The sequence below is a fragment of the Marinobacter fonticola genome, from assembly GCF_008122265.1.
GTDB lineage: Bacteria > Pseudomonadota > Gammaproteobacteria > Pseudomonadales > Oleiphilaceae > Marinobacter_A > Marinobacter_A fonticola.
Window position 1 is genome coordinate 2,817,209 of the sequence record NZ_CP043042.1, and the last position, 54,964, is coordinate 2,872,172.

Genomic DNA, 54,964 nt, shown 5'->3' on the forward strand with positions numbered 1-54,964 from the left:
CCGATCCAGATAACCCCAATACCTTCCTGAAACCCCTGATTTTACGCCTAATTCGCCCTCTTACTGGCACTAACAGGAACTCTTAGGACATCACTGGATATACCCGCAATTTGTGGGTAATCTTGCGGGTATCGCATTTGCACTGCTCCACGCATACCCACAGGAGTCACGCCAGTGAGCCGGGCCCTTAATAAATTAACGGATAGTGCCGTCAAAAAGGCATCCTCCGACGGACAGAAGCAACGCAAGCTTGCTGATGGTGGCGGACTTACTCTCATTGTTCGGCCAGCGTCAAAGGTCTGGTGGTTTCGGTACCGGTTCGCAGGCAAGGAAAAGACCTTCAGCCTGGGCAGCTATCCAGAGGTGCCCCTGAAAGATGCGCGCGAAGGGCGTGACGAAGCCAGGAAGCTGCTGGCGCAGAATATCGACCCAGTGAACCATCGGCGGACGGAAAGCGCCAAGCATCGCAACGCAGCGGCGAACACGTTCAAGGCCATTGCCAACGACTGGTTGAAGCGGCAAGAAGGCGAACTCGCACCCGGCACAATCAGAGTCACACGCCGTCGTCTCGAAAGCCATATCTTCCCGCACATAGGGCAGATCCCGGCAACAGATATCGAGCCGCCGCTCGTACTCCAGGTGCTGCGCAAGCTGGAGACCAAGGGCAAGCACGAGACCGCCCATAGAATGCGCCAGCGCATCAGCCAGATATTCAGGTATGCCATTGCTGATGGCCGGGCGATCCGCGACCCTGCTGCCGACCTCCGGGGCCTCCTCAAATCAGCACCAACCACAAACCGGCCTGCATTAACCAAGCCGGCGGAGGTAGGCGCCCTGCTCCGAGCCATTGAAGCCTACTCCGGCCAGCCGACGACATGCGCGGCGCTGCAACTGGCTCCGATGTTATTCCTTCGCCCTGGCGAGCTGAGAAAAGCCGAATGGCCCGAAATTGATCTCGAAAACGCGACTTGGACCATACCCGGGCACCGCATGAAGGGCACCTTGAGAGCAAAGCGAGCCGGCAAGGTACCGGACCACCTGATTCCGTTACCAGAGCAGGCGGTAACGGTTCTCGAAGTGCTGCAGCGGATCACCGGTCACCGCCCGTACGTATTCGAAGCCATCAAGCCCGGCCGCCCGCTGTCTGAAAACACCATCAATACGGCGCTGCGATCGATGGGCTTCGATGGCGACACCATGGTTGGCCACGGCTTCCGGGCGACGGCATCAACCCTGCTCCATGAGATGGGCTGGCAGCCGGAGGTTATCGAACTGCAGCTTGCCCATCGTCAGCGGAACCAGGTTGCCGCCGCCTATAACCGATCCGCTAGGCTAGAAGAACGGACGGCAATGATGCAGCAATGGGCAGACTACTTGGACAATCTGAAGAAAGGCGGTTCAGTCGTTCCGTTTAAAGCCAAGAGGGAAGCATGAAAATGGCCAAGTTGAAAGCGAAAGAATGGATGACCATCCCGGAAGCTGCCTCCTTTCTCAATCATATAGCAGGTCAAGAACAGACCATCACAGAATGGGACATACTCCATTACGCGGCATCAGGAGACCTCACACTTTCCATAAAAACGTTCTCTCGCGTGCCCGGCATTTATGGATACTTCTATCCGAGGGGCTCACGGCCGCCGCAACCTGAGACTGATCCTCCAGACTTCGACGGTAAAGTTTTTTACCTTTCCCAGGCTTCAAAGCAGACCGCATCTCAACTCCGCCTGTATGAGGCGGTGAAAAAATGGGAAACAGAGGAGCCAGATCCGAACGCAATTTGGGAGGGCCCGGCGCTGGCTGCCATAGATGAAGAGTCGGCGCTCCAGCCAGGTGTTTGGGACATTCTCTACACAACCATGGCTCAAGAGTACCTCGAGAGCCACTGGAAGAGATGCACCGACGAGAGAGATCTCAATCCAGCTGTCCCGCTGAATATACTTAGCGCAAACTTCGCTAAGATCGACGAGAGAGGCACGGAAACATCTACGTTTGAATTGTGCTTGGTTGAACCTGAACAAGCGGGTGCCGCGCTCGTGAGACTACCCGATCTGCTGCCCGGATCAATACTTTGCATTCGACCTCAAGCATTAGAGGCGCTTTTCGAGGCCTCGCAAACATCGAGCAGTTCAGAGCTCTCTACCAAAGAGAAGAAGACCTACCTCAGAGTCATAAGGGCGCTCTGCGAGCACCACAAAGACATCGACCTTGGCAAGCATTCGACTGCGGCCGCCCAGGTCATAGCAATGGCCGACTCTCTCGGGCTTTCTATTCCAAGTAAGCGCAGTCTTGAGAACCTACTGAAAGAGGTACGCAACCTAGAAGATTGAGCGCAATTGCGCCCGCGAGCTGCGCAATTGCGACAATGTCACCCTAGCCGCTGATTAACTGCCCATGTGTTCCAGAAACGCATGAGGATAATCAGCAATGCACACAGCAGCATCGAAAGTACCAACCGATAGGGCCGAGCGCCTGCTTCGTCGTCGCGAAGTGGAAAACCGCACCGGCCTCAGCCGCTCCACCATCTACCTCTGGATGAGTGACGGCCTATTCCCCAAACCTCGAAAGATCGGCCCCCGTGCTGTTGCCTGGCGCGAAAGCGATATCCAGGCGTGGATTGAACAGCGCCCGGAAGGCTCCGCATGAACTCCGTTGTTAAGCCTGGCTGGTTTACCAGAAGGCGCCAACAGTACCTCGCACTATCCCAGGTACCAAGAACGCTGAATATCACCGCCAGCGAAGTCACAGACGCTGTATCGCGAGGAGATATCCAAATTGAGCGGATCAGTGGCTGCAAAGCGGTCGCGCTTGATGAGCTGATTCGATATGTCGAACGGAGGGCGTCACGATGAGCGAGAAAAAGAAGCGGGCCCGGACCGGCGGCACACCGGTCACGGACCTTAACGAGGCATTCCGAAGCAAGACCCAGTATAAGCGGAAACCCCCTGGCCTGCTAACCCGGGAGCGGCGAATCCTGACCGCCCTCACCCTTGGGCCCAAGACCCGCGAGGAAGTGGACCGTATCGGCAAGGTCAGCAACGGCCCCGAGTACATTCGTCAGCTTCGTGAGCGCGGCTTAGAGATCCACTGCGAACGCCGGTGCTTCAGGAATGAAGAGGGACAGGTCTGCTGTCCAGGTGTCTATCGGCTGGCGGAGAAGTCCGTTCCAAGGGCCATGGAGCTGCTCTATCTCGCTATGGCGGGGTAAGCCTATGCCGAGGGATAGACGAGCCAGAAACGTTGGGAGGAAAGGTATTGGGTCCTTTCTCCAGCTTCCCAAGGACGTACTGAACAGCCGCGCCTACAAGAGCCTGAATGGCTGGCAGGTCAAGCTGTTGGTCGATATCGCGTCCCAGTTCAACGGGAAGAACAACGGCGACCTTTGCGCAGCATTCTCGGTCATGGAGGACCGCGGCTGGAACTCGAAGACCACCCTCACCAGGAGCCTGAAAGCATTGCTCGACTCTGGACTGATCGAGATGACCCGGCAGGGAGGCCGCAATCAATGCTCACTATTCGCTGTGACCTGGCGACCGATCGACGAATGCAGCGGGAAGCTCGAAGTGAAACCCACGAACGGCCCGAGCGCACGATATCTGAATTGGAGCAAAGCCGCATGAAAATTAAATCTTGTGGTCCGTATGTGACCCAACGTGGTCCGTATGTGGACCAGTTAACCCATTTAACCTTAATAATCTGGGCTTATGTGGTCCGTATGTGGACCAGTCAGAGCCGTTTTCAGGGTTTACGTGGTCCATATGTGGACACCTCTATAATTTACCATGTACCGGCTCTACCCAATGACCGAAGGGAAGACACACGCGGGTCGAAATCAGCCATCCGAGAAACGACCGGCGCCCCACCGCAACATCATCTCGATCACAACGAACTCCCCACCTGGATGCAGGAAATAACAGGCCTATCACTTGGCCGGGTGTCGTTGAGTTCATATGTGCCATTTTGGGTAGTTTTTATTTACCGCCACATTCAAGACGTCAATACACGTCTATGGAATGCATAGTTACGCAGCGGAAATCGTATCGTTTTGAGTACACCCAATTAAATTGGATAAATAACCAGTTTCTGGGGTACGCTCGACCGTAGGTAGGTTAAAAACTGTTCGAGGTGGAAACGATGGCACGCCCCAAAGGCAGCAAACAGACACGTCCAACGAGCAAGGCAATCGTCGGTTACTACGAGCTGCTGAAAAGCGCAGCCGACAACGGTGACACCCTGGCGGCCGCTGAACTCATCAAGATCAACATCATGGAAAAAACACGAGGTGCGACCCATGCAAAATGAACGTTCCGCGATCCGACTGAGCGGCCTTGAACATCGCCTGAATTACACCGAATACGACTGGCCCAGTATTACCGGCGCCCAGTTGGAAACCCCCCAAGGGATCTGGCGAGCTGGAGGAAATCTGAACGCCGCGCGCAGGCTACAAGAGGCCGCCCTACTGGCTTTCAATAACTCGGGCGAAGCTATCGGCAATGTGAAATCCGATAGCGACCTGACACCCGAAGCCAAGAGCCGACGCGTTCTGGCCTCCGCAGAGCAATATTTCAATTCAGTGGCTCCGGTCGTCTCTGAACTAAGCAATGGCATGGCGAGCCTAGCAGAGGCCGCGCCGCGCATGCTGTCCGCTGTGAAGCCGCTCAAAGAGACCGATGTGGTCGGTGAATTACGCGACCAGGAGCTACGGTCCTTCCTGCGCACCCTTGGACCAGGGGAGCGCCAGAAGCTGGTCCTCGCCATGGGTAAAGGGGAGCATTCCGAACTGACAGCCGCGGTGCTTCGCGGACCTTCCATTGTTTCCGGCCTGACTGACGACACTGTGAAGTCACTCAACCGCGCAGGCATCGCCACCAGCTACCGGGATTCGGTCACCGCCCTGCACACCCTACTGATGGTTCGGGATGACGTGATCCGAACGGCTATCGCCGGTGCGGACCTGTTGGGCCAGATCCACAATTCGGCAAAATCTACAGCGGTTCGAGCAAAGGCTTGGAAGGCCGACGAGGGCGCCGACACCCTGCGCGAATGGCTGAACGACTTCCGCATGCTGCAAGCAGCGTAAGGGGGGCCAAATGCTTCTATTCGACCTGCGCCAGCCCATGACAGATTGCCGGGTGCACGACACCGAGGAACACCCTCTGGTGGAACTTCGTGCCCTGGCAGACCGAGCCCTTGCGGTAATGATGTCCTACAGCCTGGATTATGCCCGGGTGAGCTACACCATGCTGTCATTCGACCCAGACACCGGTAAGACCGTCACCGTCGAAGCAAGGACGCCAGGGCGAGCCTATGAGCTGGCGCAGGCGGAATACCAACGCGACACCGGCCCCAGTCAGGCCGTGCAATAGGAGGCGCTTGTGAGCTATCGAGCGAGGTTGGAGGTTACGATTGACTCAAAGTCGGGGGAGACCAGGCTCCGCCGGCTCCAATACGAACTGGACCGCACGGAGAAGGCCGGCGCTCTTGTCGGGAAGACGCTTCTCGCTGCAGGTGGAGCCCTGGCCGGCGCCGTGACACTCAATGCAGTGGGCAGGCTGGCCACGATGGCCGACGAGTTCGCCCTACTTCAGTCCCGCGTCAGGGCCGCTACGGACGCCACAGGAGACTATGTAGCGGTGTCTGAAAGGCTGTTCGATATCTCCCAGGACACCGGCACCACGCTGAAATCGAACATCGAGCTGTTTGACCGCATCCGGATCGGGGCGCAGGAGCTCGGGCGCAGCAATGATGAAGTGCTCGAACTGGTGGAGGCGGTCAATCAGCTGGGGCAAATCGGCGGTTCCAGTGCATCCGAGTTGAGCAACGCCGCTATCCAGCTTTCCCAGAGCCTGTCCGGTGGCATCGTCCGGGCTGAGGAATTCAACAGCATCATCGAGAACACCCCGCGGTTGGCTCAGGCGATTGCCGAGGGCCTGGGCAAGTCTACCGGTGAGCTCCGGGAAATGGTGCTTGCCGGCAACCTGCTGGCCGACGATGTGTTCGAATCGATCCTTGGCCAGACCGACAAGATCGAACGGGACTTCGGGAAGCTGGAAAGCACCATCGAGCGAGCAGGAACGACGTTCGGCAACTCGTTTGACGTGTTCATTGGCCGGCTTAACGAAGCGACCAACGCATCATCGAATGTCGCCAGGATTATCGAGGGCCTGGCCTCCGGCCTGGACAATGCCACGGTGAAGCTGTTCGGTGCGGCCGATCCTATCGAAAACCTGAGCGACAAGATTCAGGATTTGGTCGAAGAGCGCTTCAAACTGGTTTTCCTGCTGCGGCAAGAGCAGGAAGCCGGCAGTGTCGCCGCACTCGCAACCCAAAGCCGGATCGATGCCATTGACCGCGAGGTTAAGTCTCTCGATGACCGCCGCAAGGCTCTAGTCCAACAGCGGATCGCCCAGGACGACGCCACACGGGCCGCTGAAGCTGCTTCCGGCTTCAAGCCTAAGCCTGCCGCCATCGAAGATGTTCGAGATGCAGAGGATCTGCGGGCATCCCTCGATAAGCGCTTCGGGATCGAGCTGCAGTACCGTCGCCGCATCGAGGAAATCAACGACCTCTACAACAAGCGAGCCCTGGATGCGGACACCAAGGCAGAGCTGGAGCGACAGGCAGAGCTTGCACGCATTCGGGCCCAAAATCCGGGAACCGGTAACGCCTACGACTCCATTCTCGGGCAGGTAGATGCTCAAGGTCGAGGCCAGGAATACATCGCCGCCCAACAAGCTGAATTCGAGGCCGTGAGGCGCAGCCTTGACCAGCGCTATGCAATCGAGCAGGAGCACGCGGCCCGGATGCAGGCTCTGCGGGACGGAGAACGCCAGGGCCTGATTGAGGACCAGACCGAAATGAATCGCCTTGTTACCGCCTCTGTGGAGCAGCGAAACAAGGAGTTGATGCAACTCGAGCAGGCGCGCCAGTTCATCCAATTGGGCGCCGCAGAGCAATTGTTCGGAAACATGGCGGATCTGGCGAAGGAGTTTGCCGGGGAGCAGTCCGACCTGTACCGCACGATGTTCGCCTTCCAGAAGGCTGCAGGTATTGCGCAGTCCCTGGTAGCCATCAACACCGGTATCGCGATGGCAGCTGCCAATCCCTGGCCGATTAACCTTGGTGCCATGGCTTCGGTTGCCGGCGCCACTGCCGGCCTTGTCTCGAATATCTCAGCGATCACCCTGCAGGGCCAGGCCCACGACGGTATTGACCGCGTTCCCAAGTCCGGCACCTGGAACCTGGAGGCTGGCGAGCGGGTAACCACCTCGAAGACCAGCGACAAGCTCGACAAGACGTTGGACGACGTCCAGAAGGGCATGAACACGGCACCAGTCATCAACGTGATAGAGAACCCTGACCGTGCCGGGAACATCTCATCACGGAACGATACGGACGGCCGGCAGGTGATCGACATCGTCGTCGCCGACTTTCGTGGTGGCGGCCCGATCTCCAAGACGTTCGAATCCACCTATGGGCAGAAAAGGAAGGGTCGATAGTGGCGAGCAACCGGGACGAGAGGGGCCGCTTCCTGCCCCGGGTATCAGGCAACCCGTCAGGCCGTCCCAAGGCCGCCGACGATCTACGCCGGCGCCTGGAGTCCGGCGTGGGCGATGCGGCTGAGGCGGTACTCAAGGCAGCCAAGGAGGGCGACCTGAACGCCTGCAGGATCATCATCGAGCGCACCCTACCCGCCCTACGGCCTCATCATGCCGCTGTGCGGTTTGAGATCGACCCGGCGGCGCCATTGGCTGACCAGGGCCGGGCCATTGTCGCCGCGGTGGCAGATGGCCAGTTACCACCGGACCAGGGTAAGGCCCTATTGGATGGCATCGCCTCATTGGCTCGAATTACCGAAATCGACGAACTGGCCGCACGAATCGCGAAACTGGAGAGCATGACCGATGAAGGACCTTGAGCGCCGTCTGAGACGGCTGGAGAAAGACCGCTTTGTGACCGATGACGGCATTGAGGCCATATTCATCACCATCGTAGACAACTCGAAGGAAGGCCGGGGCCTTGACCTGCCGACCTATGGCTGGCGATTTCAGCGCCATGCTGCAGACGACGTGGTGACGATGAGGAACCCGGGAGAAGACGACGACAGCCTACGGGAGCGCCACATGAACGCCGTCCGACCTCTACTGCCCCACAACAGCGTGCCCACATTCCTGCCGATTACGGAGAGCGACAGCCAATGAACCGCGAACTCAAGCGACGCCTGGCCGCCCTGGAGAAAAGCGGCCCCTACGCCAAGCGCGTCGAGATATGGATTAAACCGCCGGCCGACGACCTCCATGGTTGGGAGTGTGGCCCCGAGACCGTCATGCGCCTGGAAGGCGAAACGGACGATGAGCTGGAAGCCAGGGCCAAGGCCACAATGAAGCGCCTATACCGCGAGAAGACCATTGTCGGGGGCTTGTGGGTCTACTTTGGCATCGGACCGATGGGGAACACGCGATGAAACGGGATCTTGAACGCCGCCTCGCCAGCCTGGAGCAGCACAACCAGGACAGCACGGTAAAAGCTATCAGCGATCTGATGGACGAGCTGAGCGCCGAAGCAGCGGGCGGAGAACACAGCAAATCACCGCACTCAATCTTCGACTGCCTGGAGGATCCAACCGATGCGTCGTGAACTGTGGAGACGCCTGGAGGCCATAGAGAAGGATGCGGGTGTCGGCCAAGAGCTGCCCATCATCTGGGTGTCCAGACCGAACGCCGACAACGAGCACCTACCGCCTGCCGGCTGGACCGAAACAATCGCTGAGGATCCAGTCACCGTGATGCGCGAACCAGGCGAGTCCGATGCCAGTCTTCAAGCGCGAATGATTGCCGAATTTCGAGCGAAGCCGACCTTCTCACCCAAGGCTGCGGGCATATTCACTAGCATCAACGCCGACTGTACCGAAAAGGTATAGGCCAATTAATACAAATAAACTCCGATTTATTCCGTAATAATAATTGCCACAGCAGACCCTAATCGCTACAGTGTGTCGAAAATAACCCAAAATGACACACCAGGGGAACGCTATGTTTATTCGCGCCTATCTCAGGGCCAGCACCGACGAGCAAGATGCAAACAGGGCCCAATCGATGCTTCAGTCCTTCGCAACGGACTGCGGGCACAAGATCGCCAATTGGTACACCGAGAATGCTTCCGGCGCCCAGGCGGATCGCTCCGAGCTTCAGCGATTGCTGAAAGATGCCCAGCCGGGTGATGTGTTGCTGGTGGAGGCCATAGACCGGCTCTCGCGACTACCGGCCGGAGACTGGAAGCGCCTACGCTCTGAGATCGAATCCAAGGGGCTGCGTGTAGTGGCCGTGGACCTTCCAACCAGCCACCAGGCGATGAGAAGCACGGAGGGCGACGAATTCACAGCACGGATGCTGGATGCGATTAACGGAATGATGCTGGATATGATGGCCGCCATTGCTCGCAAGGACTACGAAGACCGCCGCCGCAGACAGGCTGAAGGGATTGCCAAGGCGAAAGCCGCGGGCGTCTACCAGGGCAGGCCCCGGGACATGGACAAGCGACGCAAGATTAAAGAGCTGCTCAAGTCAGGCCTCAGTGTTCGCAAGGTCGCCGAATATGCCGATTGCTCAACCTCAACTGTTCAGACCGTGAAGAAGGAATTTACCAAATCTGCCGGCGCCAAAAAGTCGCCTGAGCGTTGACGGCGAAGGCAAGAGGTGGCTACGTGGCAGCCCAGCCTGATTCTACCCAACGATCTATTTCGGCATGGTTGTACCAGATAACGCCGTCAGGCCCGTACTTCCACTGCCGGCCCTCCACCCATTGCCTTCTGCGGATTTTTATCTGGTCCTTGGTGAGCCCGGTCATTTCAGTGAGCTTTCGCTCAAGCACCCAGCGTGAAGCAGTCACTTCTATAGAGCCCTTATCCGTTCTTTTAAGTCTTCGACAGTCGCGCGCTTCCGGGAAAAGCTTCGCTCTGAGGCCTGCCGGTCCCACATCTCACTTCGCCACGGTTCACTACCGCGCCTGCGGTGGGCTTACAGTTACCACGCAAGGCGCCCGGAAGCCAGGCGCCTGCAATAGCGGAAAGTTCAAACCAGGTTCTTCTCACCTGGGTTTATGATCCTTGTCATCTCTCCAGCCGAAAAGCTCACGTGCTCTTTGGCCTGCTTTACCAGCGCACCTAGAACCACATCCGGATTATCCGCGTTGAGCACGGATGGATCCGTCATATACATCAACAGTATCTCAGCATCGAACAGACGTTCACGCACTTCGTTTATTTTCTGGTGAAGTTCAGCATTATTTTCCATGGTCGCGCTCCTTCAAATGTCCGTCAGCAAGTAAAGTTCAACACCCACGTAGCCCGACTCTCTCAGCTCTTCTACACGCGTCAGGGCATCCCCGTAGGTCATGGGAACAAAGCTCGTGTGGCGTTCGGGGCGACCATAAGCCTTGGCGAAAAAGTGATAGCCGAACCGGTCATCTTCTGAAGGCACATGCGCAGCCAGAGACAGGTCGGCAGCGAGGCTCATTTGTACCACCTCCACCGATGGATGGGTGGCTGAGAAGAAGTCCCTCAGATCTTCAGCCTCAGATTGCGAAACGGGCTCGTCGGGCAACCGTGGTCCGGATTCAGATAGCCTCACTCCGAAACCATGAAGGAAACCCTCTGCGAGAAAAGGTGAATCTGGTTGGGCTTGCGGGTTCATTGTTTTAGCCCTCCCTTGTCCGGCGCTGTGCCGTCCACATTCATACGTAAGAGAGCTATGGTTTCTGGCATGAGATGAGCAGCGATGGTCTCGGTTTCCAATGCTTCGCGGTATGTTCCAACCCAGGCTTTATCGCCGAAAGCCATCATCACTTCCTTCTTGTATGGATCGAGAGTGACGCAAAGGAACGGTCCGGCGTTCGGTATAGCTTCTCTCCCAGCGGTGGTAAGATGCTGATGTTGCATGGTTGAGTTCCTCAATTACTTTACTGTGTAACTCCCCCGCCCTGTTGCAGCAGGCGCGGGGGTCCTATCGTCAGTCCTTGTGACGTGCCACATACTCATCGAGTGCAGTTCTGATGAGATCCGCAAGGCGCACATCTTCACCAGTTCGCATCCGCCGCTTCCTGGCGATTTCGTCAAGCTTCCTTCGCGTTTCCGCCTCTATTCGCGCACTGATGTGCACCAAGTCCGGCATGGTTTTCTCCTTATCGTGTTCGCGTAACACACGAATACAATATCCAGACAAGACTCTCCCTGCAAGGGATCGCTGAGGAAATTTTGTGCCGCAGTGGTAGCTATTGGCAGCCCAGGCACATAGAGAAAATGCGGGTATTGTTGTGGGTACTCAGGCACCGAACAAGTGCCAGCGCCTAATTTTTCATAAGGTTAGATGTGGCTTTCGGTTCCTGCCGGGGGCACCACCTGCACTTCCCCTGACTTCCGCAACATGGGTCGATTTCTATGACTTCTTAGGAGTTCACTTTTGGATCTCCGCTCTCACTGACCCCTTCATGCAATGACGCAATGAGCGGACAAGCGACATTGTCGGGGCCAGCGTGGCAACGATCCACCATCTCGGCGAGAACACTCTCAATTTTTTCCAGTCTGTCGATCTTCTCGCGCACATTCCTCAGCTTGTGCTCAGCCAGAACGCTGGCTTCCTTGCAGTGGGCACCGCCTTCAAGCCAAAGCAGGTCGTCTATCTCATTGAGACTGAATCCCAACTGCTGGGCTGTCTTTATGAATGTTAAACGATCGATGTCGGCGGGGCCGTAACGTCGAATTCCCCCAGGAGGACGCACCGGTTCCGGTATTAACCCTCGTCGCTGGTAATAGCGAATAGTCTCGACATAGACATCCGCGGCCCTGGCAAAGCCACCGATGGTCAATAAGGTCTCCCTACTCGACATACGCCTTGACTCCGTAGTTGACTACGGAAGTAACCTTGCCTCAAGAAACAAGCTCATAAAAGGCGGAAGCTATATGTCGAATTCTAGATCAGGGCGCCGTGCCTTGGCCGCTGGGGGAATCGCGGCAGTTCTCGCCTCGGCCTGTTGTCTAGGCCCACTGGTATTGATCGCGCTGGGCATTTCCGGCGCCTGGATCGGTAACCTCGCGGCCCTTGAGCCTTATCGCCCACTATTCATTGGCGTGGCACTGATAGCCATGTTCTTTGCCTGGCGCAGAATCTATCGGCCAGTGGAACAGTGCCGTCCTGGAGAGAGCTGTGCCGTACCTATGGTGCGAACAACCCATAAGGTGATCTTCTGGGGTGTAGCGGTCCTGGTACTGGTCGCTTTGGTTTTCCCTTATGCACTGCCTCTATTCTATTAAAGGAGAGCCTCCCCATGAGAATGCGCTTTGGTCTGATGTTGATCACCGCCCTGCTTAGCATGCCTGCTTTAGCGACCATGCAGACTGTCACGCTCTCGATACCAGGCATGACTTGTTCCGCGTGTCCGATCACCATCAAGCTGGCTTTGAATAAGATGGACGGTGTTTCGCAAGTCGACGTGAGCTACCCGGATCGTGAGGCCGTGGTTACCTTCGACGACACACTAACGTCCGTGGAGGCGTTGACTGAAGCCACGGCTAACGCGGGCTACCCCTCCACCTTGAAGCCCTCGAACGCGAGTAGGGAGTTCCCCGAATGAGTAGCGCGAGCAATCTGCACGTTGCAGTAATCGGCAGCGGCGGCGCAGCCATGGCGGCCGCCTTAAAAGCCGCAGAGCGCGGGGCCAGCATCACACTGATTGAACGCGGCACCATCGGCGGCACCTGCATCAATACCGGCTGTGTACCTTCCAAGATCATGATTCGCGCCGCGCATATTGCGCACTTGCGCAAGGAGAGTCCTTTTGACAATGGGGTAAGCGCCAATCCCTCAGTGGTAAGGCGGGCAAAACTACTTGAACAGCAACAAGAGCGCGTGGAGCAACTGCGTGATGCGAAATATGAAAGCATACTGCGCAATCATGAGGCCATCTCGGTCCTCAACGGCGAAGCCCGGTTTCTCGATGCCCAAAGCCTGGCGGTCAGGCTGAATGACGGGGGCGAGCAGACTGTCCACTTTAATCGCGCCTTTATCGGAACGGGTGCCCGTCCCGCAGAGCCGTCAATATCAGGGCTGGCCGACACGCCCTATCTCACCTCCACTAGCGCGCTGACACTGGATACTGTGCCTGACCGGCTGATCATCATCGGTGCCGGCTTCGTCGCTCTAGAGTTGGCCCAGGCGTTCGCGCGGTTGGGCAGCCAAGTGACGGTTTTGGCCCGCCGCCACTTGTTATCCAGTGAAGACCCGGCGATCGGTGACGCAATAGAGTCAGCGTTCAGGCGCGAGGGTATCGATGTGCTTAAGCAGACCCAGGCAAGCCATGTCGACCATACCGACAACGAATTCATTCTTGACACCAACGCCGGTGCCCTGCGGGCGGACCAACTGCTGGTGGCGACCGGCCGGACACCGAACACCGAACACCGAGGCTTTGAACCTGGAAGGCATCGGCGTGGAAACCTCCTGTGGTGCGATTCAGGTGGATGAATACCTGCAAACAACAGTCCCAGGTGTTTATGCTGCCGGAGACTGCACCAATCAGCCGGAGTTCGTCTATGTCGCGGCTGCTGGGGGTAGTCGGGCAGCCTTCAACATGACGGGGGGCAAGGCCGCCCTGGATCTCAGTGCCATGCCGGGCGTGATGTTTACTGATCCCCAGGTGGCCACGGTTGGCTTGACCGAAGCCGAGGCCATCAATCGAGACCTGAGCATCGATACCCGTACGCTGAATCTGGAAAACGTGCCGCGAGCTCTGGTGAATTTCGAAACTAACGGGTTTATCAAAATGGTGGCGGAGAAGGGATCAGGGCGATTACTGGGCGTCCAGGCGGTAACCGGTGAAGCAGGTGAACTGATCCAGACTGCGGTGATGGCACTGCGTGCTCGTATGACCGTACAAGAAATCGGCAACGAGCTGTTTCCCTACCTCACCACAGTGGAAGGGCTGAAACTCTGTGCTCAGGCCTTTACGAAAGACGTTAAGCAGCTTTCCTGCTGCGCTGGATGATAAATACTCTACTTGACACTCAGTATAGCGAGCCCCGGATAATCACCGGGGCCAGCCCACTTCTATTGGACCCTGTCGCAGTTCTCGTATATTTGCAGACGTCTCAGAAATCTGTCTCGGGGGCCGCCAACGGCCGGAAACAGGACGAGCGTGAAGAGTGCTGCCAGTAGTAGTCTCATGGCGGATTCTCTTTCAGTTTGATACGTCGGTGGTATCCATTGGCAGCAAAGCTTCGTATCCCGCCCTGGCGCTATAAAGATCACGGATGATCGCAGCTCTCGCGAGTTTCACTCCATTGAGTTGCCTTGCACTATTGATGGCGTCTTCGAGCCTGCCGGTGCCACTGGCCAGCTCGTTCAGGCTGGCTTCCCAGTGAGCGCGCTGATTGGGCAAATGCCGCTGGTTGAGGATGTCCAAACGGTCATAGCCAGCCTGAACGCTCGCCTTCATATCTGCAATCGAAGCCAGCCACTCTCGGTGTGCCTGGGTGGTCCGCCATTGGTGCTGGGAAACTTCGGCGGCGGCCTTGCGAACGGCACTGTGCTGTCGTTGCCCGCTAAACGGTATCCGAATGCCGATACCGATCATCCAACGTTTGCTATCGTCAGCCCACAGGCTGTTGTAGCCCGCACTGGCTGTAAACGCGGGCCTGCGATTGGTCTCGGCAATCTCCAGTCGGGCGCGGGCCTCAGCTTCTCGTGCTTGGGCAGCCTCAATCATCGGGTGATCCATCCCGTTCCGACCGTTGGACACCAGAGGCGTGTCCGGCGGCAGAGACAGTTGCAGGTTGGAATCGGTGGGACGGCGCCCGAGCAATGGGATCAGCTTGCCGGCAAGCCTTGCTTGGTCCGCCTTCAGTTCAACCAATCGGGCATCCAGGGTATCCAATTCCGTTTGCACCCTGAGCATCTGGCTTTGAGAGCCTACGCCATAGCTCAGCCGTTGATCGGAAACCTTCGCAAGCTGCTCCACAAGAGCGCGGGTCTCATGGTGAAGTTCAATCGCCTCGTTGGCGAACCACCATTGCGCGTAGGCCCCCTTAACGCTGGCCGTCAGCTGCCGAACCCGCCACTGAGTGTCCTGCCGGGCTGCGATTACTTCTGCTTCCGCCGCCTTACGGGACGCCGATAGCTGGTCTGGCCAGGGTAATTGCTGGCTGAGCTCGAAACGATGGCCAACCGTGTTGGGGCCCGCCAGGGTTTCTGGTGCGATACCGTATTTAAAGACAGGGTCGGCCCAGGTATCAGAACTATCCACCCCGGCCCTCGCGACCTCGATGGAGGACTTCTGTGCGCCGAGGGCGGCGTTGTTGGCCAGTGCCTCGGCGATCCATTGGTCCACTGCTTCAAGGGATTGTGCAGTTGACGGCGAGGATATCGCGACCAATAGCACCAATATGACTTGGATTTCCGCTAACCGGATCATCGGAAGGTTCCTTTTTTAATAATTTTTTTAAACCGGGCATGCTGCCAGAGATAGAAAATTACCGGGATCAGCAGCAGCGTCAGGATCAGCGTGGTGACCATCCCCCCGATCATTGGCCCTGCGATCCGCTGCATCACTTCCGAGCCGGTACCGCTGCCTAACATGATGGGCACCAGGCCGGCCACGATGGCGGCGAAGGTCATCATAATCGGGCGCACCCGTTGCGCAGCCCCGTGGCTGATCGCCTGGCGCAGGGCATCCGCCGACAACTCCCCTGGCTGATGATCGACGGTCTCTAAAGCGTTGTGCAGGGACTGGTTCAGGTACACCAGCATCAGCACGCCGATTTCCACCGCCACCCCGGCGAGGGCGATAAAGCCGACGGCTACGGCCACGGACAGGTTGTAGCCCAGCAGGTACATCAGCCAGATGCCGCCGATCATGCCAAACGGTAGGGTCCCGAGGATGATGGCCACCTCAGTCAGATTGCGGAAGTTCAGGTATAGCAGGATGATGATGATAGCCAGAGTAAGGGGCACGACCATCGTCAGGCGTTCCTTGGCACGCTGCATGTACTCATATTGTCCGGACCAGGTCAGGGAATAGCCGGAGGGCAGGTCCATCTCTTCCTGAACGCGGGCCTGGGCTTCCTGGACCCAACTGCCCAGATCCCGGCCTTCGATGTCCACCAGGGTCCAGCCGTTGATTCGAGCGTTTTCCGACTTGATCATCGGTGGCCCATGATCGATGCGAATATCCGCCACATCCGACAAGGCGATACGCTTGCCATCAGGCGTCACGATGGGCAACAGGCGCATCTGCTCTACCGAATCCCGGTAGCCCTGGGGGTAGCGCAGGTTGATGGGATAGCGCTCCAACCCCTCCACGGTGCTGGCTACATTCATGCCGCCAATTGCGGTGCGCACCACTGATTGAATGTCTGAGATATTCAACCCGAAACGAGCGGCGGACTCGCGCTGTATATCCACCTTGATGTAGCGGCCACCGGCCACCCTTTCGGAAAAGGCGGAGGCAGTGCCCGGTATATCAGACAGTACCCGTTCCAGTTCTTCCCCTATGCCTTGGATAACCGCCAGATCAGGCCCGGCGACCTTGATGCCCACTGGGGTCTTAATCCCTGTGGAGAGCATGTCTATGCGGGTTTTGATCGGCATCACCCAGGCATTGGTGAGGCCGGGGAGTTTGACGGTTTGGTCCAGTTCCCGGCGTAGGGATTCCGGTGTCACGCCGGGTCGCCATTGGTCTCGAGGTTTAAACTGGATGAAGGTTTCGATCATGGTCAGCGGGGCCGGATCGGTAGCCGTATCGGCGCGGCCTATTTTGCCGAACACGGTTTCCACCTCGGGGATACTGGCGATCAGTTTGTCAGTCTGTTGCAGAATCTGGCGTGCCTTGCCAATGGAGATACCGGGATAAGTGGTGGGCATGTACATCAGATCCCCCTCGTCCAGAGGCGGCATAAACTCACTGCCCAGCTTATTGGCCGGCCAAAAGCCGATGACCAGCACAATCAGGCCACTTGCAAGCATCAGAACTGGACGCCGTAAAGCCCAATCAATGACCGGTTTGTAAAGGAAGATCAGCAGTCGGTTGATAGGATTGCGGTGCTCCGGCAATACCTTCCCACGAATGAAGTAGCCCATCAGCACCGGCACCAACGTAATCGCTAGCCCGGCAGCCGCAGCCATAGCGTAGGTTTTGGTGAACGCCAGGGGTGCGAAGAGCTTGCCTTCCTGAGCTTCCAGGGTGAATACCGGCAGAAAACTGACGGTGATAATCATCAGTGAGAAAAACAGCGCAGGCCCAACCTCGCCAGCAGCTCGTGACATGACGGCCCATCGGTTTTCCGGGGTCAGCGGGGTACGCTCCATGTGTTTATGGACGTTTTCGACCATTACGATGGCACCATCCACCATGGCGCCGATAGCAATGGCGATACCGCCGAGGGACATAATGTTGGCGTTGATGCCCTGGGCATGCATCACCACAAACGCGGCGAGAATACCCACCGGAAGACTGACGATAACCACCAGCGAAGAGCGCAGGTGGAACAGGAACACCGCGCAGATCAGGACAACCACCAGGAACTCTTTCAACAACTTGCCGTATAGGTTATCGACCGCGCTGTTGATTAGCGTGGAACGATCATAGGTGGGCACGACTTCGACGCCATCCGGGAGGCTGGCCTTGATATCTTCGAGCCGTTGTTTAACACCCTGAATGGTTGCCAGTGCGTTTTCGCCGAAGCGCATCACTACGATGCCACCGGCCACCTCACCTTCTCCATTCAGTTCGGCGACACCCCGACGTATCTGGGGCCCCAACTGGATATCCGCCACATCCTTCAGCAACAAGGGCTTGCCATTTTCGCTAACGCCCAGCGGCACCTGACGCAGATCCTCCTCGTTCTGCAGGTAACCAGTAACCCGTACCATGTATTCCGCCTCGGCCATCTCCACTACCGAAGCGCCGGTTTCCTGGTTGGCATTATTGATGGCGGCATGAATGCGCTGCAGAGTGATGTCGTGGGCACGTAGCCGATTCGGGTCCACTACCACTTGGTACTGTTTGACCATGCCTCCCACGCTCGCTACCTCGGATACGCCTGGCACGGTTTGCAGCTCAAACTTCAGGAACCAGTCCTGAATGGCCCGCAGTTCCGACAGATTGTGCTGGCCACTGCGGTCTACGAGGGCATAGGAATACACCCAGCCAACGCCAGTGGCATCCGGCCCCAGTTCAGGTTTGGCTGCATCGGGGAGTTGCCCGGCCACTTGGCTCAGGTATTCCAGCACCCGTGAGCGGGCCCAGTACAGGTCGGTGTCGTCATCGAAAATCACGTAGACGAAGGAATCGCCAAAGAAGGAGTATCCGCGAACTGTCTTGGCACCCGGTACTGAGAGCATGGCGGTGGTCAGCGGGTAAGTTACCTGGTCTTCCACCACCTGTGGCGCCTGACCGGGATAAGGCGTTTTAACAATCACCTGCACGTCCGACAGGTCCGGTATGGCGTCGATAGGTGTTTCGCGGACGGAATAGAAGCCCCATCCGGTCAGAATGAGGGTAGCAAGGAGTACAAAAAATCGATTATGAAGCGACCACTGGATAATGGCGTTAATCATGGGCTGAATCCGGTTTGGTGATGTCCGGGGGCGGTCGCATGGCTCCGCACCCCGGTTTATCGCTATTGTTTCCTGATGTTGGTTATTTGCTGGCCCTTACCGGCCGGTGTCAGGGTGAAAAAAACCGAATCGTTTTTACCCAGGCCCTCCAAGTTCACCTCTGGCGCCACGGGAAACCCCATCGTCATGCTCGGCCAATTCAGCTCCGGAATGGGCTCGTGATTCAGGGTTATCTTGCGTTTTTCGGTGTTGATCGCGGTGATCACGCCGCGACTCTGGACCGGGCCCGTTGACTCCTTTTTGTCCATGCCGGACATGGAGCCCATGTTGCTATCGGCCACCGTCAGAGCGGGACCCAGCGTTAATCCAAACACAACAGCCATCGTCAGGGTTTTCAGGTTCATGGTTTTCTCCAGTGGTTATTGCGCATCTTGCGCAGGTTCAATGCGTTCTATACGGTAGCCTTCAGGTGTCTCCCGAAAGCCGAAGTTGACGCTCTGATCGGGGCCCAGGTCTCCCAAATCCACGGAATCGGCGATACCAAATGTCATCGTCATGGCTGGCCAACCAAGGTCGGGAATCGGGCCGTGATCGAGGGTGACTGAGGTGCTGTCGCTATCGAGTTCCGTGATTCGGCCGACGCCCTGGATCAGCCTGGCAGGCGAGTCGTGTGAACCCGCATCGCCTGCATTTTGCTTATCCGTTTCAAGCCGAAGCATGGCGGCCTCGAGGCTCGTTTCGGAGTCGATCAGGAACTGGGCGGACACGACCACCTGCTGTCCTTCTTTTAGCCCCTCGCGGATGACCACCCTGTCCCCCGCTTCCTGGCCGGTTGCGACCGGCACCGGGCGGAAGTAGCCTTCGTCTTCGGCCAGCAGCACGTGCTGACTATCGCTGCGCTGGATCAGCGCCGTTCTGGGGATGGTCAGCAGGTCATCGCCGATGGGGGCATCCATCGTGAGAGTTACGAACATGTTGGGGCGCAGCCGGCCATCAGGATTGGGAACGCGCACCCGTGCCCGCAAAGTCCGGGTTTTGGCATCCAGCTCCGGGTAGACGTAGTCAATGGTGCCCTGCCATTGAGTGTCTGGCATGGAGGGTGTGGTGAATTCCACCGATTGGCCGGCAACGACGAGCCCGGCCTGGCGTTCGAAGAATTCGGCGATCACCCAGACCGAATCGCGGCTGCCGATGGCCATGATTTCGGTGTCCGGACGCACAAACATACCGGCACGGACCGGCAGAGCGGCCACATAGCCTGAACCGGGGGCGAACACGGTGATGCGCTCACGGACCTTTCCTGTGCTTTTCAGGTTGGCAATTTGGGTATCTGTCATACCCAGGGCCCGTAGCTTGCCGCCCGTTGCTGTCGTCTCTGAGCCTCGTTTCAGGCGCTCGGACATCAGGAACTCATGCTGGGCATTGACCAGCTCCGGCGAATAGATCTCATACAGTGGCTCGCCGCGACGGACTTCCTCTCCCGGTGAGCGAATATGGAGAACCTCTACCCAACCGGCGATACGGCTGTGGACGTGGATCAGTTTGTCCTCGTCGTCGGCGACATAACCCACGGTACGGACCGGAATGGAGACCGAACCTTGGGAGACCGACTGGGTTTTAACTCCCAGGTTGGTCCTGACAGCAGAGTTTATCTGCACCCCGCCATCGTCCCGGCCGGTGTCCTCTTCCGCATAAACGGGCACTAGATCCATTCCCATGGGGGACTTGCCCGGCTTATCCCGGCGGTAGTTGGAATCCATGGGGGCAACCCAGTACAAGGGCTCTTTATCGTCGGCCGATTTCCCGGCTGGACTGCTGGAATCGGCTGATTTGGACATTGGCATAGTTTGCTGACTGGTCAGCCAGCCAAGACCAAAGGCCATAGCGATCACTATCGCCACCAGGGCAATGCGCATTGATGTTTCCTCGTTTAAAGCTCATGAGCGCTTATTCGTAGCCCACTACAGGCCCGTACGAACGTGCGAACAAATCAAAAAGGCTCGGTTCAGGCTTTTGAGGAATTGGGGGGAGGTGTAAGGGTGTCGAGAATGATGCTGAGATAGCCGCCGCGGGGGCGGTGGTGTGCAGGGCCAGAGGAAGATTGCGCCGGCAAATCCGCCTTTTCAGGAACCAGTACAGACAGCATGCCACCGCAACTACCCAAATTGGCAGCCAGGGCACAGTCCGCCGTTGCCATATCACCACAGGCCATGTCTTGTTCCAAATGCGCGGTAGTGGTGTCTAAACCGGTGTTGTCGCAGCAATCCGTCATGGCCACCTGGTGGGCCTTGAGAGAAGGTTCCGTTGGATCTGCCTTAAATTGCCCGAACGCCAGCACCGGCTGCATTGCCATGATCAGCAACAGCAGGTGAATAACAGCTTGGCGAATTGTTTGGTGGGGCAAGAGGAGTGACTCAGGTGATTGAGTTTAAATAAGTTTTCGAGATAGTAAGGTGCAGCTACCACAAGGTCAAGCAGTAAATTGTACGGTTTGGCACTAGCTCCACTGGCCTATTAATTTTTGGACATTCTCCCCATTAGGGACTCCGCCTGGCCTATGTTGCCATTCCTCAACTGCAGCTTTCATGTCGTCACGAAGTTGCTTAAGCTCGTTTAATTCCTGCTCCAGTCTGAGCAGACGGTCTGCAAATAATTCCTTCAGATTGCCGCTAGCAACGCCGCCATCTTCCATCGTTTGATCCAGAATGACTCTGACTTCATTCAGGTTCAGACCCAATTTATTAGCCGCACGAATAAAACGTAAACGGCTTAGGTCTTTCGAATCATACACGTGGTAGCCATTACAGGGATTTGTCCGCGGTCGGAGTAACCCTTCGCGCCTATAAAAACGAACAGTGTCCGCGGAGACATCCGCCAATCTCGCAATTTCTTTAACTTTCACAGCGCCAACCTCCTCTGAACGTTCTTCGTAGTAGCCCGCGAGCCATCAATACGATCTTGTCCGCAGGGAATCCGTGCCCATATGTACTTTGGGTTAGATGGCAAGTGAAAGTTCCTTCCCACGCGCCCGGCTCCCGCAATCAGATAGCCTCATGTTCAGTGCATGGCGCCCATGGCTTGCAAGTGCCACAGTTGCCAGGCGGCAAACGAGATGATCAGCAGCGCTGCCACTGTGCGTGTCGTTGGGTTCTGGATCCAGCCTGAGATACGCCGTGCTGCCATGCCGGTTGCCAGCACCGTCGGCAGGGTTCCAAGCCCGAACGCACCCATCAGTGCGGCGCCCTGCAGGGGTTCCGCAATCGCAAGACTCCAGGCGAGCATTGAGTAAATTAATCCACAGGGCATCCATCCCCAGACTGCGCCCAAACCAAATGCCTGGCGGACCCTGACAACGGGCATAAACCGCTTTCCGATAGGAGCTACGATATCCCAGGCATAGCGGCCCAAGGACTCGATACGAACCAGCCCCTTCCACCAATTGGCGATATATAGCGCCATCAATATCAACATGACGGCAGCCACTATTCTCAGCACAAGAGCAACACCATCCAGCGCATGGCTGAGCCCGGCACCGACTAAACCGACAAGAGCTCCGACGACCATGTAACTGGAGATGCGGCCTGCATTAAACCCCAGCAACAATCCAAATACACGGTGAGGCCGACTCACCTCGCGAGGCACCGAAAAGGTCAGCGCGCCCATGATACCGCCGCACATTCCAATACAGTGCGCACCCCCAAGGAGACCGAAAACAAAGGCGGCCGCAAAGGGGGAGAAACCAAATATAGAAGGATCCATCTGTTATTCTCAAAAGCGAGCTGTATTAATCATCCGCGCCATCACCTGTTAACGTCTCGTACGAATACACTCGACCGTAAAGCCTTGCGCATAAACCGGACACCACGTGAGGCGACCCAGCTTGGTCATTGTGGCTCATGCTCAGCAACCACGAAGAACAAACGGTCAGTGAAGCGGACCTGATCTCTGTCAAGCTGGCTGTCGACTTCTAGGATACCGTCCTCAATTTCACCGGGAGTAAAGCCTGCGAGACTCGACATAAACCGAGCCCGAAGCATTGCATACCAGCGCTCCTTCGGGATCTGGACGTGGTACTGCTCCGTGTTTGTCACAGCTCTGAGACCTGAACTGGAGATTTCATCGAGAAGAATTTCAAGTTCCGGCTGGCTCTCTGAAAAGGCCGTCATCGCCCGTTTAAAAAGGGGAAGCTCCGGCAAACTGGGCCGAGTCACCACCAAAACACGGCCATCGGGCCTTAAACTTGAGCTTATTTTCTCCCAAAAATTCTGACGATTCCGGACGTGATGGATCGATTCCTTGATAAGAATCCGGTCCATTGGCACCTGCCTATGGGCAAACGTTTCAGCAGATTCACAATATGTCTGGAGGCCTCGGTACCGCCCTGCGTTCAAGAGCATGGCGTCGGAGGGATCCACGCATATGGCGTCAGACTCAAGCGGCACGCCCAGCTTCAGGAGGTGAGCAAATATACCGGTTCCACCTCCCAGGTCCGCGAATTTACTATTCCTTCGCATACTCAAATGCCCAAGAGTCTTGGTCAGCATCCAGTCCCGGTAGCCATCGGTTAAAAGCCAGAGATCATCATAGTCCCCGGCAATCCTTGAAAAAGCTGACATCACAATCTCTCCAATGAAGCGGTTCTCGACACACCACACGCACCCGCCTATTCGGCCAGAGACTTCAAGGCCGGCACGGCTGAAGATGCGCTTCTGGCGGTACTGCGGGGCCTAGCGACCTTTCAGGCTGGACGGAGCAATGACATTCAATCGCTCGTCGAGCAGGCCGATGTTCATTTGAACCTCCTTTTTATCGGTCTCTGTCACTAGTCCCAAACTGCGCCATCAAAGGCATCAAGAGGTATCTTCAAATAGCGCCGACCATTGTCTTCGGGCTCGGGCAATTCACCGCCACGTATGTTCACCTGCAGCGCATGGAGGAGAAGCTTGGGCATGGGGAGCTCTTTGTCACGCTCGTTCCGCATGGCGATGTATCCATCTTCAGTCTGATCACCCATCAGGTGCTTGTTGGTTTCCCGCTGTTCGCGCACGGTACTCTCCCACCTTGCCTCTCGGCCGCCCGGTCGATAGTCATGGCCGGTAAATAGCCGGGTCTCGTCGGGCAGGGCCAGAATCTCCTGAATGGATTGCCAGAGCTGGCGGGCATCGCCACCCGGAAAATCGGCGCGGGCAGTACCGCTATCAGGCTGGAAAAGCGTGTCGTGCACAAAAGCCGCATCACCCAGTAAATAGGTAACTGACGCCAGCGTATGGCCGGGAGAAAACAATACCCTGCCCTGAATTGACCCCACCCGGACCACATCGCCGTCCGCAAAAAGATGGTCCCATTGACGGCCATCGGCAGGAAAAACAGGCCAATTGTAAAGGTCCTTCCATAGTGCCTGCACGTCTTTTACATAGGTGCCTATCCCCGTTGGCGCCCCTGTTTTCTCTTTCAGATAGTGTGCGGCGGACATATGGTCGGCATGAGGATGAGTATCCAATATCCATTCAACCTCGAGCCCCTGCTCTGCTATGTATGCCAGGATCTCATCGGCAAGATGAAATGCTGTCGAGCCGGATTTCTCATCGAAATCAAGAACCGGATCGATAATGGCGCACTTTAGGGTTCTCGTGTCGGTAACTACGTACTGGATACTAGACGACAGTGGATCATAGAAGCCTGCTACATCAGGTTGTCCAGAAGAACATCTGAAGTTCTGCATAAGGCGCCCCCTTGCAAAGTTGATAATGGTTATGGATGACCGAGCATCGTCTTAAGCGGTTTCTTTGGCGTCTACAGACGAGCACTTCCTCGACGCAGTACTCTTCCCTGTGTGTCAGCCCAGCCCCGAGCGGGACTTGCCAATGAGTTTTGCAAGTCGGCCGACTCTTGGAATAAACCTCGGCACATCCTGCTGGTAGGTTCGGTACTCCTCCCCAAACCGCTCAATCACCTTTCGCTCTTCATGGCGTGCGAGCAGGCTATAGGCGAGAACGATGATGGGGAACAGACTAACGGAGAACAGCGTCGGCCAATGCACAATTCCCTCCCCGAACAGGATGAGAAAAAGGCCCGTATATTGAGGATGCCTCACGACGCTATAGAGTCCATCCGTAGCAAGGCGATCTTGTTGGTGTGCACGGTGAAGTTCTCGCCATCCCTGCAGAAAAATACCGATGCCAGTCACAGCCAGAGCATAGCCGAGCAGCATCGCGACGAGCATACCCATCTCGCCGATACCGAGCAGCGAAGACCAGAGATTCGCACTGAGCTCACTACCGTCCAAGTCAAAGAACCGCACGAGCAAATAGACAGTGAGAGGGAAGCCGTACATCTCTGCATACAATGCGATAATAAATGCTTGCACCACCCCGGCACTGCCCCACTCCCGCCATGTCCTGGGAGCGAGCCAACGATACATGACCCAGGAGATCAGGACGATCATGATCGCCGCTATACCCCAGGCTCCGGAATGAGCAATAGTTTCTTTCATGTTAAATTTCCTCGTGAGTCAACAAACAAGCAAAGACAGCTTTTATCTGGCTGTCACCGCCTCCGCTTTATTGATCGGTTGACGTCTTGACCAGGCCATTAATGCAAGGCCTCCGAGGATCATAGGCAGGGTTAACAACTGCCCCATGGTCACCCAGCCGAGGGCGATGAACCCCAGTTGCGGGTCGGGGAGGCGGACAAACTCGACCGCAAAACGGAAAATTCCGTAGAGCAACAGGAATAGGCCGGACGTTGCGCCCATCCGACGAGGGTGGCGTGAGAACCACCACAGCACAACAAACAACACAACACCTTCCAGTGCAAACTCATACAGTGACGACGGGTGGCGTGGCGCCTCCCCCATATTCGGGAACACCATGGCCCAGGGCATGTCACTGACCCGCCCCGGGAGCTCGTGATTGATAAAATTGCCAAGGCGCCCTGCCCCCAGGCCAATCGGCACCAGGGGTGCGATAAAGTCCGTGAGTTGAAAAAACCGCAGGTTTTGCTTTCGGGCGAAGACCAAGGCTGCAACCAATACCCCGGTAAAGCCTCCGTGAAAACTCATGCCCCCTTCCCAGACTTTGAACAACCAAAGCGGATTCTCCGCCAATTTGTCGAAGCCATAGAACAGCGCATAACCCACGCGACCACCCAGGACGACGCCGATTGCGCAGTAGAAGATCAAGTCTTCAACGTCTTTGTGGCTCAGCCCCACGCGGTGGGCCCGGCGGCGACCCAGCCACCAGGCCGCGAGAAAACCAACAAGGTACATCAGGCCGTACCAATGGATCTGTAGTGGGCCCAGTGAGATGGCTACCGGGTCAATTTGCGGGTATTGAAGCATAGGCTTTCCTGATTGAGTGTTTGAAAGTACGTTCAGGTTCTAATCAACAAGCCGCTCGGCTTCATTGGCGGACCGTTCCAGCCGCTGTTTGGCAACAGCGATACCTTCACGAATGGCTGCGGCGGACTCGTCATCGTCAAAGCCAGCCATCGCCCGGCGCCAGAACTCGATCGCCTGTTTATAGCGGCCGTCGTCAAAGGCCTCTACCCCCAATAGACCCAGCACCGTCGGCTGACGCGGATCCTTGTCGAGGATTTCATCTACCAGCGCCTGCACCTTATCGGTCAAGGTGCGCCCGGCGGTAAAAAACTTAATCTGCGCCAACTGGGCCAGCAGATCGGCTCTGCGGCCTTCCAGTTCGATAAGTCGTTCCAGCGCACGAATCGCCAGAACTGGCTGGCCGCTCTGCTGGTATAGCGGAAACAGCAATGTCCAAACCTTGGGATTGTCCGGCTGAGTCTCGGCCTGCTCTTCGAGCCGTTCAACCAGCTTCGCCAGTGAGGCATTGGGTGAGTTGAGCACCTCCTGCTGCGCGTCATACAGAGCCAGATCGCCGTCGGCGCCCACCCATTGATACCCGATTACGCTGGCAACGATCACAGCCATCATCACCAGCGGTATTACAAAACGTCCGGACAGGGGCTGCCTGAGAGGCGCGCGACGTCGGGTCTCGGTATCTTCCAATAGATTGCGATCAAGCTCGATACGGCTTTCTTCAAAGCGTGCAGCCTCAATCTCGCCGCGCTCGCGGGCCCTTTCCAGCGCAGCGAGCCGCCGCTCATAGACTGCCAAATTCTGCTCTTCAGCATGATCATCAGCTTCAAACCTTTGCTGCCGGGCATGGGTCATCCTTGTTCGCCGCAACGGTAAACTCAGGAACCACAACACCAGTAGCAGCAGTGGGGCGATACCCAGCCAGAGCATGGTCATTCTGTTTCCTCCCGGTGACGATGGATGAGAGAAGCCAGGCGCGTGCGCTCCTCTTCCGAGAGGGCTCGAACTCGCCTGTGTCTGCGCGCTCGGACAAATGCAGTCACAACCAGGCCACCACCTACCATCATTGTTGCCGGCAACGCCCACAGCAGCCAGGTACGCCCATCAAGGCGCGGGTTGTAGAGTACGAACTCACCAAAACGATCAACCATGAAATCGAGGATCTCCTTGTCAGAACGCCCCTCGCGAAGCAGGAACGCAACCCGCTCCCGCATATCGCCGGCTACCGGTGAATTGGAACTGTCTATGGCTTGAGCATCACATTTAGGGCAGCGTAATGAAGCTGTGATATCGCGGTAACGCTCCGCCATCACCGGATTCTCGAAAGTACGTGCGTCGATAGCTGGAGCAGCCATAGATTGGAATATCGGCAGCAAAAAAAAGAGTAGTACGCAGGAGCGGGCTATTAGCGCCATTTCTCTACCTCCGCCATGACTTCCTCCACCTGGGCGGGCGTGATGTACCCAATGTGCTTGTAGCGAACGATACCGTCTGCGTCGACCAGGAAGGTTTCCGGTACGCCGTATACGCCAAGTTCAAAACCTAAGTCACCGGCAGGATCGAAGATATTAACCTCGAAAGGCTTTCCAAACTCTTCAAGAAACTGTCGTCCAAGGTCACGGGTATCTTTATAGTTGATGCCGACCATCTGCACGCCGCGTTCGGAGAGTTCCAGTAACTGAGGCATCTCCTCCTTGCAGGTCGGGCACCAGGAGGCCCAGACATTGACCAGAGAAACCCGTCCGTGCAGCAGGGATTCATCGACCTCAGCATCGGGATCCTCCAGCGTCGAGAGCGTGAATGACGGAAATTCCCGGCCCAGCAACGCAGACTCGCGCCCGCTTGGGTCGAGCGACAGCCCCCGGTAAAGAAAGAAGGCCAGACCAAGGAACACCAGAAAAGGGAGCAGCAGCAACAGCCGGCGTTTCATGTGTGGACCTCGCGTGTCGGCCTCACCCATTCACTTCCAGCTATGGCTGCACGGCGACGACGGTAGCGACGGTCAGCCACGGCCAGGACGCCCCCGAAGGCCATCAACAGTGCACCCAGCCATAACCAGCGCACGAAGGGCTTGACCTGTATACGCATTGCCCAACTGCCGTCGTCCAGTTCCTCGCCCATAGCAACATAAAGGTCCCGAAGCAGGCTCGGGTGTAGGGCTACATCCGTCATCGGCTGGCCCCGGGCGATATACAGGCGCTTCTCAGGATGCAGGGTGGTGACCATTCGGCCGCCCCGGGTAACCTCAATGGTCGCCGTATCGGCCAGGAAGTTAGGCCCCCTGCGCTCGCCCAGTTCGGTCAACGTAAAGACGTAACCGCTCAGGTCGACCTGCTCGTTAAGCGCAAATCGTACGTCGCGCTCGACAGCGTAGTTCGACACCATCACCACGCCCACAATCGTGACGGCCAGGCCCGTATGGCCGGCCACCATGCCCCAGTACGACAGGGTCAACTTGCGCAACCCGGCCTGCACCGAAGAGGCCTTGCGGACTTTATCGGATAGATCGCGCACCAGCGCCAGCACGACCCACAAGGCCGCGACCAGCCCCAACGCCACGGCTGTATTCCACTTGCCTCCATACAAAAACGGTATCGATACGCCAATAGCCAACGCCGCCAGGCCCGACCCCAGAAGCCGACGGAACAGCTCGCGCCCAGGCATCTGCTTCCAGCGCGCCACCGGCCCCAGCCCCATAAAAGCACAGAGCATGACGGTCAATGGCACGAACAGGCTATTAAAGTAAGGGGCGCCAATACTGATCTTACCCAGTCCCAACGCATCCAGAATCAAAGGGTATAGAGTGCCCAACTGGACGGTGACCGTCATCGTCACCAGTAGGATATTGTTGATCAGTAACAAGGCGTCTCGAGATAGCCAACCGAAGCCGACGCTGGCGCTCATCCGTGGCGCCCGTAGCGCAAATATCAACAATGAAACGCCAACCGTGATACCCAGCAACGCCAAAATAAAGAGGCCCCGCGATGGATCATTAGCGAAGGCGTGGACCGATGTGAGCACCCCTGAACGCACCAGGAAAGTTCCCAGCAGCGACAATGAGAAGGTAAAAATGGCCAGAAGCGCCGTCCAGCTCTTGAACGTGCCGCGCTTTTCCGTGACCGCCAGTGAATGTATGAGGGCGGTCCCGGTCAGCCAGGGAAGAAGCGAAGCGTTTTCCACCGGATCCCAGAACCACCAGCCTCCCCAACCCAGTTCGTAATAGGCCCACCAACTACCCAGAGCAATGCCCAGGGTGAGAAAGGCCCAGGCTATGTTTGTCCACGGCCGCACCCAGCGCGTCCAGGCCGCGTCGAGACGACCCTCAATCAGCGCAGCGATGGCGAAGGCAAAGACCACTGAAAAGCCCACGTAGCCCATGTAAAGCATCGGTGGATGAATGATCAGGCCGACGTCCTGCAGCAACGGATTCAGATCGGCACCGTCAGTGGGTATGCCCGGCAGCAGGCGTTCGAAGGGGTTGGACGTAACTACGATAAAAAGAAGGAACCCCGCGCTAACGGCACCCAGAACACCCAGTACCCGCGCCAGCATATCCCTTGGCAAATCGCGCGAAAAAAGACTGACTGCAAAGCCCCAGCCACTGAGAATCAGACTCCACAACAGCACCGAGCCTTCATGAGATCCCCAGACGGCGGTGAACTTGTAGTACCAGGGCAGCATCGAGTTCGAATTACGGGCCACATAGTCCACGCTGAAATCATCCAGAAGAAAACTGGCAGTCAGGCTGGCATAAGAAACCAGCAGAAAGGCAAATTGCCCCCACGCCATAGGCTCCGCGAACGCCATCCACAACGGGCGCCGGGTGGCGGCTCCCAGCAGGGGCACCGTCGCCTGAAGCAGCGACAGGCAAAGTGCAATCAGTAACGCGAAGAGACCAACTTCAGGAACTGTCAGGGTAAGCATTTCGGGGCCGTGTTCGGTTAAGGCTTCGGCGATGACCGAACCTATCGGTGAGGGTTTCTCAGGTATTGCTTCGTCAGCCAGCCGCAAGGCCGGCTGACGAATTCTCTATTACTTCCGACCAGGTTGGCGGGTAACGCGCAGATACGGTGTCTGCTCATCCCATCCATCAGGGAAACGTTCTTTGGCCTCGTCGTTGGAGAGCGACGGAACGATGATCACATCCTCGCCATTTTTCCAGTCCACCGGCGTGGCCACTTTGTGGTTGTCGGTCAGCTGAAGTGAATCAATGACCCGCAGGATCTCGTCCAGGTTGCGCCCGGTGCTGGGCGGATACGTCAGCATCAGACGTATTTTTTTCGCGGAATCGACAATGAACACCGTACGAACGGTCACCTTGGGGTCGGCTTTCGGATGGATCATTCCGTAAAGATTTGCGACAACCTGATCCTTGTCTGCCAGGAGAGGAAAATTAAGCCCTGTACCCTGGGTTTTCTCGATGTCCTTTGCCCAGTCGTTATGGGAATCGAGCGGGTCGACGGACACCCCGATCAGCTTCACGCCGCGGTTGGCAAATTCATCCTTGCGCTTGGCAAAGGCGCCGAGTTCTGTGGTACAGACTGGCGTGTAGTCGGCGGGGTGTGAAAACAATACGGCCCAATCGCCGCCAAGCCATTCATGAAACTTAATATTCCCCTCGGTGGATTCAACGGTGAAATCGGGAGCGGTTTCTCCAAGTTGCAATGTCATCGTTTCATTCTCCTTTGCTTTGGCTGTCGTTCTCGGTTCGTCAACACAGACGATATCTTTAAAGTCAACTTTAAGGTCAAGGCGTTTGTCAGTGGTTTTTCAGCCAGATCCATCGGGCTCGGCTTTCGTGCCCGATTTTTCGGGTATGAAACTGACATAGAGAAAAAGCACGGTGCCCAGCACAATGGCGATATCGGCAATGTTAAAGGCCGGCCAGTGCCAGGATTGCCAATAGACATCAAAGGAATCCACAACATAGCCACGAAATATCCGGTCAATCAGGTTGCCCATGGCACCGCCAAGAATGAGGCTGTACGCGATGGCTTCTCCCCTGTGGCGGCACTGACGAATCAGCCTGATCAGTACAATCGAGACAACTACCGCGATTGTGATAAGAAAGTATCGCTGCCAACCCCCACCATCGGCAAACAGGCTGAATGCGGCGCCGGTGTTCCAGACATGAACCCAGTTAAAGAACGGGGTCACCGGAATCGACTCACCATACGCCATTGACTGCTGGACCAGCCATTTTACAACCTGGTCAGACGCTGTAATCAGGCCGGAAATAGCCAGCAGGGTGTACGGCAAGAGCTTTTTGCCAGAAATGGACATTTTTACCCCTTGAGCGCCAGGATGCGTCTGGCACCGTTGAGTACGATGATCCCCGCGATGCTGCCTATAATAAGGTCCGGATAATTGGACCCAGTCCATGCCACCAGGGCGCCTGCGGTAATGACCCCCAGGTTGATCACCACATCGTTGGCCGAGAATATCCAGCTTGCCTTCATGTGCGCCCCTCCCTCTCGATGTTTGGATATCAGCAGCAGACAACTGGTATTGGCAATCAAGGCAACGAAAGCGATAGCCATCATCACAAACGATTCAGGCTCACTACCGAATACAAAGCGCCTGACCACCTCTGCGAGCACGCCGATAGCCAAAATCAGTTGGAGTACACCCGCAAGATGCGCGGCGCGCACCTGCATTTTTACGCTATGCCCAACCGCATAGAGGGCGAGCCCGTACACGGCCGCATCGGCAAAATTGTCCAGGGACTCTGCAATCAGGCCGGTGGACTGGGCGATCAGGCCGGCCGTCATCTCCACCACGAACAGGAGTGCATTGATGCCGAGCAACCAACGCAGGGTGCCGGACTCTTGCGCAGCAGAGGTTGTCGATAACTCGGCGGCCTTGATTGTCTTCGGATCGGCGGCGACGGTTTCCTGGAGGGACGCACCTAGTCCCAAGGTCGCGAGCTTCGCAGTGATAGGGTCAGCCTGGCCATCATGCACGACCTGCAAACGGCGGTTCGACAAGTCGAAGGACAGCGCCCGAATGTCTTCAAAGCCGTTCAAGGCCAAGCGAATCATTCGTTCTTCCGATGGGCAGTCCATCTTCGGCACAGCATAAATGCTGACCCATTTCCCCGACGCTTCGGAGGAGGCCTCCATATCGACATCCGCTGCGGGCGTTGAATCGCCGCCACAGTGGACCCCACAATTTTTGCTCATGATACGACTCCAATCGAATATTGTTCGGCTATCATTTAAAACCTTATAGTAACCATAAGGTCAATAGGGCGAAGGAGAGCCCTTGAGGAGGAGCCTGATGCGCATTGGTCAATTGGCACGGTTAGCAGGGGTCGATACCCAGACGATCCGCTTCTATGAACAGCAAGGCTTGTTGCCGCCGCCTGATCGGCAGGAAAACGGTTACCGTATCTATACCGAGAAGCATCGTGAGCGGCTGGCCTTCGTCCTTCGCTGCAGAATCCTGGACCTGTCACTGGCTGAAATTCACGAACTACAGCGCTATCAGGACGACCCTGATCAGCCCTGTACTGCCGTCAATGTCTTGCTCGATGATCACATCTCTCATGTGCGGTCGCAGATAACGGCTCTGCAAGCACTTGAGAAACAACTCGTTTCACTGAGATCGAGTTGCAACGATGGTCGGGAAATTGAGGCTTGTGGGATTCTTGCAGGGATCAGCGACGCCAGTATGCGTCAGTTGTAGGTCTGAGCATCAACCGGATACCCGGTTTTCCAAAGGATGCGGCTGCGTTCAATCCGGCACCTTGGCAATGGTACGGTTAATAAAATTAACAATGGCCGGGCTGTCCCATTCTGTGGCGCCGACCAGTCGGCCAATTTCACGGCCTTCATGGTCAATCAGCAGAGTCGTAGGGACCCCTTCTATACCAAGAGTTGAAGTAGCCAGCGTGGAGGGATCGATATACATGCGGAGGTGACTGATGCCGATTTCCCGGTAGAATTTTTCAACAGCACCACGCCCGGCATGATCGATCGACAGAGCAACCACTTCAAATTGTTCACCGCCCAGCTGAGCCTGGAGCGAGTCCAGCGTCGGCATTTCCTCGCGGCACGGCGCGCACCACGTCGCCCAAATGTTGAGCAACACCACCTTGCCGTGGAAATCTGCCAGCGTTAAGGGCTCACCTTTTGCGTCTTCGAACGCCAGTTCGGGCAGATTCCGCGGAGTTTCCCAGATCAGGAAATCCTGGGGGCCAACCGACGCTGGAACGTCTTCCGCAGTCGTAAAGGCCGGGTTAAACGAAAATGCCAAAGCGAGCACGGCTGTCAGTACCCGGACTAAAGGCCTACCTTGCTGCCACATAAAGGTCTCTCCTGTTTACAGTTGTCAGCTTCCTTGGGCCACGAGGGCTACTCACTCTGAAAAAGGTCTTCAATCCGCCCATGCAATCGGCCCCAGAACCCATCATCAGCGGCATCAGGACCTATGGCGATCGCCTTGAGATAGGTCACCAGATGTTCAGGCTGGAATTTGAGGCCGTGAAAACGGGCACGCATCCGCCCCGTCGGATCGATTACATGGGTGACCACACCGTGTACCTGGACGCCGTCACCCGTATCCGTGAACTGAACGCCGTACGCTTTGGCGAGTTCCGACGTCAACCCGGGCGGCTCACCCTCGGCCCGGTACAGAAAGTGCCAATTGACGGGGTTAAGCTCGAAATTTGCGCCGTAAGCGCGCATGTTTTGCCGGGTCCCGACAATGTCTTCACGGTCAGTGGCAATAGTGATGAAGGTCACCTCATCACTCAGCCCTTCGCCCTCGACCCCAGTTTGCAACTGCCGGATCAAATTCATATGCAAAGGGCAGGCTTCGGTACAGCGCGTGTAGAGAAAATTGAGTACAACGGTTTTGCCTTTTAAATCCGCCAGAGAGAGTCTGTTGCCGTCGCTGTCGGTCAAGTCAAACGGAGGCGCTGGCCGGTCAACAAACTGGGCATACCGCTCTTTCTCGTTTAGCGACGCCTCGACATCCGCCATGGAGTGAGCCATGGCATGGGTGCTTCCCAAGGTAACCACGGCAATCAGTAATGTTCTGAATAAGTTGTTCACAGTCATTCTCCATTAGCGTTGTTTTCCGAAGGAGGTGCCGGGTTATTGTGGGTTGGTATCGCTCAGATTCAGCGCAACGGGCAGGTCGGCCGGTGCCAGGCAAACGCCCTCGTCACTGCAGGCCTGTACCCGCACTGTCATGTCGAGCTTGCCTGCCTCTTTCAACATGGCGGTCTGTTCTTCGTCGGGAAGTAGCCGGATGCTCGCATCGTCGTCGTACACCTCAAGGGCGGAGTCACCCAGCGTGATGTCACTGACCCGGCCGCGCGGGTACTGGGTCGGAATTTCAAGCGACTGGCCGTTGACCGAGGAACTGGCGACGGTGGGAATCAGGAACTCCATGGAGGCCGGGTTGGCATTCACGTGCCAGCCCGGCTCAATGTCCAGTTTCAGAACGATTTCACCGGTATCCCCTGCCAGTGCGTCGTCGCCTCCAATAATGTTGAGGCGTACCTTATCAGAGGAATTTGCCAACCCCGTTCGGGCAGTCGATACCGGGGCTTCAGAACCGGCTCGTTCATTCTGGGCAGTGCTGGGGGTATTTCCGGTATTGGTATCGATCAACATGAACGCCGCGATCGCGATCAGAAAAACCGCTACGCCAGCCAGCAGTACTTTGGGTCGGGTCATCATGATTCATCTCCGGTATCTAGGGTTGTGAGTTTTCGGTGCGGTTGATCGCCTCGACCAGGCTGTCGGTGTCAAAGAGGCCCGTGAAACGGGCGATAACGGTGCCGTCACCGTCAAAAATCGCTGCAAAGGGCAAGGCCTGCCCACCCGTCGCGGTCAACAATGCGTCCTTTTCAGGGTCACTTGCTGTGACATCCACCTGGATCGGCACCATGTTGGCCCGCCGCACGGCTTCCGCCACAGCGGGCTCCTGGTATACCGTGCGTTCCAGTACTTTGCAGTTAATGCACCAGTCGGCGGTGAACTCCAGCAAGTAGGGAGCGCCCCGGGCTTTTGTTTCCGCCAAGAGTTCCGGTGTGTAGGGTTGCCAGACAAGGTCGCCTTCGCTGTTGTCCAGCGGGGATGCGAATACCACTGTCACCGCAAGGGCAAGACCTGCCGCCGTTGCGGCGATCACACGGACGGCCCCATTACCCTGGATGAAGCGGCGGATGCCCCAACCCATGACCAGTGCCAGCCAGAGCCACCATAGCCAGGGGTAGACTGCTTTGGGGACCAGGCTCGCACTGAAAAAGACAGCTGCGGCCAGCAATACCAGCGCGAGCACTTCGCGAATGGCCAGCGTCCAGGGGCCCGCCTTGGGCAATCGTTGCAACCATTCGGGCTTGAGCATCAGCACCGCGTAGGGCAAGGACAGCCCCAGTCCGATACTACCGAATATTCCCATGATCACGGGGGCCGGTTGGGTAACCGCAAAGGCCAGGACGCCACCCAGGAAAGGCCCGGCACAGGGTGCAGCTAAAACCGCACTCAGCAGGCCCGATACGAATGCCTCAAAGTAACGGCGGCCATGGGCCGAGGCGGCAAACGCGGGAACCGGGATGGGCAGGTCCAACCAGGTAACGACTGCAAACCCGACCATCAACGCAACGAGCACGGCGACGAATACCGTCGACTGGAACAGCGTGCCCCAGTTCCACTGCAACAGCGCGGTCAGGCCACCCAGCGTCAGGAAAAAAGTGAGTGTTCCTGCGGTGAACGCCAGCGCAGCCAACACCCGGTGTGATCGCTGGCTGCCGGCCTCACGCAGGATGGTCCGGACCTTGATGGGAATCGCGGGCAGAACACAGGGCGTCAGGTTGAGCAGCAAACCCGCAACCACCGCCATCAAAATCTGACCGGCGAGGAGTAAAGAGGGAAGCTGATCCATTACTTAGTAATTCCCAGCGCCCTTCCCAGCGCTTCTTGCTCGGGCACGCCGGTCTGGCCTCGCCATTGGCCGCTCGCGTCCTTGAACAGCAGCCCTGGCGTTCCGCTGAAACCCAATTCAGCCATCCACTGGCTGTGCTGGTCGAGCGCCGCCTTAAGGTTTGCAGGTATGGGCGTGAGCTCGGAAATCCCGCTCCCGTTACCGCTGTTTCCAAAGTTCTCCTCGAACGCTTGAAGCGCTTTGGCCCGATCATCTGCATTCATGATTGCAGCGGAGAAGCCCAGGCTGGACGGCTTGAGAAAACCAACCATGACCCAGTGCAACCTGACTTTCCCTTCCGACACCCAGCTTCGGGTCTGCTTCCAGAATTTGTGACAGAAAATGCAATTGGGATCAGCGAACACATAGACCTCGGGAACATCCTCTCCACCCTCGCTCACCAAATGGGTATCCTGGGAGAGTTGCTCGGCAATCGACGCGTACGTTGGCTTCGGAATATAGCGTTCCGTATATTGGCGGGTCAGATCGTTGCCGTTGCTTTCCAGCAGCGAGCCGGAAAAAGTGTAGTCACCCAGGCCATAGACTATTCCGGTTTTTCCGCCCTCAATCCTTACAACATAACCGTTCACGCCCTCAGCTGGTGTGGAGAAGCGTTCAATCACCGTAAAACCGACTTCTTCCTGAAGTGCGCTGATTCCCGGATCCATCTTTGGTGACGCAAACGTCAGAGCTGCGAATAAACTCAAAAAAAGTGCAAATGAAAACCGGCGGCAGCACACGATCGTATTCCGCGCCCAAGGCTCCAGAGAAAATGTCATTACAGTTACGCTCCCATATTAAGATGTTCTTCAGGCAGAAGGATGAGGGGTCAGCCAGCTACGTGATCGCTCGCCAGTAGATTCGAGCGATAGGCAAGCGAAGCGAAACCCCGGGAATCGGAGAGTCAGGACAAAACTGAAAGTTTGGGAGGAAAGGGGTCGGGCCCTGAAAGTACACGGCCGAAGCGTGAAGAATGGTCCCTGGAATCGAGGGGAGAACATAACAATGGAAAATCTGGCGTGGCAGGTTCCCCAACATAGGAAGAAATACACGTACTACTACAGTTACCTTGGGCCTTGAGGTTGAAGCAGTCAGGCATCTGCCGGGCATCGGACAACGGGACACAAGTTTCAGCTGTGGGCACCACCCCTATAGAGGTCGCAGCAACTCCCTGTAAAACGGGGAGAAAAGCTACAAGCAGCACCGCTGCCAGTCCCATCAGCCGCTTTGTCATCGCATCCCCACTCTAGTCCGTTGAGAAACTGAGACTTGACCTCCGCACATAAGTTCCTCCGCTCTTTGTTATTGCTGGAGCACGCTCTTGCGCCCCCGGCGATGAGCCAAAAGCAGCTTCGCGATAATCGGCAACAGAGTGATGCCGCTGACAAGAATCAGAATCACCGTAACCACCCCGGATTCGGAGGCCATGAGCAGTCCGCCGAACGCGGTAATCAGGTAGGCTGTCGGGATAACGCCTGCCAACGTTGCGATCACGAAACGCCAGAACGTGAGCGGTGTCAAACCTGCCCCATAGCTGACTGCATCGAAGGAGACAAAAGGCACTAGCCTTGACGCGAAAATAACGAGCATCAATCCACCTTGGGAGCGGTCTTTGCCTAGCCATTCCAATACCGGCCGTACCCGCTCCCAGCGATATATAACATCGTAACCGAAGAACCGGGCAATGGCGAAGGCGATCAGGGCACCGGCCTCAGCTCCGACAACCACGAATACCGTCCCCCAGAAGGAGCCGTAAACCGCGCCGGCGACCATGGCAATCGGGGCGCTGGGAATCGGGCTCAGGACAATGGCAGCGATCATCAGAGCAATGATGCCCACTGGGCCCCCATACCCCAGTTGATCGACCCATTCCCGTAATGCCACCTTGTTGGTCACGGTAGCCAGCGCTCCGGTTTCCAGCAATATCCAGTAGATGGCCGCAAACGCGACAAGCAGTAGCAGAACGCAGACCACCTTGGCTTTTGCGTTCGGTCTTATTCCCGTACTTGCCGAAGCTTGCCGATGGTTTTTACGTTCCAGAGTGGTATTCATAATCTCCTTTGGCGTTCTTCCTAGCGTCCCGATCACCTTTGTTTCGTGAAAACAGATACTTGGTAAGGGCGGCGACGCCTAGTACGAGGAGGACAATCAGCAACAGGGACACCACCCCCATTCCCGCCATTCCAAGCATGCATGCGTCACTTGCCATCATCTCAATCTCCTGATTCTGTGTACGGGGCCTCTCATGAGGCGCTTGCCTGTACAACATTCCCGTCACTCAAGGTGCTTGCCGTAGTGTTTTCGCCACCAGGTTTGAACCGGCCCAATCGAAGGGAGTTGGTCAATACGAAGACACTGGAAAGGCTCATGGCGCCGGCCGCCAACATGGGGTTGAGCAAGTAACCGGTAAACGGAAACAGAACGCCTGCGGCAACAGGAATAAGCGCCAGGTTGTACCCGTACGCCCAGACAAAATTGCCAAGGATCGTTTTGCGGGTGCGCCGCGAAAGCGCAGCAGCATCGACAATACCCCGAAGATCGCCACGCATCAGAACCAAGTCGCCGGCCTCGATGGCAATATCGGTGCCTGTGCCGATGGCGATACCCACATCGGCCTGAGCCAGTGCCGGAGCATCATTGATGCCGTCACCCACGAAAGCCACCTGAGCGCCCTCGCCCTGCAGGCGCTTGATCTCTGCCGCTTTCTGCTCTGGCAGCACTTCTGCAAAAACCCTTTCGATGCCGGCCTGCTGCGCAATGGCCTCAGCAGTAGCACGATTGTCACCGGTCAGCATGGCCACGCGGAGTCCTGCCCCCTTGAGCGCAGCGATCGCTTCCACCGCCCCCTCCTTAAGCGGATCGGCCACCGCAACCAAAGCTGCGAGGCGGCCGTCAATGGCGACGTATAGGGGCGTTTTCGCTTTTTCAGCGAGTGAAACCGAATGATCTGCGACGCTATCCAACTCTACGCCGAGGCGGCGCATATAGCGGTCCGCGCCCACGTTGATCCGGTGCCCGGCCACCTGGGCCTGGATCCCGTAGCCAGGCTCGGCCTGGAACTCACTGATTGCCGGTAGAGTAAGCCCTCGATCCCGGGCCCCCTTCACAATGGCTTCGCCAATAGGATGTTCGCTCTCGGTCTCAACCGCAGCCATCCAGGCAAGCACCTCATCCTCGCGGCCTTCCACCAGGATAAAGTCCGTCAGCTCAGGCCGGCCCCGTGTCAGTGTGCCGGTCTTATCGAGTACAACCGTGTCCATTCGAGCCAGGGTTTCCAGTGCCGCACCTTTGCGGAATAGCACGCCCATTTCGGCGCCCTTGCCTGTGCCGACCATAATGGCCGTCGGCGTGGCCAGGCCCATGGCACAGGGACAGGCAATCAACAGCACGCTGACCGTTGTTACGAAAGCAAAGGAAAGCGCCGGCGCGGGGCCGAAGGTAAACCAGGTAATAAAGGTCAAGACGGCGATAACCATCACAATGGGTACAAAAACCCCTGCAATCTTGTCGGCAAGCTCCTGAATCGGTGGTTTTTCGGCCTGGGCCGACTCCACCATTTTGATGATCTGTGCCAGGACAGTGTCGGCGCCAACACGGGTGGCCCGAAATGTCAGTGATCCATTCTTGTTGATGGTTCCGCCTACCAGTTCGGTATCTTTTTGCTTGGCAACCGGCACCGGCTCGCCACTGATCATGGACTCATCAACGTAGGACTGTCCCTCTTCAACCATGCCATCAACAGGAACACGCTCGCCCGGGCGCACTTGGATACGGTCGCCAGGCACCACTGCTTCAATCGGTATCTCGACAGCCTCGTTGTCCCGAATGACACGGGCGGTTTTGGCCTGTAGCTGCAAGAGCTTCTTAATCGCTTCCGACGTCCGGCCTTTAGCGATGTGCTCGAAGTAGCGTCCCAGCAGAATGAGGGTCACGATGACGGCAGCCGCCTCGAAATAACTCTCGGCCGTACCGGCGGGGAAAAATCCGGGAACCAGTAATGCGGCCACGGAGTAGAAATAGGCGGCACCGGAACCGATCATTACCAGGCTGTTCATGCCAGGGTTGGCATGGCGCAGCTCGGCGTAGCCGGACCGGAAAAATCGCGCCCCGGCGTAAAACAGCACCGGCGTGGTCAGGAGCCATTCAAGTGTCATCCAGCCCCGATGAGGCAAGACGCTGATATAAAGAGCTTCCAGCGCGGGAATCATCTTGCCCATGGCAATCAGTACCACCGGGATAGTGAGGATCGCGGCAAAGATCACTTTCCGGCGAAGATCTATCCCCTCCTTGTTCTGATCTTCGGCCTGGGTGTCAGACTCCGACGCCTGGGGTTCATAACCGGTGTCCCGGATTGCCTGGTGGATTCGAGCCAGAGATACCGTGTCGGAGAGGAACTCCACAACGGCTTTCTGCGTGGTCAAATTGACACTGGCTCTGATCATACCGGGCAGCTTGTTCAACGCACGCTCAACCTTCGACACGCAGGAGCCGCAGGACATGCCGATAACGGGGACTTCCTCCGATTGCACCTGTGGCCGATAACCGGCATCCCGGATCGTCTCAATCAGAGTTCCAGTGGTTGCAGGCTGGTCGAATTCCACCGTAGCTTTCCCCGTCGCCAGGTTCACCTGAGCGGTTGAAACGCCAGGCTGAGCCGAGAGAGCCCTCTCGATGCGTCCGACGCACGATGCACAGGACATTCCTTCAACACCAATCTCTATTGTCTGCATCCTGATCCTGCTCCTCTGTGCGACTGATTGAGCGCCTTTCCGATCCATTCGTTCAGTAATGATGTTATTACCCTTCCTGAGCGATGGCTTCGACAATTGGGCAGCCATCCATCGGCCCCTCTCCCGAACATTCCTCCAAGGTTTTTGACAAAACCGCCTCGATACGGGAAAGGCTCTGGATTTGGTGCCGGATTTTTTTTAGCTGTTCCCTTGCAATTCGCTTGGCATCCGCACGGTCACCATTGGCATCCTGGAGCATCAGGAGTTCGCGAATCTCATCAAGCGTGAAGCCCCATTGCTTGGCATGGATAATGAACTGCAGCCTGGCAACCGCATCCTCGGGATAGCGCCGATAATTCGACTGAGTCCGCGCGGGCTCTGGCATGAGATTTTCCCGCTCATAAAAGCGGATTGCATGACTGGCCACGCCGCTTTTCACAGAGAGTTCACCGATATTGAACGTTTTCATTAACGCGCCTCATACGTCGTTGATGACTGACAGCTTCAACCATAACCTTGAAGTAGACTTTAAGGTCAAGCCTCTTTTGTGCCTATCGGGCAGAGGGAAGGATCAGCGGGGGTATGACGTTTGCTCGAAATACCTGCGTCTATGTAAAGGTTTGTCACGGTGGGAAATAAGAGAAAGGCGGGGATGAAGAGCTTTCTCAGTAAGTAGCCCGAGCCCATGACTCCCCGCTTCAATCATGGCTCCGATGTTTCTTGACGCAGATCTGGGTTTCTTTACGCAGATCTGGTCGAGTCAGCAACATTGGAGATCGGCCGCTGGGGCGCAACCGGATCAGTGCCATCGGTACTCTCAAGCGGCGCAACTGAAGCTTTCGCAGAGCCCGACTTGTCCTTACATTTCATCATGCACAAGCCAAGACCACACATCACCAGACATGGCAGCAGACCGATCAGTATCGGAGCGATTCCGAACAACACCAGCTGTTCCCAGCCGAATGTAAGTCCGGCGGTGACCCCAATGGCACCGAACAACCACCAGCGCCGAGGTCCGGTCAACAAGCCCATCAGTCCTCCCGGGCCAGCCTCCGAATTCACCTTGCCCTTGTCGTCGCAGCTTTTCTTGTCGCAACAGCTCATTATGGTTCCTCACTCTTGCCATGATCGTTGTTTATTGCTCACATCTACCGTGTGGGTTGGCAAATGCTCTTGCAGTTAGTCGTTTCGAAAAACATAACGTTAGAGCAAGGTTTAAGGTCAAGCGTTTTTTTTGGAAACAGCAAAGTAAAGTTGCCTTGCCCTTCAGATACCGAAGTGGTCGTGTCACTGAAATAAAAAACTGCTAGGATTTGGAGAACTAAAAGACGGGCTGTGTGTCACAGTTCTGAATCTTTACAGCTTGAAGCTTGGAAATCGGATGACTGCAACGACCCGCCAAATCATCTCCGTGCTGCTGTCACTACTTCTGGTGATAAGTGGACCGGCGTTGGCCGTCTCCAAAGTGACGGGCGGCCAGGCTGATTCCTCAGTGGCCGATTGTGGTGCCATGATGATGAATCAGGCTGAAAGCGCGGACGCTTCATCCGATGACGAAAACTTTGATTGCGGCGTCGCTTCCGACATGGCGTGCCCAAGTGCTGGCGGAGCGAGCAAATGCGGAGTCAGCTTCGCCTTCTTGCCGGCAGGCTCGGCAGGTTTTGTTGATACCGGCTCCCAACCGGTATGGATCGCCCGTCCGACGATCTACCAGGATCCTTTCCTGGCCTCAGCCACACCCCCTCCCCAACCTAACTCCTGAGACTTAACCCAGATTTGTGCCGTTTCTGGCAACAGATTAACGTTATTTCTTGAAACCTAAGTCCCGTGTTTTCATTTATTCCTCACGGGTCTTTAGATGGAGTGAATCAAATGCGCAATTCAAAAATTAAGCTAGCAGTTACCGCAGCTCTTCTGGCCGGCACCATCGGCACCTTCTCTGCATTCGCCCACGAGGGCGAAGGAAAAGGCATGATGTCCTCGAAAGACATGCAGGGCATGGACGGCATGATGGGGATGATGAACATGATGTCTGACATGTCGCCGGAAGATCGTAAAGCCATGACCGATGCCTGCATGAAAATGATGCAGAGCCATGGCAGCGATAACATGGACGCGGGAAAGAAGGATAAAGACACCCAAGCCAATTGAGGCCTTGGGTAACCCCCGAACTAACATTCATTTGCCTGGGCGCCCACGCGCGCCCGGGCCTTGTACTGCCCATTATTGAACAATCAAGGATTACCATGAAAACCCAAAAACTTGCTCTTTACACGGGTGTGGCTGCCATTGTTCTCGCCGCTGGCGCCACCACGCTGGCGATCCAGGCTAAAGAACCCACCGAGTCATCGACCTCTATGGCCACGGCTGGCACGTCAGGCCCGGCGATTACGATCTACAAGAACCCCAATTGCGGCTGCTGCCAGTCCTGGGCCGAACACCTCGATGCCAATGGCTTTGAGACCACCGTTGTAGAAACCAACAACCTAAACGAGATCAAGCAACAGTATGACGTACCGCGTGAAATGGCCTCTTGCCACACCGCGCTGATTGGAGATTTGGTGATCGAAGGACATGTGCCGGCCGACGACATTGTAGCTTATCTGGAAGATCCGCAGTTCAATACCGTAGGGCTTTCAGTGCCCGGCATGGTCCAGGGTAGCCCCGGTATGGAAACCGGCAAGAAGGAGGATTATAAGGTTATCGCCTTCAGGGCCAACGGTCAGCAAAGTGTGTTCCGCGAATATACCGATTACTGAGGTCGGCGCCATGAGAGCGATTATTCATTCTCTGAGCAGGGCTGCGTTGCATGTTTGCGCACTCACGCTGGCAATCGTTTTGCCAGCGCTGGTTCACGCCCACCCTGCAGACGACTCCCAACCAGTGAAGGCCCTGACGACCAACTCGTCAGGCGCTCTCCTGGTATTGAAGGAGGGTAGCCTGTTTTCCATACAAGACGGAGCTTCCACCGAGATCCCGTTACCGGCAACCGAACCGGTGGCTCGGCCCACCTCCTTGGCTAAGGGAGCGAACGGTAGTGTCTACCTCGCCGGTCCGGGCGTGGGCGTGTGGCGTTACTCTGGCGTCAATGAGGGCTGGCAACCCCTCGACGATACCTTGCCCGATCTCGGGGTTACAGCTATGGCCGCTCACTCCACCCAATCCGAAACCCTCTATGCGTATCTCGGGAAGGATGGCATGTTCCGGACCAGGAACGGCGGCGCAGAGTGGGTGAAAGTGGACAATGGGCCGCAAGAACCCGTGCAGTCATTCCTGCATTCGAACATGCCGGGCAGCATGGAAAGCGGCTGGCTGTTCGCGGGAACTACCCGCGGCGTCGCCCGATCCATGGACTGTTTTTGCTTCTGGGGCGATGCCGGCGATTTGCGCGGCACGGTGTCCGCCATCAGCTATGATCCTGCTGCTCCTGAAAACGTGTATGCCATCATCGAGGGCCAACTTCATCACAGCGCGGACGGCGGCGAGACCTGGACAAACCTCAAGGTCCCCCATGTCGTAACAGCCCTTGCTTTCTCACCGTCACAAGGCCTTGTCGTGGGAACCGAAAACGGGAACCTGTTTGCTCGTGGCGCCGCTGGCAAATGGAAGCCTGTCCATGGGTAAATGGATCTACTCTCTGGCCCTGGTCGCTACGCCTTTACTTGCCGGGGCCTCAGGTGGACCAGGAAGTGCCGACAACGCACCGACAGAAGTCGCCGGGGGCCGGCAAATTTATGAGCAGTATTGCGCCGCCTGCCACGGAAGGCAGGGTGAAGGCGCGGCCAACTGGAAAAAACCGGATGAGCGGGGCGAAATGCCCCCGCCACCTCACGATGAAACCGGCCACACTTGGCGTCACAGCGATACCATGCTGTTCAAAATGATCTCAGAAGGATGGCGACATCCGTTCAATAAAACTGAACGGCTCACGATGCCTGCATTTGGGGACAGCCTTACAAATCAGGAAATACATGCCGTCATAGACTACCTCAAGACCCTCTGGACAGAGGAACAACGGGAGTACCAGCAAATAGAAAGTCAGTAGCCTCGCCTGGCCGCTCGGACATCCACCATTTTGGGATCTCTTATCCTTGCCGCTGGGGTTTTGATCGAAGTTGGCAGGCGCTTTCTGCTTGGCAGTGATCCGCAGTCGCTGAAGATGATGGCCGTCGCATCTATCGCCCTTGTCGCCAACATTGGCTGTCTGCTCCTGATCGCCAAACTCCGCGAAGGCGGCGCCCACATGAAAGCCAGTTGGATCTTTTCGGCCAATGATGTGGTCATCAATCTGGGGGGTTATCCTTGCGGGGCTTTTCGTTGCCTGGACCGACTCCAACTAACCAGACTTAGTTATTGGCGGCATTGTGGGAGGCATTGTACTCACCGGTGCCAAGCGAATCCTCGCATTAAAAGGATAATTCGACGCCTTTGGAGAACGTACAAAGTGCGCATGCGCAACACAGGCCTTTTTTAAGCCTTTCGGCGTTGATCACGCTGGCGGACCACCCGATCATAAAGTGGCCTGTCCTGCACTCCATGGCTTACGGCCAATCGATTGAAATTACCCCTTACAAACAAGCGGAAGACTCGCCCTCACAAACGGTCGACTGCGGAAGGGAGTAGGGATCGATACACAGTGAATTGAAGCGATTCTTTCATGCGGAGCTTCGGGCTGCCTGACGCCAGGGCACCTGGCACGTGTATTGAACGAAGCACGCGTACACGAGGCTTGTTCCCGAGTATGGGAACAACTAATGGCAAACATTTGACCCTGTAGTGACTACAGGGTTCATAACTGTATAGAAATCTTCGTTGATAGAGGCAGATATGCACGACCATAGTCATGATCACAGCCACCATTTCGACACTCACAACCGTTCCTTTGCGATTGCGGTGATTCTCAATACGCTGTTTGTCGTCATCGAAGCTGTGTATGGGGTTGTCTCCGGCTCTCTGGCGCTGCTGGCCGACGCTGGCCACAATCTGAGCGATGTGATGGGTCTGATTCTGGCCTGGGTGGCCAGTTGGCTCGCCAGCAAAGCCGCGACGCACGCCAAGACCTATGGCCTGAAGAAAACCACCATTCTGGCGGCGCTATTTAATGCGCTGATTCTGATCGCCGCTGTCGGTGGCATCACATGGGAAGCCATCCAACGCCTGACAGATCCCGCCGATGTTGCTGGCATGACCGTAGTCGTGGTCGCCGGTATCGGCGTGCTGATCAACGGCGCCACCATGATGCTCTTTCTCAAAGGGCAGAAAGGGGACATCAATATCCGTGGCGCCTTTTTGCATATGGCCGCAGATACAGCGGTATCAGTGGGCGTTGTGATCTCCGGTACGGTACTGATGTTTACCAACCTGACCTGGATTGACCCGATCGTGAGTCTCGTTATTGCCGCTGTGATCTTTATGGGCACCTGGCAGCTACTGAAAGATTCCGTAAAACTGGCCGTCGATGCCGTTCCCAAGGGCATTGATCTTTCGGCTGTCCATGAACGCCTTGAGAATCTACCTGGCGTTCAATCGGCCCATCACCTTCACATATGGGCACTGAGTACCACCGAAAATGCGCTGACCGTTCATCTGGTAAAGCCGGATCCAGAGAGTGATGATCGGGTCATCAGTGAGGCCGCTGACATGCTCAACGAGCACTTTGGCATCCAGCATACGACCATTCAATGGGAGCGCGGTGACGATCAATGCCCGAACACTAGCCATTGTTGAACGCCCTATTTGCCGAATCACGAGCGTCTGCCCCCCCATGCGAGACATAATTGAACGCCATCAAGTCTGGGCCTACCTCATCGCTGTCGTCCTCGGCCTTTTCGTAGGTTGGAAGACTTCCCCCGGTGAGGTGGGGCCTGACTACATGATCTGGACACTACTTGGGATTCTGCTCTACACCACGTTTACCCAAACACCATTGACTCACCTGTCCGAGGTATTCCGAGACCGCCAGTTCATGGGCGCCTTGCTCACCGGCAATTTCGTGGTAATGCCGGCTATCACCGCCTTGCTGGTATTGGCGTTACCGGATAACGACGCGCTGAAGTTGGGTCTGCTTCTGGTGTTACTCATGCCCTGTACCGATTGGTTCGTCACCTTCACCCATCTTGGCAAGGGAGACAGCACCCGAGCGGTTGCGGCAACGCCGGTTCTTCTGGTCGCACAATTGGCTCTTCTGCCACTCTACCTGTGGCTCTTCCTGGGCAGCCAGTTTGGGGTGAATCTTGAGTTTGGGCGACACCTCCTACCCGCCTTTGTTGGGCTGATTATTGTCCCGCTTATCCTGGCATTTCTGACCCATAAATGGGCTGAAGATTCCAGAAAAGCCAGTCGGTTCATTCGCTTGACGGGCCTGATGCCAGTCCCTTTGCTAACAGTCATACTTTTCATAGTCTCGATGACACAAGCCAGCCAGATTGCCAGTACCGGTGGTATTGTCTGGATCTTGATGATTCTTTTCCCGACCTATCTGCTAGCGGCAGCTCTGGTTGGGAAGGGTCTGCGCCAGATCTTTCGGTTGTCACCCGAAACTGGACGAACTGTTGTCTTCAGTCTTGGCACGCGCAACTCCTTTGTGGTTTTACCTTTGGCACTGTCAATGCCAGAGGCCTGGGCTGCGGCCGTCGTGGTGATTGTCGTGCAGTCCCTGGTGGAACTGTTTGGAATGATGTTTTATCTGAGGTGGGTGCCCGATCGGCTGCTACCGAACACCTGAAAAGACTGACACCAATTTAATCAAACTAAAAATATGGAGATCTCACGTGCGAACCCGAACCCTGGTCGTAAGTCTCGTTCTGCTCTGTCTGGCTATCTTCGCAGCCGCTTTTGTTTTATACGATCGTTCTGAGGGCACAAACGAACCCGCCGTCGTTGAAAAAACGCCCCTGGTAAGGGATTACTCACCCGTTATTGGTCCCGAGGACGCGCCCGTAACCATTGTCGAGTTCTTCGATCCATCCTGCGAGGCGTGTCGCGCCATGTACCCCTACGTAAAACAGATTATGGCGGCCTACCCTGACAAAGTGCGCCTGGTATTGCGCTACGTGCTATTTCACAAAGGCTCGGAAGAAGCCGTCAGAATCCTGGAGACGGCTCGCGAACAGGCGATCTATGAGCCGGTGCTTGATGCTGTTATGGAAGCCCAGCCCCAGTGGCATGACGATCCCGATGTCACGGCAGCATGGGATGCAGCAAAGTCAGCGGGGCTCGATGTTGAGGCCGCCCGTGCCAGTATGAACTCGTCTGAAATCGACGACATTATCCAGCAGGATGCTGCGGACGTTAAAGCGGTCGGAATTTCCGGTACGCCGACATTCTACGTCAACGGAGAACAGTTGAGCCGCCTGGGCCCTCAGGAACTGTACGACCTGGTGAGTTCCAAGGTAGAGTCATCGCAGTAAAAAACTAACTCCGGCAACGCCATGTCACTGCTTGACTACCTTTTACCCTACGATTTCTCGCCGCTGACCGTGCTGAGCTACATGCTCGTGATGGGGTTCTATGGCATCGGACTGCTTCGGATGCCGGATCAGGAGCGGCCGGGCGCATTGCGGATCTTCGCCTTCACACTGGGGGTAATAATCTGTTACGCGGTGATGCAGACCCGCTTCGATTACTACGCGCAATACATGTTCTTCGTCCATCGGGGCCAGCACCTGATTCTTCATCACATTGGGCCGATTCTGATCGCCCTGTCCAACCCCTTGCCGGTCATGCGGTTCTGGTTCGCTAAAATCAGCCTACGTTGGAAACATGCGTTACGCCCCCTCGGTTGGGTCTATAAAGTTCTGCAACAGCCCTTTATCGCCCTGTTCCTGTTTGTCGGACTCATTTATTTCTGGCTCTGGCCATCGATCCATTTCGACGCCATGCTCAGCCGGAACCTGTATTGGGTCATGAACTGGAGCATGTTGCTGGACGGCCTGCTGTTCTGGTGGCTGATCTTTGACCCGAGGCCACCGGCCATCACCTCATCGCTGGGATATGGAAAACGCATGCTGGTTCTGGCTGCGGCAGGCCTACTCCAGATGTTCCTGGGGGCATGGATCGTATTTTCGAGAGACATGGTCTACGACGTTTATGAGGTCTGTGGTCGCGCTTGGCCCTTGGCCCCGGAAACCGATCAACTCCTCGGTGGCATGCTGACCTATATTCCTCCTGCAATGATGAGCATCCTCGGTATTCTTCTTATTTTGAGGCGCGCCATGCACGAGGATGGGAAATACAAGACTCATCCCAAACAATTGGAGAAGATGACATCATGATTACCCGCTTTCGCCGAGGCTGCGCAGCTCTCTCGGCTGCCTCGTTGATGATAATACTTCTCACTGGTTGCTTTGATAACGATAAAAGCTGGAATGGAAAAGATATCAGCGGCTTGATGCCCGAACTGAAGTTCAATTTGATCAGTAGCGAAGGCACTGCAGTCTCGGCTGAGGACTACAGCGGTCATGTGAGGCTCCTGTTTTTTGGGTTCACATCTTGCCCGGACGTCTGCCCAACGGCGCTTCAGAAACTGAATCAGGCCACCAGTGGTCTGCCACCAGAGCTACAGGAAAAAGTCCTCATTTTGTTCGCAAGCGTGGATCCCAAGCGGGATACACCTGAGCGCCTCGCCAAGTATGTTAATCATTTCGGTACCGATATCGTAGGTTTAACAGGAGAAGAGCTGCAACTTCGTGAGCTGGCCAAACGTTACAGGACCACCTTCGGTTACGGTGACCCAGACACAGACGGCAATTATCCCGTGTCCCACAGTAGCGCAGTGTATGTATTTGATCGCAGAGGTAACGCTCGCCTATTAATCAGACCGGATTTGAGCGCTAAAGAAATTCAGGATGACCTTATCAACCTCGTTCAAGAGAGTTCTTGAGATCATTTTGGAAATTACTACGGCAGCTTGACCTCAATCTTTCATTACATAGCCGATAGCGTCCGGCCATACAGCTAGTTTTAGAGTGCCAAGCCACAGAGCTCAAAACCTATCTTCGAGTTAATGCTTTATTCAAACTACATTCAGCTTCGTTTGTTGAAATTCCAGCGCTTGTGGACCTTTAACTCCGACGTCTTTGTTCACCAGACATGAATACTGATGTGTTTAGCTCCTCCAAAATTATGAGATCGCCCTACAAATGAAGCTACTAATTATCGAGGACAACGTAATACTGGCAGACAAACTTGCTAGCTGGTTAGTAAAAGAAAATTACACCGTAGATATAGCTCATAATGGCTCAGAAGCAAATTTTTTAGTAGAGACAGGCAATTACCAGTCAATCATTCTTGACATCGGGTTGCCGGATGAAAATGGGTTATCTTTAATGCAGAAGTGGAGAAAAAGCGGAAGAGACGAAGCCATTCTTATATTGACGGCTCGCTCAAACTGGACTGAGCGAGTTGAGGGCTTGAATGCCGGAGCAGACGATTATCTTCCAAAGCCATTTGAATTCGATGAACTAAAGGCTAGACTCAACGCCATTGTAAGACGAAGGGATGGAAGAACAACTGACAAGATCAGCGTAGATGATTACTCTCTAAACTCAACATATCGAACCTTAACAACTCCCGAGCATGAAGAGTTTAGGTTAACGGCGACAGAATATCGTCTTCTACAATGTTTTCTTAGGTCACCAGACCGGGTTTTTTCGCAAGACGAGCTTGTAGAGGCGCTGTACAATATTGAAAGATGCCCCACCAGAAATGTCGTTCAGGTTTATATAGCCAGACTAAGGAAGATATTAGGAAAGGAAAAAATAAAAACATTAAGAGGCCAAGGCTATTTTTTTGCAAAAAAGCCTAATGTCCGAAAATTATAGCGAGCCACGCGAGCGAAGCCGTCCATGGCTCGACACGCCATACTCCAAAGCTCATTGAGTCGTCTAAGTGTTAAAACTTTTCCATGAGATCTGAAATTAATTTTTTGAGAATTTGGTGTTCCTTTTCTAAGTTTTCTACAGCTTCACGGTCATCAATTATTTCTTTAGAGGTGCGCTCATCAATGCTTTTGTTAGGGTAGCTCCTAGCTTCATTGTAACGATCCGCCTGACCGCCATTTTCACCGGCAAAGGCCACTGAAACACCACTACCCAGAAAGACAACTGTTAGTAAAATTAATGTTTTTTTCATGCGAAGCTCCGATGAATACTGTACATAGATCACTGATCCAATACCTTCAGTGCATGATCAGTAGAACATCAAAACCTTAAATACATTTGAAATTTCATACAGTTTAAAAATAATATTCTAGGTAGTGGCAATTTCTCTGGAATCCGCGCATGCGTAATTAGAGCTTTCAGGCCGACAATGAGAAAAATGGAGAAGGGCATACAAAAATCACGCATTTCCGACAGCCAGATAGTATAGATCCCCAAGCATACCTAGGGTTCCGGCGCGTTGTCGCAATCATGGCATGGGCTGGGGCGACCATTTACAACCGGCTCAGAAAACGAAGCTCGATTCGCTAGTAAAAAACGGTCCCGATACCTCCGCAAAAATAGCAGCCAGGCCCCGGACCATGGCATCAAGCTAGCACGTTTCCACTCGGGTAACTCGGCAATAAAACGCCTACATCGAACGCCACAACCGAACCGCTCGTGACGAATGGCTGGTTCAGTATCTCCTCGACAGCACCTAAGCCGCCCAAGATTGTGCAAATCGAAAGCTACGACACTACACTAATGAACGCCCGAATATGGAGCCGGGGAGCATCACCCCGTGAGAGGTTGGCTTAAGGCCCCCCTTGAACTCGCGCTAACAAATGGAAAATTACCCTTCTTTTTCCTTTATGCTTACGATACGTGTAGATTTCTAGCTCTCGGCAAGGGCCGGTCCTTTCCATCGATACAAAACGCCAATATGACACCGAATAAAAGCATTCGAAGAACACTAATCCAGTACGGAGCTATCTTCGGCTTCCTATATTTTTTCCTTATTTTTCTATCGCACGAGTATGTTATATGGCAGTTATCAGATGAAACCAGAAAGCATCGTCTAAGCAAGGAGTTGGAAAGCTTTCAATCCATCATCCAAAATGAGTCACCAGAAGACGATGAGCTCAGAGGCATGATTGATCGATTTCAGTTGCTGCTGGAGCACGCAGTTATCATAGAAATGAAAAACGGGGACATTATAGCTAGTGGCAACTTAGACAAGGCCAAGCTGACCAGCGTTCTTGAAAAGCCCTCAGGCTTTATATACATATCTCAAGATAGGGAGAATCTTCTCGGACTAAAACGAGTCACTGAACAAGGAAATGAGCTGGTTTCAATTACCATCCTGGAGTTGGAAGAGGCACTAACGGAACGCTCGCTAGGAGCTCACCTGACTTTGCTAGCTGCTTCCGCCATCTTACTACTTGTCCTACTAACGTTAGTCGGAGCAGCCACATATCGTGCACTAAAACCCGTAGGGGAGATAAGAGAAGATCTGAGAAGACTCCAATCTGGCAAAAAAAGCCATCTAAACTCTGACGTGCCCGAGGAGTTCAAATCGCTCATCAAACAATTTAACAACGCAATTGAGCTGGCAAGTCGTCGTCTCGACCGTCATCGCCGTCTCAACTCGGACCTCTCACATATGGTAAAAACCTCAATCTCAGCCAATCTTGCCGTTCTAACGGCTGGCGATTCATCTCCACTTTCGCTAGAGGATGAGGCATTTATGGTCTCTAACTTGAGGGAATTGAGCCAAGCTCTGAACTATCGAATGAGCAAGGCTGATATAGCCGGTAAGCAGATGGGGCAAGCATGTTTACCCGTTGAAATCGCAGATAATGTTATTAATGTTATGCAAAAAATCTTTCCCGATAAAATGTTTAATATGCATACCCTTTTGCCTAAAGATTTTAGTTGGCCTATGGAGAGGCAAGACCTTTCAGAAATGTTGGGCAACGTACTCGAAAACTCAGGAAAATGGTGCCACAAACAAGTCGACATATTGATAGCTCAGGCTGGCTCTGCGCTCATAATAGATATATCAGATGACGGCCCAGGGATTGCCCAAAATGAAGCATCTAAAGTGCTCGACAGGGGCTCCCGACTTGATGAAACCATAACTGGATTTGGACTCGGGCTGGCCATTGTGGCCGAGATCATCGAGGATAACTTCGGACAGATGGAAATCGGCACATCAACAACCGGTGGAGCTAGAATTGTGGTCACGCTCCCTATGACCGAGTAAGGAGTGATCTGTGAGTAAATCATTTCCTGTTTCAATCTACTTTCAATGGTGTATTGGGCGCTGGCGCTGGACGCAAATAGAGCTCCAAGACCTTGTTCCAATAACCGCTTCAGTTTTGCGGGAAGGCTCTTAGGATAGCGAGGACGCTCAGCTCATACTTTCCCAATCAGAGACTAGAGGTTTGAGAATTCGTACTAGTGGTATACCAGCCATCAATCTGTTCGAGGTTTGTAAAGGCAAAATTCAGCAAGAAAAAGGGGCTCCCGATACGGAGCCCCATGTTGTAAAAGACCATGTCCATAGCGATGGCAGGCTATGAACTTATCCTCCCAAATTACCGCTGCATATCAGCCAGCTTACCTTTCGAAAAGCGGATAAATAACACGGGTAGAACAAACAGTGTCAGAAATGTTGCGGTCACGAGCCCACCGACGATCACGCTGGCAAGCGGTTTCTGAATTTCCGCCCCAACCCCCGTCGACAGTAGCATGGGTATTAAGCCGAGCGCTGATGTAATCGCCGTCATCAAGACCGGCCTCAGGCGGGAGACCGCTCCCTCGAACACTGCGTTGTTCACAACCACCCCGTCTTTTATTCGCTGGTTAATACTTTCGACCATAACCACGCCGTTGAGCACCGCCACACCGAATAGCGTGATGAACCCGACCGAACTGGGCACCGAAAGATACTGGCCAGAAATCCACAATGAAAAGACTCCGCCGATAATAGCGAGTGGTACGTTGACCAGAATCAACAGAGCCTGCCCCACTGAACTGAAAGCAAAATACAGTAACAATGCGATCAGTCCCAGCGATACAGGCACTACGATTGTCAAACGTTTTTGGGCCCGTTGCTGATTCTCAAATTGGCCACCAATATCAACGGAATAACCCGGGGGTAGATCTACGTCAGAAGCGATGACCTCCTGAATATCGGCAACGACACTGCCCATATCGCGACCCTGGACGTTAGACTGAATGACGACACGACGCTGTACATCATCACGCCGCACCTGAGGCGGACCGGATTGAATAGATACATGGGCGACATCTCCAAGCCGCACCCAGGCTCCAGAGGGAGCCTGTAGTCGCAAATCAGCGATGGTCTCCCGGTCTTCTCTAAAACGTTTGGCCAGTCGTACGTAGATATCGTACCGCTCATTTCCATTGATAATCTGACCCGCAGCGGCGCCACCGAGGCCATCCCGTACAACGCTCATCACATCCGCCACTGCGAGACCATATCGAGAAAGTGCGCGACGATCCGGTTGAACGACCAGCTGGGCCTCACCAGCAATCTGCTCCATCGCTACATCTCGGGTTCCCTGCACGTTTTTAACTGCGGATTCAATCTGCTGCCCTTTTTCAGCAAGAATATCGAGATCCGGGCCAAAGAGCTTGATGGCGAGCTGAGCACGAACCCCCGACAATAGTTCGTCAACGCGGGTTGCGATTGGCTGCGAAAAGTTGAATAGCAGTCCTGGGTGTTGTTCCAGCTTTTCTTTAAATAGCGACTGCAATTCGTAGCGGTCCTTTGCACTAGTCCACTCCGAGGTGGGCTTAAGACCAATGTAGATCTCGATATTGTTCACAGGCTCTGGATCGCCGCCGATTTCCGCCCGGCCGATTCGAGATAGCGCATAGGTCACTTCCGGAAATTCCATTAACAGAGATTCTAGTTTAGGGGCAACCTCAAGGGCAGTCTCAAGACTGGCCGACGGCGCCAGCGTCACCCGAAGATTGACAGTCCCCTCCTCCAACTCGGGAACAAACTCGGTGCCAAGTCTAGGTACAACCAGTGCCGCAAGCACCACAAGTGCTGCTGCTGTCCCAACAACCATTCGGGTGTGTTTCAACGACCAACCAAGCCCCTTTCGGTAAAGCTTTTCAAGAGGTTTAACCACAAAGCTTTCCCGCTCCCGAATTCCTTTTCTGAATGCAAAGGAAGCCAAGGCGGGTACGATCACTAACGCGACGATAACTGCGGAAACAATGGCAAGCATGATGCTTATCGCCATTGGTTGGAACAACTTGGCTTCCACACCTTCAAAGCTGAAAAGGGGCATGAAGACCACGAGGATGATCGCGGTAGCGAAAAAGATCGGTCGAGCTACTTCCCGCCCAGCTTCCTGCAGACGAAGCGCAATACCATGGTTGTCTCGAGATGCGTCCAACGGATCG

67 protein-coding genes and 1 pseudogene (1 of these 68 only partly in view) are annotated in these 54,964 nt (G+C 55.5%); 33 read left to right on the plus strand and 35 right to left on the minus strand.

Translation table 11 applies throughout. The annotated features are described in order from the left end of the window. Positions 1–174: 174 nt before the first annotated feature. From FXO11_RS12450 to FXO11_RS12510, 15 genes are all read left to right on the plus strand, one after another. On the plus strand, positions 175–1,434 hold the full coding sequence (locus tag FXO11_RS12450) for a tyrosine-type recombinase/integrase (RefSeq protein WP_148863269.1): 1,260 nt from the start codon (positions 175–177) through the stop codon (positions 1,432–1,434). After that, entirely contained in the window at positions 1,431–2,327 is an 897-nt protein-coding gene (locus FXO11_RS12455; RefSeq protein WP_148863270.1) for a hypothetical protein, read from the plus strand. Before FXO11_RS12450 ends, FXO11_RS12455 begins: the two co-directional genes overlap by 4 nt. A 97-nt stretch (positions 2,328–2,424) precedes the next feature. After that, on the plus strand, positions 2,425–2,643 hold the full coding sequence (locus tag FXO11_RS12460) for a helix-turn-helix transcriptional regulator (protein WP_148863271.1): 219 nt from the start codon (positions 2,425–2,427) through the stop codon (positions 2,641–2,643). A 202-nt stretch (positions 2,644–2,845) separates the two neighbouring features. Further along, on the plus strand, positions 2,846–3,205 hold the full coding sequence (locus tag FXO11_RS12465; protein ID WP_148863272.1) for a hypothetical protein: 360 nt from the start codon (positions 2,846–2,848) through the stop codon (positions 3,203–3,205). A gap of 4 nt (positions 3,206–3,209) precedes the next feature. Beyond that, entirely contained in the window at positions 3,210–3,617 is a 408-nt protein-coding gene (locus FXO11_RS12470; RefSeq protein WP_148863273.1) for a hypothetical protein, read from the plus strand. A 514-nt stretch (positions 3,618–4,131) separates the two neighbouring features. Further along, positions 4,132–4,299 carry a hypothetical protein gene (locus FXO11_RS20280; RefSeq protein WP_168203165.1) on the plus strand — a complete coding sequence of 56 codons (168 nt, stop codon included), beginning with the start codon at positions 4,132–4,134 and terminating at the stop codon, positions 4,297–4,299. Beyond that, entirely contained in the window at positions 4,289–5,077 is a 789-nt protein-coding gene (locus FXO11_RS12475) for a hypothetical protein (protein ID WP_148863274.1), read from the plus strand. Before FXO11_RS20280 ends, FXO11_RS12475 begins: the two co-directional genes overlap by 11 nt. A 10-nt stretch (positions 5,078–5,087) precedes the next feature. Beyond that, positions 5,088–5,363, plus strand: a complete 276-nt coding sequence (locus FXO11_RS12480; protein ID WP_148863275.1) for a hypothetical protein — start codon at positions 5,088–5,090, stop codon at positions 5,361–5,363. Positions 5,364–5,372: 9 nt separating this feature from the next. Further along, complete coding sequence (locus tag FXO11_RS12485) at positions 5,373–7,496, plus strand: tape measure protein (RefSeq protein ID WP_148863276.1); 2,124 nt, start codon at positions 5,373–5,375, stop codon at positions 7,494–7,496. Beyond that, positions 7,496–7,915, plus strand: a complete 420-nt coding sequence (locus FXO11_RS12490; RefSeq protein WP_148863277.1) for a hypothetical protein — start codon at positions 7,496–7,498, stop codon at positions 7,913–7,915. The genes FXO11_RS12485 and FXO11_RS12490 overlap by 1 nt, the downstream gene beginning before the upstream one ends. Further along, positions 7,902–8,198: a hypothetical protein gene (locus tag FXO11_RS12495; protein WP_148863278.1), complete on the plus strand. Its 297-nt coding sequence runs from the start codon at positions 7,902–7,904 to the stop codon at positions 8,196–8,198. The genes FXO11_RS12490 and FXO11_RS12495 overlap by 14 nt, the downstream gene beginning before the upstream one ends. After that, positions 8,195–8,461 (plus strand): hypothetical protein, encoded by a 267-nt coding sequence (locus tag FXO11_RS12500; protein ID WP_148863279.1) that lies wholly within the window; start codon positions 8,195–8,197, stop codon positions 8,459–8,461. The genes FXO11_RS12495 and FXO11_RS12500 overlap by 4 nt, the downstream gene beginning before the upstream one ends. After that, complete coding sequence (locus FXO11_RS20285; protein WP_168203166.1) at positions 8,458–8,634, plus strand: hypothetical protein; 177 nt, start codon at positions 8,458–8,460, stop codon at positions 8,632–8,634. Before FXO11_RS12500 ends, FXO11_RS20285 begins: the two co-directional genes overlap by 4 nt. Continuing rightward, positions 8,624–8,917 carry a hypothetical protein gene (locus tag FXO11_RS12505; RefSeq protein WP_148863280.1) on the plus strand — a complete coding sequence of 98 codons (294 nt, stop codon included), beginning with the start codon at positions 8,624–8,626 and terminating at the stop codon, positions 8,915–8,917. Before FXO11_RS20285 ends, FXO11_RS12505 begins: the two co-directional genes overlap by 11 nt. Positions 8,918–9,029: 112 nt before the next feature. After that, positions 9,030–9,677 (plus strand): recombinase family protein, encoded by a 648-nt coding sequence (locus tag FXO11_RS12510; protein WP_148863281.1) that lies wholly within the window; start codon positions 9,030–9,032, stop codon positions 9,675–9,677. 19 nt (positions 9,678–9,696) lie between these two features. On the opposite strand, the gene xisR is transcribed toward FXO11_RS12510, so the two are convergent. The 6 genes from xisR to merR form a co-directional block, all read right to left on the minus strand. Next, the gene (gene xisR / locus FXO11_RS20655) at positions 9,697–9,843 is read right to left on the minus strand and encodes an excisionase family protein (RefSeq protein ID WP_406565652.1); all 147 of its coding nucleotides are present in this window, start codon (positions 9,841–9,843) and stop codon (positions 9,697–9,699) included. A 224-nt stretch (positions 9,844–10,067) separates the two neighbouring features. Beyond that, complete coding sequence (locus tag FXO11_RS12520) at positions 10,068–10,289, minus strand: hypothetical protein (protein ID WP_148863283.1); 222 nt, start codon at positions 10,287–10,289, stop codon at positions 10,068–10,070. A 12-nt stretch (positions 10,290–10,301) separates the two neighbouring features. Next, positions 10,302–10,511 (minus strand): hypothetical protein, encoded by a 210-nt coding sequence (locus FXO11_RS12525; protein WP_148863284.1) that lies wholly within the window; start codon positions 10,509–10,511, stop codon positions 10,302–10,304. A 173-nt stretch (positions 10,512–10,684) separates the two neighbouring features. Continuing rightward, entirely contained in the window at positions 10,685–10,933 is a 249-nt protein-coding gene (locus tag FXO11_RS12530) for a hypothetical protein (protein WP_148863285.1), read from the minus strand. Positions 10,934–11,003: 70 nt separating this feature from the next. Then, the gene (locus FXO11_RS20505) at positions 11,004–11,165 is read right to left on the minus strand and encodes a hypothetical protein (RefSeq protein ID WP_227545894.1); all 162 of its coding nucleotides are present in this window, start codon (positions 11,163–11,165) and stop codon (positions 11,004–11,006) included. 274 nt (positions 11,166–11,439) lie between these two features. Continuing rightward, on the minus strand, positions 11,440–11,880 hold the full coding sequence (merR, locus tag FXO11_RS12535) for an Hg(II)-responsive transcriptional regulator (RefSeq protein ID WP_148863286.1): 441 nt from the start codon (positions 11,878–11,880) through the stop codon (positions 11,440–11,442). Between the two features lie 73 nt (positions 11,881–11,953). Here merR and merT point away from each other — a divergent pair, with 73 nt between their 5' ends. Genes merT through FXO11_RS20510 form a run of 4 tightly spaced genes read left to right on the plus strand, consistent with a single transcriptional unit; the run spans position 11,954 to position 14,034 of the window. After that, entirely contained in the window at positions 11,954–12,304 is a 351-nt protein-coding gene (gene merT, locus FXO11_RS12540; protein WP_148863287.1) for a mercuric ion transporter MerT, read from the plus strand. A 20-nt stretch (positions 12,305–12,324) separates the two neighbouring features. Then, positions 12,325–12,624, plus strand: coding sequence for a mercury resistance system periplasmic binding protein MerP (gene merP / locus FXO11_RS12545; RefSeq protein WP_455025037.1), 300 nt, complete (start codon positions 12,325–12,327; stop codon positions 12,622–12,624). Next, a complete protein-coding gene (locus tag FXO11_RS12550; RefSeq protein ID WP_264766169.1) occupies positions 12,621–13,514 on the plus strand; it encodes an FAD-dependent oxidoreductase in 894 nt (297 codons plus the stop codon). The genes merP and FXO11_RS12550 overlap by 4 nt, the downstream gene beginning before the upstream one ends. Next, complete coding sequence (locus tag FXO11_RS20510) at positions 13,480–14,034, plus strand: FAD-dependent oxidoreductase (protein WP_264766170.1); 555 nt, start codon at positions 13,480–13,482, stop codon at positions 14,032–14,034. Before FXO11_RS12550 ends, FXO11_RS20510 begins: the two co-directional genes overlap by 35 nt. A 192-nt stretch (positions 14,035–14,226) precedes the next feature. Here the strand turns inward: FXO11_RS20510 and FXO11_RS12555 are convergent, their stop codons facing one another. From FXO11_RS12555 to FXO11_RS12640, 18 genes are all read right to left on the minus strand, one after another. Beyond that, complete coding sequence (locus FXO11_RS12555; protein ID WP_148863289.1) at positions 14,227–15,459, minus strand: TolC family protein; 1,233 nt, start codon at positions 15,457–15,459, stop codon at positions 14,227–14,229. Next, positions 15,456–18,602, minus strand: coding sequence for an efflux RND transporter permease subunit (locus FXO11_RS12560; RefSeq protein ID WP_148863290.1), 3,147 nt, complete (start codon positions 18,600–18,602; stop codon positions 15,456–15,458). Before FXO11_RS12560 ends, FXO11_RS12555 begins: the two co-directional genes overlap by 4 nt. Before the next feature lie 62 nt (positions 18,603–18,664). Further along, positions 18,665–19,006, minus strand: coding sequence for a copper-binding protein (locus FXO11_RS12565; protein WP_148863291.1), 342 nt, complete (start codon positions 19,004–19,006; stop codon positions 18,665–18,667). A gap of 15 nt (positions 19,007–19,021) precedes the next feature. Then, positions 19,022–20,518, minus strand: a complete 1,497-nt coding sequence (locus FXO11_RS12570; protein ID WP_148863292.1) for an efflux RND transporter periplasmic adaptor subunit — start codon at positions 20,516–20,518, stop codon at positions 19,022–19,024. An 89-nt stretch (positions 20,519–20,607) separates the two neighbouring features. Next, positions 20,608–21,006, minus strand: a complete 399-nt coding sequence (locus FXO11_RS12575) for a hypothetical protein (RefSeq protein ID WP_148863293.1) — start codon at positions 21,004–21,006, stop codon at positions 20,608–20,610. Positions 21,007–21,099: 93 nt separating this feature from the next. Continuing rightward, complete coding sequence (locus FXO11_RS12580; RefSeq protein WP_148863294.1) at positions 21,100–21,504, minus strand: MerR family transcriptional regulator; 405 nt, start codon at positions 21,502–21,504, stop codon at positions 21,100–21,102. A gap of 155 nt (positions 21,505–21,659) precedes the next feature. Continuing rightward, positions 21,660–22,361 carry a sulfite exporter TauE/SafE family protein gene (locus FXO11_RS12585; RefSeq protein WP_148863295.1) on the minus strand — a complete coding sequence of 234 codons (702 nt, stop codon included), beginning with the start codon at positions 22,359–22,361 and terminating at the stop codon, positions 21,660–21,662. A gap of 125 nt (positions 22,362–22,486) precedes the next feature. Further along, a complete protein-coding gene (locus FXO11_RS12590; RefSeq protein WP_168203168.1) occupies positions 22,487–23,218 on the minus strand; it encodes a class I SAM-dependent methyltransferase in 732 nt (243 codons plus the stop codon). Positions 23,219–23,424: 206 nt separating this feature from the next. Further along, the gene (locus FXO11_RS12595; protein WP_148863297.1) at positions 23,425–24,324 is read right to left on the minus strand and encodes an MBL fold metallo-hydrolase; all 900 of its coding nucleotides are present in this window, start codon (positions 24,322–24,324) and stop codon (positions 23,425–23,427) included. A 114-nt stretch (positions 24,325–24,438) separates the two neighbouring features. Then, positions 24,439–25,095, minus strand: a complete 657-nt coding sequence (locus FXO11_RS12600) for a methyltransferase family protein (RefSeq protein ID WP_148863298.1) — start codon at positions 25,093–25,095, stop codon at positions 24,439–24,441. 42 nt (positions 25,096–25,137) lie between these two features. Further along, positions 25,138–25,941: a prolipoprotein diacylglyceryl transferase gene (lgt, locus tag FXO11_RS12605; RefSeq protein ID WP_148863299.1), complete on the minus strand. Its 804-nt coding sequence runs from the start codon at positions 25,939–25,941 to the stop codon at positions 25,138–25,140. Positions 25,942–25,980: 39 nt separating this feature from the next. After that, complete coding sequence (ccmI, locus tag FXO11_RS12610; protein WP_148863300.1) at positions 25,981–26,871, minus strand: c-type cytochrome biogenesis protein CcmI; 891 nt, start codon at positions 26,869–26,871, stop codon at positions 25,981–25,983. Beyond that, positions 26,868–27,350 carry a cytochrome c-type biogenesis protein gene (locus FXO11_RS12615; protein ID WP_148863301.1) on the minus strand — a complete coding sequence of 161 codons (483 nt, stop codon included), beginning with the start codon at positions 27,348–27,350 and terminating at the stop codon, positions 26,868–26,870. Before FXO11_RS12615 ends, ccmI begins: the two co-directional genes overlap by 4 nt. Next, the gene (locus FXO11_RS12620) at positions 27,341–27,865 is read right to left on the minus strand and encodes a DsbE family thiol:disulfide interchange protein (RefSeq protein ID WP_148863302.1); all 525 of its coding nucleotides are present in this window, start codon (positions 27,863–27,865) and stop codon (positions 27,341–27,343) included. The genes FXO11_RS12615 and FXO11_RS12620 overlap by 10 nt, the downstream gene beginning before the upstream one ends. Beyond that, entirely contained in the window at positions 27,862–29,859 is a 1,998-nt protein-coding gene (locus FXO11_RS12625; RefSeq protein ID WP_148863303.1) for a heme lyase CcmF/NrfE family subunit, read from the minus strand. Before FXO11_RS12625 ends, FXO11_RS12620 begins: the two co-directional genes overlap by 4 nt. Before the next feature lie 108 nt (positions 29,860–29,967). Further along, on the minus strand, positions 29,968–30,606 hold the full coding sequence (locus FXO11_RS12630; protein ID WP_148863304.1) for a peroxiredoxin: 639 nt from the start codon (positions 30,604–30,606) through the stop codon (positions 29,968–29,970). A gap of 99 nt (positions 30,607–30,705) precedes the next feature. Further along, positions 30,706–31,218 (minus strand): signal peptidase II, encoded by a 513-nt coding sequence (lspA, locus tag FXO11_RS12635; RefSeq protein ID WP_148863305.1) that lies wholly within the window; start codon positions 31,216–31,218, stop codon positions 30,706–30,708. Between the two features lie 2 nt (positions 31,219–31,220). Then, positions 31,221–32,117 carry a cation transporter gene (locus FXO11_RS12640; protein ID WP_148863306.1) on the minus strand — a complete coding sequence of 299 codons (897 nt, stop codon included), beginning with the start codon at positions 32,115–32,117 and terminating at the stop codon, positions 31,221–31,223. A 97-nt stretch (positions 32,118–32,214) separates the two neighbouring features. Here FXO11_RS12640 and cadR point away from each other — a divergent pair, with 97 nt between their 5' ends. Further along, positions 32,215–32,622, plus strand: a complete 408-nt coding sequence (gene cadR, locus FXO11_RS12645; protein ID WP_148863307.1) for a Cd(II)/Pb(II)-responsive transcriptional regulator — start codon at positions 32,215–32,217, stop codon at positions 32,620–32,622. A 48-nt stretch (positions 32,623–32,670) separates the two neighbouring features. Here the strand turns inward: cadR and FXO11_RS12650 are convergent, their stop codons facing one another. From FXO11_RS12650 to FXO11_RS12695, 9 genes are all read right to left on the minus strand, one after another. Beyond that, positions 32,671–33,243 carry a TlpA family protein disulfide reductase gene (locus FXO11_RS12650; RefSeq protein WP_148863308.1) on the minus strand — a complete coding sequence of 191 codons (573 nt, stop codon included), beginning with the start codon at positions 33,241–33,243 and terminating at the stop codon, positions 32,671–32,673. A 47-nt stretch (positions 33,244–33,290) separates the two neighbouring features. Beyond that, positions 33,291–33,992, minus strand: coding sequence for an SCO family protein (locus FXO11_RS12655; RefSeq protein ID WP_148863309.1), 702 nt, complete (start codon positions 33,990–33,992; stop codon positions 33,291–33,293). 42 nt (positions 33,993–34,034) lie between these two features. After that, positions 34,035–34,625, minus strand: a complete 591-nt coding sequence (locus tag FXO11_RS12660) for a protein-disulfide reductase DsbD domain-containing protein (RefSeq protein ID WP_148863310.1) — start codon at positions 34,623–34,625, stop codon at positions 34,035–34,037. Between the two features lie 16 nt (positions 34,626–34,641). Continuing rightward, a complete protein-coding gene (locus FXO11_RS12665) occupies positions 34,642–35,832 on the minus strand; it encodes a protein-disulfide reductase DsbD family protein (RefSeq protein ID WP_148863311.1) in 1,191 nt (396 codons plus the stop codon). Further along, the gene (gene dsbG, locus FXO11_RS12670; protein WP_148863312.1) at positions 35,832–36,650 is read right to left on the minus strand and encodes a thiol:disulfide interchange protein DsbG; all 819 of its coding nucleotides are present in this window, start codon (positions 36,648–36,650) and stop codon (positions 35,832–35,834) included. Before dsbG ends, FXO11_RS12665 begins: the two co-directional genes overlap by 1 nt. Before the next feature lie 523 nt (positions 36,651–37,173). Next, on the minus strand, positions 37,174–37,923 hold the full coding sequence (locus FXO11_RS12675; protein WP_148863313.1) for a TVP38/TMEM64 family protein: 750 nt from the start codon (positions 37,921–37,923) through the stop codon (positions 37,174–37,176). A gap of 191 nt (positions 37,924–38,114) precedes the next feature. After that, positions 38,115–40,601 (minus strand): heavy metal translocating P-type ATPase, encoded by a 2,487-nt coding sequence (locus FXO11_RS12685; RefSeq protein ID WP_148863315.1) that lies wholly within the window; start codon positions 40,599–40,601, stop codon positions 38,115–38,117. Between the two features lie 67 nt (positions 40,602–40,668). After that, a complete protein-coding gene (locus FXO11_RS12690; RefSeq protein WP_148863316.1) occupies positions 40,669–41,070 on the minus strand; it encodes a MerR family transcriptional regulator in 402 nt (133 codons plus the stop codon). A gap of 272 nt (positions 41,071–41,342) precedes the next feature. Continuing rightward, positions 41,343–41,705 (minus strand): hypothetical protein, encoded by a 363-nt coding sequence (locus tag FXO11_RS12695; protein ID WP_202980225.1) that lies wholly within the window; start codon positions 41,703–41,705, stop codon positions 41,343–41,345. A gap of 277 nt (positions 41,706–41,982) precedes the next feature. Between FXO11_RS12695 and FXO11_RS12700 the strand changes: the two genes are divergently transcribed. From FXO11_RS12700 to FXO11_RS12755, 12 genes and pseudogenes are all read left to right on the plus strand, one after another. Then, complete coding sequence (locus FXO11_RS12700; RefSeq protein ID WP_227545895.1) at positions 41,983–42,363, plus strand: hypothetical protein; 381 nt, start codon at positions 41,983–41,985, stop codon at positions 42,361–42,363. Between the two features lie 110 nt (positions 42,364–42,473). Next, a complete protein-coding gene (locus tag FXO11_RS12705; RefSeq protein ID WP_148863318.1) occupies positions 42,474–42,752 on the plus strand; it encodes a hypothetical protein in 279 nt (92 codons plus the stop codon). A 95-nt stretch (positions 42,753–42,847) separates the two neighbouring features. Further along, complete coding sequence (locus tag FXO11_RS12710; RefSeq protein ID WP_148863319.1) at positions 42,848–43,360, plus strand: DUF411 domain-containing protein; 513 nt, start codon at positions 42,848–42,850, stop codon at positions 43,358–43,360. 10 nt (positions 43,361–43,370) lie between these two features. Then, positions 43,371–44,225 (plus strand): WD40/YVTN/BNR-like repeat-containing protein, encoded by an 855-nt coding sequence (locus tag FXO11_RS12715; RefSeq protein WP_148863320.1) that lies wholly within the window; start codon positions 43,371–43,373, stop codon positions 44,223–44,225. Further along, positions 44,218–44,646: a c-type cytochrome gene (locus tag FXO11_RS12720; protein WP_148863321.1), complete on the plus strand. Its 429-nt coding sequence runs from the start codon at positions 44,218–44,220 to the stop codon at positions 44,644–44,646. The genes FXO11_RS12715 and FXO11_RS12720 overlap by 8 nt, the downstream gene beginning before the upstream one ends. Before the next feature lie 36 nt (positions 44,647–44,682). Then, positions 44,683–45,019 (plus strand): annotated as a pseudogene (locus FXO11_RS12725) (cation transporter); the annotation flags it as partial. A 409-nt stretch (positions 45,020–45,428) separates the two neighbouring features. Then, positions 45,429–46,328 (plus strand): cation diffusion facilitator family transporter, encoded by a 900-nt coding sequence (locus FXO11_RS12730; RefSeq protein WP_148863322.1) that lies wholly within the window; start codon positions 45,429–45,431, stop codon positions 46,326–46,328. Further along, positions 46,294–47,325, plus strand: coding sequence for an arsenic resistance protein (locus tag FXO11_RS12735; protein WP_227545896.1), 1,032 nt, complete (start codon positions 46,294–46,296; stop codon positions 47,323–47,325). The genes FXO11_RS12730 and FXO11_RS12735 overlap by 35 nt, the downstream gene beginning before the upstream one ends. A gap of 46 nt (positions 47,326–47,371) precedes the next feature. Continuing rightward, entirely contained in the window at positions 47,372–48,010 is a 639-nt protein-coding gene (locus FXO11_RS12740) for a DsbA family protein (protein WP_148863323.1), read from the plus strand. Between the two features lie 21 nt (positions 48,011–48,031). Next, positions 48,032–48,874 (plus strand): cytochrome c oxidase assembly protein, encoded by an 843-nt coding sequence (locus FXO11_RS12745; RefSeq protein WP_148863324.1) that lies wholly within the window; start codon positions 48,032–48,034, stop codon positions 48,872–48,874. Continuing rightward, positions 48,871–49,482, plus strand: a complete 612-nt coding sequence (locus tag FXO11_RS12750) for an SCO family protein (RefSeq protein ID WP_148863325.1) — start codon at positions 48,871–48,873, stop codon at positions 49,480–49,482. Before FXO11_RS12745 ends, FXO11_RS12750 begins: the two co-directional genes overlap by 4 nt. A gap of 259 nt (positions 49,483–49,741) precedes the next feature. Then, positions 49,742–50,422, plus strand: coding sequence for a response regulator (locus tag FXO11_RS12755; protein ID WP_148863326.1), 681 nt, complete (start codon positions 49,742–49,744; stop codon positions 50,420–50,422). A 70-nt stretch (positions 50,423–50,492) separates the two neighbouring features. Here the strand turns inward: FXO11_RS12755 and FXO11_RS12760 are convergent, their stop codons facing one another. Next, positions 50,493–50,732, minus strand: a complete 240-nt coding sequence (locus FXO11_RS12760; RefSeq protein ID WP_148863327.1) for a hypothetical protein — start codon at positions 50,730–50,732, stop codon at positions 50,493–50,495. Positions 50,733–51,461: 729 nt separating this feature from the next. Between FXO11_RS12760 and FXO11_RS12765 the strand changes: the two genes are divergently transcribed. Then, complete coding sequence (locus FXO11_RS12765; RefSeq protein ID WP_148863328.1) at positions 51,462–52,784, plus strand: sensor histidine kinase; 1,323 nt, start codon at positions 51,462–51,464, stop codon at positions 52,782–52,784. A 334-nt stretch (positions 52,785–53,118) separates the two neighbouring features. Here FXO11_RS12765 and FXO11_RS12770 read toward each other — a convergent pair whose 3' ends face one another. Next, positions 53,119–54,964: the 3' portion of an efflux RND transporter permease subunit gene (locus FXO11_RS12770; protein WP_148863329.1), read on the minus strand. Its footprint extends 1,352 nt past the window's final position; only the last 1,846 of its 3,198 coding nucleotides appear in the window; its start codon lies off the right edge, out of view; it ends in the stop codon at positions 53,119–53,121.

What these genes read in the sequence shown, in the direction of transcription:
- FXO11_RS12750 (WP_148863325.1), top strand. Translation starts at nt 48,871, where the DNA reads ATGATTACCCGCTTTCGCCGAGGCTGCGCAGCTCTCTCGGCTGCCTCG.
- FXO11_RS12500 (WP_148863279.1), top strand. Translation starts at nt 8,195, where the DNA reads ATGAACCGCGAACTCAAGCGACGCCTGGCCGCCCTGGAGAAAAGCGGC.
- FXO11_RS12465 (WP_148863272.1), top strand. Translation starts at nt 2,846, where the DNA reads ATGAGCGAGAAAAAGAAGCGGGCCCGGACCGGCGGCACACCGGTCACG.
- merP (WP_455025037.1), top strand. Translation starts at nt 12,325, where the DNA reads ATGCGCTTTGGTCTGATGTTGATCACCGCCCTGCTTAGCATGCCTGCT.
- FXO11_RS12480 (WP_148863275.1), top strand. Translation starts at nt 5,088, where the DNA reads ATGCTTCTATTCGACCTGCGCCAGCCCATGACAGATTGCCGGGTGCAC.
- FXO11_RS12495 (WP_148863278.1), top strand. Translation starts at nt 7,902, where the DNA reads ATGAAGGACCTTGAGCGCCGTCTGAGACGGCTGGAGAAAGACCGCTTT.
- FXO11_RS12510 (WP_148863281.1), top strand. Translation starts at nt 9,030, where the DNA reads ATGTTTATTCGCGCCTATCTCAGGGCCAGCACCGACGAGCAAGATGCA.
- FXO11_RS12760 (WP_148863327.1), bottom strand. Translation starts at nt 50,732, where the DNA reads ATGAAAAAAACATTAATTTTACTAACAGTTGTCTTTCTGGGTAGTGGT.
- FXO11_RS12595 (WP_148863297.1), bottom strand. Translation starts at nt 24,324, where the DNA reads ATGCAGAACTTCAGATGTTCTTCTGGACAACCTGATGTAGCAGGCTTC.
- FXO11_RS12455 (WP_148863270.1), top strand. Translation starts at nt 1,431, where the DNA reads ATGAAAATGGCCAAGTTGAAAGCGAAAGAATGGATGACCATCCCGGAA.
- FXO11_RS12475 (WP_148863274.1), top strand. Translation starts at nt 4,289, where the DNA reads ATGCAAAATGAACGTTCCGCGATCCGACTGAGCGGCCTTGAACATCGC.
- FXO11_RS12765 (WP_148863328.1), top strand. Translation starts at nt 51,462, where the DNA reads ATGACACCGAATAAAAGCATTCGAAGAACACTAATCCAGTACGGAGCT.
- FXO11_RS12730 (WP_148863322.1), top strand. Translation starts at nt 45,429, where the DNA reads ATGCACGACCATAGTCATGATCACAGCCACCATTTCGACACTCACAAC.
- merT (WP_148863287.1), top strand. Translation starts at nt 11,954, where the DNA reads ATGTCGAATTCTAGATCAGGGCGCCGTGCCTTGGCCGCTGGGGGAATC.
- FXO11_RS12710 (WP_148863319.1), top strand. Translation starts at nt 42,848, where the DNA reads ATGAAAACCCAAAAACTTGCTCTTTACACGGGTGTGGCTGCCATTGTT.
- FXO11_RS12705 (WP_148863318.1), top strand. Translation starts at nt 42,474, where the DNA reads ATGCGCAATTCAAAAATTAAGCTAGCAGTTACCGCAGCTCTTCTGGCC.
- xisR (WP_406565652.1), bottom strand. Translation starts at nt 9,843, where the DNA reads ATGACCGGGCTCACCAAGGACCAGATAAAAATCCGCAGAAGGCAATGG.
- FXO11_RS12590 (WP_168203168.1), bottom strand. Translation starts at nt 23,218, where the DNA reads ATGTCAGCTTTTTCAAGGATTGCCGGGGACTATGATGATCTCTGGCTT.
- cadR (WP_148863307.1), top strand. Translation starts at nt 32,215, where the DNA reads ATGCGCATTGGTCAATTGGCACGGTTAGCAGGGGTCGATACCCAGACG.
- FXO11_RS12550 (WP_264766169.1), top strand. Translation starts at nt 12,621, where the DNA reads ATGAGTAGCGCGAGCAATCTGCACGTTGCAGTAATCGGCAGCGGCGGC.
- FXO11_RS12755 (WP_148863326.1), top strand. Translation starts at nt 49,742, where the DNA reads ATGAAGCTACTAATTATCGAGGACAACGTAATACTGGCAGACAAACTT.
- FXO11_RS12530 (WP_148863285.1), bottom strand. Translation starts at nt 10,933, where the DNA reads ATGCAACATCAGCATCTTACCACCGCTGGGAGAGAAGCTATACCGAAC.
- FXO11_RS12570 (WP_148863292.1), bottom strand. Translation starts at nt 20,518, where the DNA reads ATGCGCATTGCCCTGGTGGCGATAGTGATCGCTATGGCCTTTGGTCTT.
- FXO11_RS12600 (WP_148863298.1), bottom strand. Translation starts at nt 25,095, where the DNA reads ATGAAAGAAACTATTGCTCATTCCGGAGCCTGGGGTATAGCGGCGATC.
- FXO11_RS20505 (WP_227545894.1), bottom strand. Translation starts at nt 11,165, where the DNA reads ATGCCGGACTTGGTGCACATCAGTGCGCGAATAGAGGCGGAAACGCGA.
- FXO11_RS12715 (WP_148863320.1), top strand. Translation starts at nt 43,371, where the DNA reads ATGAGAGCGATTATTCATTCTCTGAGCAGGGCTGCGTTGCATGTTTGC.
- FXO11_RS12700 (WP_227545895.1), top strand. Translation starts at nt 41,983, where the DNA reads ATGACTGCAACGACCCGCCAAATCATCTCCGTGCTGCTGTCACTACTT.
- lgt (WP_148863299.1), bottom strand. Translation starts at nt 25,941, where the DNA reads ATGCTTCAATACCCGCAAATTGACCCGGTAGCCATCTCACTGGGCCCA.
- FXO11_RS12585 (WP_148863295.1), bottom strand. Translation starts at nt 22,361, where the DNA reads ATGGATCCTTCTATATTTGGTTTCTCCCCCTTTGCGGCCGCCTTTGTT.
- FXO11_RS20285 (WP_168203166.1), top strand. Translation starts at nt 8,458, where the DNA reads ATGAAACGGGATCTTGAACGCCGCCTCGCCAGCCTGGAGCAGCACAAC.
- FXO11_RS12660 (WP_148863310.1), bottom strand. Translation starts at nt 34,625, where the DNA reads ATGATGACCCGACCCAAAGTACTGCTGGCTGGCGTAGCGGTTTTTCTG.
- FXO11_RS12745 (WP_148863324.1), top strand. Translation starts at nt 48,032, where the DNA reads ATGTCACTGCTTGACTACCTTTTACCCTACGATTTCTCGCCGCTGACC.
- FXO11_RS12615 (WP_148863301.1), bottom strand. Translation starts at nt 27,350, where the DNA reads ATGGCGCTAATAGCCCGCTCCTGCGTACTACTCTTTTTTTTGCTGCCG.
- FXO11_RS12470 (WP_148863273.1), top strand. Translation starts at nt 3,210, where the DNA reads ATGCCGAGGGATAGACGAGCCAGAAACGTTGGGAGGAAAGGTATTGGG.
- FXO11_RS12640 (WP_148863306.1), bottom strand. Translation starts at nt 32,117, where the DNA reads ATGAGCAAAAATTGTGGGGTCCACTGTGGCGGCGATTCAACGCCCGCA.
- FXO11_RS12555 (WP_148863289.1), bottom strand. Translation starts at nt 15,459, where the DNA reads ATGATCCGGTTAGCGGAAATCCAAGTCATATTGGTGCTATTGGTCGCG.
- FXO11_RS12560 (WP_148863290.1), bottom strand. Translation starts at nt 18,602, where the DNA reads ATGATTAACGCCATTATCCAGTGGTCGCTTCATAATCGATTTTTTGTA.
- FXO11_RS12685 (WP_148863315.1), bottom strand. Translation starts at nt 40,601, where the DNA reads ATGCAGACAATAGAGATTGGTGTTGAAGGAATGTCCTGTGCATCGTGC.
- FXO11_RS12520 (WP_148863283.1), bottom strand. Translation starts at nt 10,289, where the DNA reads ATGGAAAATAATGCTGAACTTCACCAGAAAATAAACGAAGTGCGTGAA.
- FXO11_RS12625 (WP_148863303.1), bottom strand. Translation starts at nt 29,859, where the DNA reads ATGCTTACCCTGACAGTTCCTGAAGTTGGTCTCTTCGCGTTACTGATT.
- lspA (WP_148863305.1), bottom strand. Translation starts at nt 31,218, where the DNA reads ATGTCCATTTCTGGCAAAAAGCTCTTGCCGTACACCCTGCTGGCTATT.
- FXO11_RS12690 (WP_148863316.1), bottom strand. Translation starts at nt 41,070, where the DNA reads ATGAAAACGTTCAATATCGGTGAACTCTCTGTGAAAAGCGGCGTGGCC.
- ccmI (WP_148863300.1), bottom strand. Translation starts at nt 26,871, where the DNA reads ATGACCATGCTCTGGCTGGGTATCGCCCCACTGCTGCTACTGGTGTTG.
- FXO11_RS12620 (WP_148863302.1), bottom strand. Translation starts at nt 27,865, where the DNA reads ATGAAACGCCGGCTGTTGCTGCTGCTCCCTTTTCTGGTGTTCCTTGGT.
- FXO11_RS12525 (WP_148863284.1), bottom strand. Translation starts at nt 10,511, where the DNA reads ATGAGCCTCGCTGCCGACCTGTCTCTGGCTGCGCATGTGCCTTCAGAA.
- FXO11_RS12505 (WP_148863280.1), top strand. Translation starts at nt 8,624, where the DNA reads ATGCGTCGTGAACTGTGGAGACGCCTGGAGGCCATAGAGAAGGATGCG.
- FXO11_RS12650 (WP_148863308.1), bottom strand. Translation starts at nt 33,243, where the DNA reads ATGTGGCAGCAAGGTAGGCCTTTAGTCCGGGTACTGACAGCCGTGCTC.
- FXO11_RS12565 (WP_148863291.1), bottom strand. Translation starts at nt 19,006, where the DNA reads ATGAACCTGAAAACCCTGACGATGGCTGTTGTGTTTGGATTAACGCTG.
- FXO11_RS12695 (WP_202980225.1), bottom strand. Translation starts at nt 41,705, where the DNA reads ATGAGCTGTTGCGACAAGAAAAGCTGCGACGACAAGGGCAAGGTGAAT.
- FXO11_RS20280 (WP_168203165.1), top strand. Translation starts at nt 4,132, where the DNA reads ATGGCACGCCCCAAAGGCAGCAAACAGACACGTCCAACGAGCAAGGCA.
- FXO11_RS12720 (WP_148863321.1), top strand. Translation starts at nt 44,218, where the DNA reads ATGGGTAAATGGATCTACTCTCTGGCCCTGGTCGCTACGCCTTTACTT.
- dsbG (WP_148863312.1), bottom strand. Translation starts at nt 36,650, where the DNA reads ATGACATTTTCTCTGGAGCCTTGGGCGCGGAATACGATCGTGTGCTGC.
- FXO11_RS12665 (WP_148863311.1), bottom strand. Translation starts at nt 35,832, where the DNA reads ATGGATCAGCTTCCCTCTTTACTCCTCGCCGGTCAGATTTTGATGGCG.
- FXO11_RS12460 (WP_148863271.1), top strand. Translation starts at nt 2,425, where the DNA reads ATGCACACAGCAGCATCGAAAGTACCAACCGATAGGGCCGAGCGCCTG.
- merR (WP_148863286.1), bottom strand. Translation starts at nt 11,880, where the DNA reads ATGTCGAGTAGGGAGACCTTATTGACCATCGGTGGCTTTGCCAGGGCC.
- FXO11_RS12630 (WP_148863304.1), bottom strand. Translation starts at nt 30,606, where the DNA reads ATGACATTGCAACTTGGAGAAACCGCTCCCGATTTCACCGTTGAATCC.
- FXO11_RS12675 (WP_148863313.1), bottom strand. Translation starts at nt 37,923, where the DNA reads ATGAATACCACTCTGGAACGTAAAAACCATCGGCAAGCTTCGGCAAGT.